At 74.2% G+C, this 55,985-nt stretch carries 56 protein-coding genes (2 of these 56 only partly in view); 32 read left to right on the forward strand and 24 right to left on the reverse strand.

The annotated features are described in order from the left end of the window. From ACFPCY_RS07185 to ACFPCY_RS07195, 3 genes are all read left to right on the forward strand, one after another. On the forward strand, window positions 1-412 hold the final stretch of the coding sequence (locus ACFPCY_RS07185) for a universal stress protein (RefSeq protein ID WP_378252838.1). Its footprint begins 446 nt before the window's first position; the window shows 412 of its 858 coding nt (coding positions 447-858); its start codon lies off the left edge, out of view; the stop codon is at window positions 410-412. Window positions 413-810: 398 nt separating this feature from the next. Continuing rightward, a complete protein-coding gene (locus tag ACFPCY_RS07190; protein WP_378252839.1) occupies window positions 811-1,413 on the forward strand; it encodes a hypothetical protein in 603 nt (200 codons plus the stop codon). A 1-nt stretch (window position 1,414) separates the two neighbouring features. After that, entirely contained in the window at window positions 1,415-2,050 is a 636-nt protein-coding gene (locus tag ACFPCY_RS07195; protein WP_378252840.1) for a class F sortase, read from the forward strand. 154 nt (window positions 2,051-2,204) lie between these two features. Here ACFPCY_RS07195 and ACFPCY_RS07200 read toward each other — a convergent pair whose 3' ends face one another. Then, window positions 2,205-2,726, reverse strand: coding sequence for a flavodoxin domain-containing protein (locus ACFPCY_RS07200; RefSeq protein ID WP_378252841.1), 522 nt, complete (start codon window positions 2,724-2,726; stop codon window positions 2,205-2,207). A gap of 213 nt (window positions 2,727-2,939) precedes the next feature. Between ACFPCY_RS07200 and ACFPCY_RS07205 the strand changes: the two genes are divergently transcribed. The 8 genes from ACFPCY_RS07205 to hypF all read left to right on the forward strand — a co-directional run bounded on the left by ACFPCY_RS07205 (window position 2,940) and on the right by hypF (window position 10,906). Continuing rightward, a complete protein-coding gene (locus tag ACFPCY_RS07205) occupies window positions 2,940-3,320 on the forward strand; it encodes a hypothetical protein (protein ID WP_378252842.1) in 381 nt (126 codons plus the stop codon). A 76-nt stretch (window positions 3,321-3,396) separates the two neighbouring features. Further along, window positions 3,397-4,626, forward strand: a complete 1,230-nt coding sequence (locus ACFPCY_RS07210; protein WP_378252843.1) for a 4Fe-4S dicluster domain-containing protein — start codon at window positions 3,397-3,399, stop codon at window positions 4,624-4,626. After that, the gene (locus tag ACFPCY_RS07215) at window positions 4,623-5,123 is read left to right on the forward strand and encodes a Crp/Fnr family transcriptional regulator (protein WP_378252844.1); all 501 of its coding nucleotides are present in this window, start codon (window positions 4,623-4,625) and stop codon (window positions 5,121-5,123) included. Before ACFPCY_RS07210 ends, ACFPCY_RS07215 begins: the two co-directional genes overlap by 4 nt. Further along, window positions 5,108-6,052, forward strand: a complete 945-nt coding sequence (locus tag ACFPCY_RS07220) for an FAD/NAD(P)-binding protein (RefSeq protein ID WP_378252845.1) — start codon at window positions 5,108-5,110, stop codon at window positions 6,050-6,052. Before ACFPCY_RS07215 ends, ACFPCY_RS07220 begins: the two co-directional genes overlap by 16 nt. A 1-nt stretch (window position 6,053) precedes the next feature. After that, on the forward strand, window positions 6,054-6,824 hold the full coding sequence (locus ACFPCY_RS07225) for an NADH-quinone oxidoreductase subunit B family protein (RefSeq protein ID WP_378252846.1): 771 nt from the start codon (window positions 6,054-6,056) through the stop codon (window positions 6,822-6,824). Beyond that, entirely contained in the window at window positions 6,808-8,103 is a 1,296-nt protein-coding gene (locus tag ACFPCY_RS07230) for a Ni/Fe hydrogenase subunit alpha (protein WP_378252847.1), read from the forward strand. Before ACFPCY_RS07225 ends, ACFPCY_RS07230 begins: the two co-directional genes overlap by 17 nt. Further along, the gene (locus ACFPCY_RS07235; protein ID WP_378252848.1) at window positions 8,100-8,597 is read left to right on the forward strand and encodes a hydrogenase maturation protease; all 498 of its coding nucleotides are present in this window, start codon (window positions 8,100-8,102) and stop codon (window positions 8,595-8,597) included. The genes ACFPCY_RS07230 and ACFPCY_RS07235 overlap by 4 nt, the downstream gene beginning before the upstream one ends. Then, window positions 8,594-10,906 carry a carbamoyltransferase HypF gene (gene hypF / locus ACFPCY_RS07240; RefSeq protein WP_378252849.1) on the forward strand — a complete coding sequence of 771 codons (2,313 nt, stop codon included), beginning with the start codon at window positions 8,594-8,596 and terminating at the stop codon, window positions 10,904-10,906. The genes ACFPCY_RS07235 and hypF overlap by 4 nt, the downstream gene beginning before the upstream one ends. Here hypF and hypE read toward each other — a convergent pair. The 8 genes from hypE to ACFPCY_RS07280 form a co-directional block, all read right to left on the reverse strand. After that, complete coding sequence (gene hypE / locus ACFPCY_RS07245) at window positions 10,835-11,911, reverse strand: hydrogenase expression/formation protein HypE (RefSeq protein ID WP_378252850.1); 1,077 nt, start codon at window positions 11,909-11,911, stop codon at window positions 10,835-10,837. The genes hypF and hypE overlap by 72 nt on opposite strands. Further along, window positions 11,908-13,020: a hydrogenase formation protein HypD gene (gene hypD, locus ACFPCY_RS07250; protein ID WP_378252851.1), complete on the reverse strand. Its 1,113-nt coding sequence runs from the start codon at window positions 13,018-13,020 to the stop codon at window positions 11,908-11,910. Before hypD ends, hypE begins: the two co-directional genes overlap by 4 nt. Further along, window positions 13,020-13,286, reverse strand: a complete 267-nt coding sequence (locus ACFPCY_RS07255; RefSeq protein WP_378252852.1) for a HypC/HybG/HupF family hydrogenase formation chaperone — start codon at window positions 13,284-13,286, stop codon at window positions 13,020-13,022. The genes hypD and ACFPCY_RS07255 overlap by 1 nt, the downstream gene beginning before the upstream one ends. Continuing rightward, window positions 13,259-14,512 carry an SIS domain-containing protein gene (locus tag ACFPCY_RS07260; protein ID WP_378252853.1) on the reverse strand — a complete coding sequence of 418 codons (1,254 nt, stop codon included), beginning with the start codon at window positions 14,510-14,512 and terminating at the stop codon, window positions 13,259-13,261. Before ACFPCY_RS07260 ends, ACFPCY_RS07255 begins: the two co-directional genes overlap by 28 nt. Window positions 14,513-14,609: 97 nt before the next feature. Continuing rightward, entirely contained in the window at window positions 14,610-15,221 is a 612-nt protein-coding gene (locus tag ACFPCY_RS07265) for a CBS domain-containing protein (protein WP_378252854.1), read from the reverse strand. Window positions 15,222-15,345: 124 nt separating this feature from the next. Further along, entirely contained in the window at window positions 15,346-15,774 is a 429-nt protein-coding gene (locus tag ACFPCY_RS07270; protein ID WP_378252855.1) for a pyridoxamine 5'-phosphate oxidase family protein, read from the reverse strand. Between the two features lie 140 nt (window positions 15,775-15,914). After that, window positions 15,915-16,355: a universal stress protein gene (locus ACFPCY_RS07275; RefSeq protein WP_378252856.1), complete on the reverse strand. Its 441-nt coding sequence runs from the start codon at window positions 16,353-16,355 to the stop codon at window positions 15,915-15,917. A 6-nt stretch (window positions 16,356-16,361) separates the two neighbouring features. Then, window positions 16,362-17,630 (reverse strand): SLC13 family permease, encoded by a 1,269-nt coding sequence (locus tag ACFPCY_RS07280; RefSeq protein WP_378252857.1) that lies wholly within the window; start codon window positions 17,628-17,630, stop codon window positions 16,362-16,364. A gap of 84 nt (window positions 17,631-17,714) precedes the next feature. On the opposite strand from ACFPCY_RS07280, the gene ACFPCY_RS07285 reads away from it, so the two are divergent. The 7 genes from ACFPCY_RS07285 to ACFPCY_RS07315 all read left to right on the forward strand — a co-directional run bounded on the left by ACFPCY_RS07285 (window position 17,715) and on the right by ACFPCY_RS07315 (window position 23,834). Further along, window positions 17,715-18,083 carry a hypothetical protein gene (locus ACFPCY_RS07285; protein ID WP_378252858.1) on the forward strand — a complete coding sequence of 123 codons (369 nt, stop codon included), beginning with the start codon at window positions 17,715-17,717 and terminating at the stop codon, window positions 18,081-18,083. Then, on the forward strand, window positions 18,080-18,514 hold the full coding sequence (locus tag ACFPCY_RS07290) for a MerR family transcriptional regulator (RefSeq protein ID WP_378252859.1): 435 nt from the start codon (window positions 18,080-18,082) through the stop codon (window positions 18,512-18,514). The genes ACFPCY_RS07285 and ACFPCY_RS07290 overlap by 4 nt, the downstream gene beginning before the upstream one ends. 152 nt (window positions 18,515-18,666) lie before the next feature. After that, window positions 18,667-21,246, forward strand: coding sequence for a rifamycin-inactivating phosphotransferase (gene rph / locus ACFPCY_RS07295; RefSeq protein WP_465251217.1), 2,580 nt, complete (start codon window positions 18,667-18,669; stop codon window positions 21,244-21,246). Between the two features lie 125 nt (window positions 21,247-21,371). Then, on the forward strand, window positions 21,372-21,731 hold the full coding sequence (locus tag ACFPCY_RS07300; RefSeq protein ID WP_378252861.1) for a DUF2089 domain-containing protein: 360 nt from the start codon (window positions 21,372-21,374) through the stop codon (window positions 21,729-21,731). A 44-nt stretch (window positions 21,732-21,775) separates the two neighbouring features. Beyond that, window positions 21,776-22,201, forward strand: coding sequence for an SHOCT-like domain-containing protein (locus ACFPCY_RS07305; protein WP_378252862.1), 426 nt, complete (start codon window positions 21,776-21,778; stop codon window positions 22,199-22,201). A 32-nt stretch (window positions 22,202-22,233) separates the two neighbouring features. After that, window positions 22,234-23,076, forward strand: coding sequence for an ABC transporter ATP-binding protein (locus ACFPCY_RS07310; protein WP_378252863.1), 843 nt, complete (start codon window positions 22,234-22,236; stop codon window positions 23,074-23,076). Further along, window positions 23,073-23,834 (forward strand): ABC transporter permease, encoded by a 762-nt coding sequence (locus ACFPCY_RS07315; RefSeq protein WP_378252864.1) that lies wholly within the window; start codon window positions 23,073-23,075, stop codon window positions 23,832-23,834. The genes ACFPCY_RS07310 and ACFPCY_RS07315 overlap by 4 nt, the downstream gene beginning before the upstream one ends. 43 nt (window positions 23,835-23,877) lie before the next feature. Here the strand turns inward: ACFPCY_RS07315 and ACFPCY_RS07320 are convergent, their stop codons facing one another. Beyond that, entirely contained in the window at window positions 23,878-24,669 is a 792-nt protein-coding gene (locus ACFPCY_RS07320; protein WP_378252865.1) for an SAM-dependent methyltransferase, read from the reverse strand. A gap of 124 nt (window positions 24,670-24,793) precedes the next feature. Next, window positions 24,794-25,309, reverse strand: coding sequence for a MarR family winged helix-turn-helix transcriptional regulator (locus tag ACFPCY_RS07325; RefSeq protein WP_378252866.1), 516 nt, complete (start codon window positions 25,307-25,309; stop codon window positions 24,794-24,796). A 75-nt stretch (window positions 25,310-25,384) separates the two neighbouring features. On the opposite strand from ACFPCY_RS07325, the gene ACFPCY_RS07330 reads away from it, so the two are divergent. Continuing rightward, a complete protein-coding gene (locus ACFPCY_RS07330; RefSeq protein WP_378252867.1) occupies window positions 25,385-26,026 on the forward strand; it encodes an MBL fold metallo-hydrolase in 642 nt (213 codons plus the stop codon). Window positions 26,027-26,125: 99 nt separating this feature from the next. Here ACFPCY_RS07330 and cobF read toward each other — a convergent pair whose 3' ends face one another. After that, complete coding sequence (gene cobF, locus ACFPCY_RS07335) at window positions 26,126-26,881, reverse strand: precorrin-6A synthase (deacetylating) (protein WP_378252868.1); 756 nt, start codon at window positions 26,879-26,881, stop codon at window positions 26,126-26,128. 59 nt (window positions 26,882-26,940) lie between these two features. Here cobF and ACFPCY_RS07340 point away from each other — a divergent pair, with 59 nt between their 5' ends. Next, window positions 26,941-27,786 carry a cobalt-precorrin-6A reductase gene (locus ACFPCY_RS07340; protein ID WP_378252869.1) on the forward strand — a complete coding sequence of 282 codons (846 nt, stop codon included), beginning with the start codon at window positions 26,941-26,943 and terminating at the stop codon, window positions 27,784-27,786. Here the strand turns inward: ACFPCY_RS07340 and ACFPCY_RS07345 are convergent. Then, window positions 27,727-28,428: a TetR/AcrR family transcriptional regulator gene (locus tag ACFPCY_RS07345; protein WP_378252870.1), complete on the reverse strand. Its 702-nt coding sequence runs from the start codon at window positions 28,426-28,428 to the stop codon at window positions 27,727-27,729. The two genes, ACFPCY_RS07340 and ACFPCY_RS07345, sit on opposite strands and share 60 nt — an antisense overlap. A gap of 195 nt (window positions 28,429-28,623) precedes the next feature. On the opposite strand from ACFPCY_RS07345, the gene ACFPCY_RS07350 reads away from it, so the two are divergent. Then, the gene (locus ACFPCY_RS07350; RefSeq protein WP_378252871.1) at window positions 28,624-29,469 is read left to right on the forward strand and encodes an esterase/lipase family protein; all 846 of its coding nucleotides are present in this window, start codon (window positions 28,624-28,626) and stop codon (window positions 29,467-29,469) included. A 55-nt stretch (window positions 29,470-29,524) separates the two neighbouring features. Here ACFPCY_RS07350 and ACFPCY_RS07355 read toward each other — a convergent pair whose 3' ends face one another. Beyond that, window positions 29,525-30,178, reverse strand: coding sequence for a TetR/AcrR family transcriptional regulator (locus ACFPCY_RS07355; protein ID WP_378252872.1), 654 nt, complete (start codon window positions 30,176-30,178; stop codon window positions 29,525-29,527). Between the two features lie 167 nt (window positions 30,179-30,345). On the opposite strand from ACFPCY_RS07355, the gene ACFPCY_RS07360 reads away from it, so the two are divergent. Continuing rightward, on the forward strand, window positions 30,346-31,146 hold the full coding sequence (locus ACFPCY_RS07360; RefSeq protein WP_378252873.1) for a class I SAM-dependent methyltransferase: 801 nt from the start codon (window positions 30,346-30,348) through the stop codon (window positions 31,144-31,146). Window positions 31,147-31,228: 82 nt separating this feature from the next. Here the strand turns inward: ACFPCY_RS07360 and ACFPCY_RS07365 are convergent, their stop codons facing one another. Together ACFPCY_RS07365 and ACFPCY_RS07370 are read right to left on the reverse strand one after the other, a co-directional pair. Next, on the reverse strand, window positions 31,229-32,038 hold the full coding sequence (locus ACFPCY_RS07365; protein ID WP_378252874.1) for an ATP-binding cassette domain-containing protein: 810 nt from the start codon (window positions 32,036-32,038) through the stop codon (window positions 31,229-31,231). Window positions 32,039-32,229: 191 nt separating this feature from the next. Next, window positions 32,230-33,597 (reverse strand): MFS transporter, encoded by a 1,368-nt coding sequence (locus tag ACFPCY_RS07370; RefSeq protein ID WP_378252875.1) that lies wholly within the window; start codon window positions 33,595-33,597, stop codon window positions 32,230-32,232. Between the two features lie 320 nt (window positions 33,598-33,917). Here ACFPCY_RS07370 and ACFPCY_RS07375 point away from each other — a divergent pair, with 320 nt between their 5' ends. The 5 genes from ACFPCY_RS07375 (at window position 33,918) to ACFPCY_RS07395 (ending at window position 40,449) form a co-directional block, all read left to right on the forward strand. After that, the gene (locus ACFPCY_RS07375; protein ID WP_378252876.1) at window positions 33,918-34,946 is read left to right on the forward strand and encodes a LacI family DNA-binding transcriptional regulator; all 1,029 of its coding nucleotides are present in this window, start codon (window positions 33,918-33,920) and stop codon (window positions 34,944-34,946) included. 102 nt (window positions 34,947-35,048) lie between these two features. After that, the gene (locus tag ACFPCY_RS07380) at window positions 35,049-35,852 is read left to right on the forward strand and encodes an SAM-dependent methyltransferase (protein WP_378252877.1); all 804 of its coding nucleotides are present in this window, start codon (window positions 35,049-35,051) and stop codon (window positions 35,850-35,852) included. Between the two features lie 97 nt (window positions 35,853-35,949). Further along, a complete protein-coding gene (locus ACFPCY_RS07385; protein WP_378252878.1) occupies window positions 35,950-38,121 on the forward strand; it encodes a HelD family protein in 2,172 nt (723 codons plus the stop codon). A gap of 70 nt (window positions 38,122-38,191) precedes the next feature. Further along, window positions 38,192-39,385, forward strand: coding sequence for an acyl-CoA dehydrogenase family protein (locus tag ACFPCY_RS07390; protein ID WP_378252879.1), 1,194 nt, complete (start codon window positions 38,192-38,194; stop codon window positions 39,383-39,385). After that, the gene (locus tag ACFPCY_RS07395; RefSeq protein ID WP_378252880.1) at window positions 39,382-40,449 is read left to right on the forward strand and encodes an acyl-CoA dehydrogenase family protein; all 1,068 of its coding nucleotides are present in this window, start codon (window positions 39,382-39,384) and stop codon (window positions 40,447-40,449) included. The genes ACFPCY_RS07390 and ACFPCY_RS07395 overlap by 4 nt, the downstream gene beginning before the upstream one ends. Before the next feature lie 141 nt (window positions 40,450-40,590). Here the strand turns inward: ACFPCY_RS07395 and ACFPCY_RS07400 are convergent, their stop codons facing one another. From ACFPCY_RS07400 to ACFPCY_RS07420, 5 genes are read right to left on the reverse strand one after another with little or no spacing between them, the layout of a single operon-like run. Beyond that, a complete protein-coding gene (locus ACFPCY_RS07400) occupies window positions 40,591-41,496 on the reverse strand; it encodes a carbohydrate kinase family protein (protein ID WP_378252881.1) in 906 nt (301 codons plus the stop codon). Beyond that, a complete protein-coding gene (locus ACFPCY_RS07405; protein ID WP_378252882.1) occupies window positions 41,493-42,461 on the reverse strand; it encodes an ABC transporter substrate-binding protein in 969 nt (322 codons plus the stop codon). The genes ACFPCY_RS07400 and ACFPCY_RS07405 overlap by 4 nt, the downstream gene beginning before the upstream one ends. A 38-nt stretch (window positions 42,462-42,499) precedes the next feature. After that, window positions 42,500-43,522: an ABC transporter permease gene (locus ACFPCY_RS07410; protein WP_378252883.1), complete on the reverse strand. Its 1,023-nt coding sequence runs from the start codon at window positions 43,520-43,522 to the stop codon at window positions 42,500-42,502. Continuing rightward, window positions 43,519-44,466 carry an ATP-binding cassette domain-containing protein gene (locus ACFPCY_RS07415; protein ID WP_465251214.1) on the reverse strand — a complete coding sequence of 316 codons (948 nt, stop codon included), beginning with the start codon at window positions 44,464-44,466 and terminating at the stop codon, window positions 43,519-43,521. Before ACFPCY_RS07415 ends, ACFPCY_RS07410 begins: the two co-directional genes overlap by 4 nt. Then, window positions 44,463-45,497, reverse strand: coding sequence for a class I mannose-6-phosphate isomerase (locus ACFPCY_RS07420; protein ID WP_378252884.1), 1,035 nt, complete (start codon window positions 45,495-45,497; stop codon window positions 44,463-44,465). Before ACFPCY_RS07420 ends, ACFPCY_RS07415 begins: the two co-directional genes overlap by 4 nt. Window positions 45,498-45,813: 316 nt before the next feature. Here ACFPCY_RS07420 and ACFPCY_RS07425 point away from each other — a divergent pair, with 316 nt between their 5' ends. Then, window positions 45,814-46,827: a LacI family DNA-binding transcriptional regulator gene (locus ACFPCY_RS07425; RefSeq protein ID WP_378252885.1), complete on the forward strand. Its 1,014-nt coding sequence runs from the start codon at window positions 45,814-45,816 to the stop codon at window positions 46,825-46,827. Between the two features lie 334 nt (window positions 46,828-47,161). After that, the gene (locus tag ACFPCY_RS07430; protein WP_378252886.1) at window positions 47,162-50,398 is read left to right on the forward strand and encodes a GH92 family glycosyl hydrolase; all 3,237 of its coding nucleotides are present in this window, start codon (window positions 47,162-47,164) and stop codon (window positions 50,396-50,398) included. A gap of 110 nt (window positions 50,399-50,508) precedes the next feature. Here the strand turns inward: ACFPCY_RS07430 and ACFPCY_RS07435 are convergent, their stop codons facing one another. From ACFPCY_RS07435 to ACFPCY_RS07445, 3 genes are all read right to left on the reverse strand, one after another. Beyond that, the gene (locus ACFPCY_RS07435; protein WP_378252887.1) at window positions 50,509-51,066 is read right to left on the reverse strand and encodes a universal stress protein; all 558 of its coding nucleotides are present in this window, start codon (window positions 51,064-51,066) and stop codon (window positions 50,509-50,511) included. A 149-nt stretch (window positions 51,067-51,215) separates the two neighbouring features. Further along, the gene (locus tag ACFPCY_RS07440) at window positions 51,216-52,058 is read right to left on the reverse strand and encodes a geranyl diphosphate 2-C-methyltransferase (protein ID WP_378252888.1); all 843 of its coding nucleotides are present in this window, start codon (window positions 52,056-52,058) and stop codon (window positions 51,216-51,218) included. A 41-nt stretch (window positions 52,059-52,099) separates the two neighbouring features. Continuing rightward, entirely contained in the window at window positions 52,100-53,365 is a 1,266-nt protein-coding gene (locus tag ACFPCY_RS07445) for a family 2 encapsulin nanocompartment cargo protein terpene cyclase (protein ID WP_378252889.1), read from the reverse strand. Window positions 53,366-53,643: 278 nt separating this feature from the next. Here ACFPCY_RS07445 and ACFPCY_RS07450 point away from each other — a divergent pair, with 278 nt between their 5' ends. From ACFPCY_RS07450 to ACFPCY_RS07460, 3 genes are all read left to right on the forward strand, one after another. Beyond that, window positions 53,644-54,621 (forward strand): sigma-70 family RNA polymerase sigma factor, encoded by a 978-nt coding sequence (locus ACFPCY_RS07450; RefSeq protein ID WP_378252890.1) that lies wholly within the window; start codon window positions 53,644-53,646, stop codon window positions 54,619-54,621. 181 nt (window positions 54,622-54,802) lie between these two features. Next, window positions 54,803-55,636, forward strand: coding sequence for a CoA transferase subunit A (locus ACFPCY_RS07455; protein ID WP_378252891.1), 834 nt, complete (start codon window positions 54,803-54,805; stop codon window positions 55,634-55,636). Beyond that, window positions 55,636-55,985, forward strand: the 5' portion of a protein-coding gene (locus tag ACFPCY_RS07460; protein WP_378252892.1) for a CoA transferase subunit B. Its footprint extends 280 nt past the window's final position; 350 of the gene's 630 nt are visible here — the first part of the coding sequence; the start codon lies at window positions 55,636-55,638; the stop codon falls past the right edge of the window. Before ACFPCY_RS07455 ends, ACFPCY_RS07460 begins: the two co-directional genes overlap by 1 nt.

Below are 55,985 nucleotides of genomic sequence, written 5' to 3' on the forward strand. Positions count from 1 at the left end.
CGCCGGGTTCGACGGGTCGTCCACCGCGCAGGCCGCCCTGGAGTTCGCCTTCGCCGAGGCGTCGGCGCACGGCGCCCGGCTCCGGGTCGTCCACGCCTGGTCCGCGCCGCTCAACGCGCCGACCGCGCCGGGCCTCGCCGAGTACCGGTCGCCGGACGCGCGGGAACGGCGCCTCCGGGCCCTGCGCGAGGCCGTCGCGCCCTGGCGGGACAAGTACCCGGAGGTCGAGGTGAGCGAGGAGGCCCCGCACGGCCACGCCGTGGAGATCCTCACCGCCCTGTCCGCCGCCGCCGACCTGCTGGTGGTCGGCAGCCGCGGCGCCGGAGGCTTCGCCGACCTCCGCTCCGGCGCGGTGAGCACCGGCGTCCTCCACCACGCCCGCTGCCCCGTCGCCGTGATCCACCCCCACTGACCCATCCTCACCGGCCCACTCCCGCCGACCACCCGACCCCGGTCCGACCGTCCGACCACGCTTCGAGCGTCCGGCCACGCTTCGAGCGTCCGGCCACGCTTCGAGCGTCCGACCACGCTTCGAGCGTCCGACCACGCTTCGAGCGTCCGGCCACGCGTTCTCCGAGCGTGTGGTCATGTTCTGGCCGTTCGGGTCGCGAGCGGTCGTGCGGGCGTGCCTGGACGCAGGGAGGGCGCGGGGTGGCGGGGAAGGGCGGGACCAACGGCCGCCGCAACCGCGACGTCCGCCCCTGATCGGCCGTGGCGGCCGGTGGTGGTCTGGACGGTGTGGGGCCGTCGGAGGAGACCGGCGGCTCACGCCGAGGCGCGCGGACCCTGCGCGCAGCGAGGAGACGCGCGATGTTCGCTTCACTGGCCGCAGCTCTGGTCACCGGCGCGCTGACGTTCGGCGCGCCCGCCCCGGCGCCGACCGGCACCGGTTCGGGATCGGGGTCCGGATCCCCTCCCACCGTCACGCCGACCAGCCCGACGACCTCACCGACCTCGCCGACCGGATCGCCCACGAAGACCGCGCCGCCGACGACCAGCCCGACGGGACCGGCGGTGTCGGTGAACCCGACGTCGGTCACCACCGAGCCGACGCCGCTGTCGATCCAGGTGGCCTGCCCGGGCGGCACGCTGGGCGCGCACGTGAGCTCCAGCGCGTTCGGCACCGTGCCCGCCAAGGGAGAGAGCGAGGTCGGCACGCGCACTCGGGCGGGGCTGGCGCCAGGTCGCTACATCATCACCCTGACCTGCTCCAACGGGCGCACCGCGAGCACCTCCCTGGAGGTCGTCGGGGCGGGCGGCAGCCCGCGTCCCACGCCCACCGGTGCGCCGCGGACGGGCGGCGGTTCGACGTCCCGTCCGGACGCCGTCCTGTACCTGACCGGCCTGGCGCTGCTCGGCATCGGCGCGGCCGGTGGCGTGGCGCTGCGCCGGCGCGGGCGGAACGGCGGCTGACATGCGCGGACGCGGCGGCACCCGGACCCTGCTGGCGGTCCTCACGACGGCCGCCCTGGTCGTCGGTGCCGTGTTGGTCGGCTATGCGCTGGTCCACCGGCACGCTCCCGGCGGCGGTCCGGGCGGGGCGTCGGGAGGCGCGACGTCGCCGCGTCCGGCCGCGCCGCTGACGCGGTCGGCCCCGGTACGGCTGCTGGTCCCGGCGATCGGCGTGGACGCCCCGGTGCTGGCGCTCGGGCTGAACCCCGACGGGACCGTCCAGGAACCGTCGCTCGGCCAGCCCCACCTCACCAGCTGGTACGACCTGGGCTCGGCACCCGGGGAGAAGGGCCCGGCCACGTTCTTCGGCCACATCGACACCCGCGCGTCGGGCCCGGCCGTCTTCTACCGGCTGGCGCGGCTCCGGCCGGGCGACGAGGTCCGGGTGCCGCGCCGCGACGGGATCACCGCGGTCTTCCAGATCACCTCGGTCGAGGAGGTCGCCAAGAGCCGCTTCCCGACCGTGCGGGTATATGGCGACACGCCCGACTCCACGATCCGGCTGGTGAGCTGCGGCGGCGAGTTCGACGCCTCGACCGGCCATTACCGCGACAACGTCATCGCCTACGGCGTGCTCGTCGGCAGCGACCACTCCTGACACTGCCCCTGGGCGCGTCGGCGGTGACTGCCGCTGATCGTGCTTCGCGTCGCAGCGGCGATCGCCTCTGACTTCGATCCGCGTGCTGGCAACGATCGCCGTTGATCGTCTGTCGCGTGGCGGTGGTGGCTGCGGGGACCGGGGCGGGTGGACGTCAGTCGGTGTCGGGTTCTTTGGTGAGGTGGCGGGCGATCTCCTCGGCCCAGGCGGTGACGCGGGCCCAGTCGCGGTAGTCGCCATAGCGGGAGCCCATCGCGCGGAACAGGAGGCGTCCGAACGCCGAGGTGTGCTCGGGGCGGAAGACGCCCGAGAACAGGACGTGGTCGCGGGGCGTGACGGTCTTGCGGAGCTCGGCCGAGATGGTCCGCTCCTCCAGGGGGCCGAAGCGGCGCCAGGGGCCGCGCAGGGCGGCGGGCATGCCGACGCTGAACAGCCAGACCGGGCGCGTCCGCAGGACGGCGCGGTTGGCGGCGACGAAGTCCTTGGCCTCGACGAGCCAGGTGCGGTTGTGGACGGCGCTGCCGAGCACGAACGCGCCGTACCCGGCGGCGTCGACCGCGGAGTCGAGCGGGACGGCGCGGCTCGCCAGTCCGTGGTCGCCGAGCACGGCGGCGATGCGTTCGGCGATGCTCCGGGTCGAGCCGTGCGCGCTCGCGTATCCCACCAGGACGTCCATGGTCCGCCTCCGCGCGGTCGTCCGGTCCGGTGAACGGTTCCATCGCAGCGCGCCGGGGCCGCCTCTCGCAGAGCCGGACGCCCCGGTGGGACGGGACTTTGGTCCCGCCGCGCAGGTGCCGGGCCGGAACGCGAAGGACGAACGGCCCTGGGGGAACGCGCGGCGGGTCCGCAGAATCGTAGTGCGCCCGTCACACGGCGAGGGAGGACGCTTGTGTCGCTCATGGTTGTCCGCGGTGAGACCGCGACGATCCGGGACCTCCAGCAGGAGCTGGCGCGGGGGCTGGGGGGCCTCCGCCTGGCGATCACCGTCGGCGGCGGCGACCGCCTGGAGAGGCCGGTGCACGAGGACGTCGCCCGCGCGCTCGGCGCGCTGACCGCGCTGCGGGACCTGCGCCTGGGCGAGCTGGGGGACAGCCCGCGCCGCGCCCCGCTCGCGCGGCTGCTCGACTGCCGGATCCGGCGGCTGGCGATCGCGCAGGACGACCTGCTGGCGGCCCTCGCCGGCGGCGACCGCGGCGCGTTCCGGCGGCAGGGGTACCGGTTCGTCGCCCTGGCCGAGAGCATGTGGATGGTGACCCGCGCGTCGGGCTGAGCACGGGGCGAAGGTCCCATCGCCCGCCGACTCCCGGCCCTGCCGGAGCCGCCCCGCCGCCCCCGAGACTCTCCCCATGGCGAAGGTTTCCGAGGAGTCCGGCACGGCGGCGACGGAGCTGCCGGTCGAGGGGTTGGAGCGGCTCGTCCGGGTGCTGCGGGACGACGGGTACACGGTGGTCGGGCCGACCCGCCGCGACGGCGTCATCGTGCTCGACGAGCTGGAGTCGGCGGACGGGCTGCCGTTCGGCTGGGGCGTGGAGTCGCGTCCGGGCGGGTACCGCACGGTCCCCCGCCCGGACGGCGCGGCCTTCGCGCACTCGGCCGGGCCGCAGTCGTGGAAGCCGTTCCTGCACCGGCCGCGGGTGAAGCTCGCCGAGTTCGAGCGGGACGGCGGAGGGCTCACCGTCCGGGAGCACCGGGAGCCCGCGCCGCGCTACGCGTTCCTCGGCGTCCGGGCGTGCGACCTGCGCGCGATCGCGATCCAGGACCGGGTGCTGACCGGCGGACGGCACGCCTCGCCCGACTACCGCGCCCGCCGCGACGGCGTGTTCGTCGTCGTGGTCGAGTGCACCGAACCGGGCGCGACCTGCTTCTGCGCCTCGATGAACGCCGGACCCGGCGTCGAGGCGGGGTTCGACCTGCGGCTGGACGAGCTGACCGGCGACGGCGGCCACCGATTCGTCGCGGTCGCCGGCAGCGCGGCCGGACGCGCCGTGCTGGCGCGCCTCGGCGGCCGTCCGGCCGATCCCGGCACCGTGGACCGGGCCCGCCGCGAGGTGGACGCCGCCGCCGACCGCATGGGACGCGCGATGCCCGACCTGGACCTGCGCGACCTGATGGCGGGCAGCCTGGAGGCCGACCGCTGGAACGACGTCGCGGAACGCTGCCTGACCTGCGGGAACTGCACGATGGTGTGCCCGACCTGCTTCTGCACGACGGTGACCGACACCTCCGAGGTGTCCGGGACGCACGCCGAGCGGTGGCAGCTCTGGGACTCCTGCTTCGACCTGGACTTCTCCCACCTGCACGGCGGCCCGGTGCGCGCGTCGGCGCGCAGCCGCTACCGGCAGTGGATGACCCACAAGCTCGGCACCTGGCACGACCAGTTCGGCGAGTCGGGATGCGTGGGCTGCGGCCGGTGCGTCGTGTGGTGCCCGGTCGGGATCGACATCACCGAAGAGGCCGCCGCCCTGGCCGCGGAGAGCGCGACCACCACCGGCCCGGCTGGAGAGAGCGCGACCTCCAGCGGCCCGGCTGGAGAGAGCGCGACTGCCTCCGGCCCGGACGAGGGGAGGGCGCGATGACTCCCGTCGTGGCGTCCTCGCTGGCGCGCCACCCGTTCCTGCACGACGTTAAGGGACGGCACCTGGACCGGCTGGCCAGGGCGGCCCGGCAGATCGAGGTCCCCGAGCGGCACCGGTTCTTCGAGGAGGGCGGGCGCGCCGACCGGTTCTGGCTGATCGAGACCGGACGGGTCGGGCTCGACATGCACGTCCCCGGCCGGGGGCTGGTGCTGGTCGAGACGTTCGGCCGCGACGCGGTGCTGGGCTGGTCGTGGCTGTTCCCGCCGTTCGAGTGGCGGTTCGGCGCCCGCGCGCTGTCGCCGGTGCGGGCGGTGGAGTTCGACGGCAAGCTCGTCCGCACGCTGTGCGCGGCGGATCCGGAGCTGGGGCACGAGCTGACGCGCCGGTTCGCCGAGGTGATGCTCGACCGGCTCCAGGCGACGCGGCTCCGGCTGCTGGACGTCTACGCCCATCCGGGTCAGACCCGTCCGGGGGAGACCCTGTGGCCCGACCGCTGAGCCCCGGCGGCCCGCCCGAGGCCGCCGCGTCCCCGAGCACGCCGACGCCGTCCGACGCACCGACGCCTTCCAGTGCGATGACGCCGCTGCCTTACCGGGTCGTCCACCGGAGGCGGGAGCTGGCCGACACCGTGACGCTGGTGCTGGAACCGGTGGACGCGGCGATCGCGGACGTCGAACCGGGACAGTTCACGATGCTGTACGCGTTCGGCGTCGGCGAGGTGCCGATCTCGGTGAGCCGGACCGGGCGCGTGCTGCACCAGACGATCCGCGCGGTCGGCGCGGTGTCGGGCGCGCTGTGCGCCTGCCGTCCGGGCGAGGTCGTCGGCGTGCGCGGGCCGTTCGGCGTGGGATGGGAGGTCGGGGAGGCGTCCGGCCGCGACCTGCTGTTCGCGGCGGGCGGCATCGGCCTCGCGCCGCTGCGCCCGGCGATCCTCGCGGCCCTCGCCGCACAAGAGGCCTCCGCAGCGTCCGCCGCGTCGGAGGCGTCGGAGGCGTCCGCCGCCTCCCGCGAAGGGAGCGTCACGCTGCTGGTCGGGGCGCGCACTCCGCACGACCTGCTCTACACCGACGAGCTGGACGAACTGCGGGCGCGCGGCGTCCGCGTGGAGGTCACCGTGGACCGCGCCGACCCCGGCTGGACGGGGCACACCGGACTGATCACCACGCTGGTCGGCCTCGCCGGGATCGTCCCCGGCCGCACCTCGGCGTTCCTGTGCGGCCCGGAGGTCATGATGCGCTTCACCGCCGACGCGCTGCTGCGCGCAGGCCTGAAGGCCCGCGACATCCGCGTCTCGCTGGAGCGGAACATGCGCTGCGGCGTCGGCTGGTGCGGGCACTGCCAGCTCGGCCCCCGCCTGGTCTGCCGGGACGGCCCGGTCGTCGGCTACGCCGAGGCCGCGCCCCTGCTCGCGACCAGGGAGCTGTGAGGTGCGGCCCCGGCTCGCGGTCTGGAAGTTCGCCTCCTGCGACGGCTGCCAGCTCACCCTCCTGGACTGCGAGGACGAGCTGCTGGAGCTGGCCGCCGGCGTGGACGTCGCCCACTTCCTGGAGGCGTCCGCCGAGGTCCGGCCCGGCCCCTACGACGTGTCGCTGGTCGAGGGGTCGATCACGACCCCGGGCGACCTGGAGCGGATCCGGCGCGTCCGCGCGGAGTCCCGGACGCTCGTCACGATCGGGGCGTGCGCGACCGCGGGCGGCGTCCAGGCGCTGCGGAACCTCGCCGACGTGCGGGAGTTCGCCTCCGTCGTGTACGCCCGCCCCGACTACATCGCCACCCTGGACACCTCGACGCCGATCGCCGCGCACGTCCCGGTCGACTACGAACTGCACGGGTGCCCGATCGACAAGCGGCAGCTGATGGAGCTGCTCACCGCCCTGCTCGCCGGGCGCAGACCGAACCTTCCCGGGCACAGCGTCTGCTTCGAGTGCAAGCAGCGCGGCAACCCGTGCGTCCTGGTCGCGCACGGGACGCCCTGCCTCGGACCGGTGACCCGCGCGGGCTGCGGCGCGATCTGCCCGTCCTACGGGCGCGGCTGCTACGGCTGTTTCGGGCCGTCCCCGAACTGGGGCGGAGCGCGCCCGAACACCCGCGCGCTGCTGCCCGTCCTGGTGCTGGACCCCGGCGAGAAGCGGCGCATGCTGTCCACCTTCAACGTGACCGCCTTCCGGCAGGAGGACGCCGATGACCCACCGGCATGACCGCAGCCTGAAGGTCGGCGCGCTGGCGCGCGTGGAGGGCGAGGGCGGCCTGTACGTCCGGGTCGGCGACGGCCTCGTCCGGGACGTCCGGCTCGACATCTACGAGCCGCCGCGCTTCTTCGAGGCGTTCCTGCGCGGCCGTGCCCACACCGAGCCGCCCGACATCACGGCCCGGATCTGCGGGATCTGCCCGGTCGCCTACCAGATGAGCGCGTGCCGGGCGATCGAGGCGGCGTGCGGCGCGACCGTGGACGGCCCGCTGAACGACCTGCGGCGGCTGCTGTACTGCGGAGAGTGGATCGAGAGCCACACCCTGCACGTCTACCTGCTGCACGCGCCCGACTTCCTCGGCTATCCGGGCGCGGTCGAGATGGCCCGCGACCATCGCGACCTGGTCCGGCGCGGGCTGCGGCTGAAGAAGGCGGGCAACCGGGTCATGGAGGTGATCGGCGGGCGCGCGATCCACCCGGTGAACGTCCGGGTCGGCGGCTTCTACCGGCTGCCGACCCGCGCCGAGCTGGACGGCCTGGCCGCCGTGCTGCGTCCCGCGCTGGACGACGCGCTGGCCACGGTGAGCTGGGCGGCCGGGTTCGACTTCCCCGACCTCGTCCACGAGTGCGACTACCTGGCGCTCACCGGCGACCGCTACCCGATCGAGTCCGGGACGGTCCGGACCACCGGCGGCCTCGCCTTCGAGCCCGCCGAGTTCGAGCGGTACGTCGTCGAGGAGCAGGTCCCGCACTCGACCGCCCTGCACGCCCGCCTGCCGGACGGATCGGCCTACCTGACCGGCCCGCTCGCGCGGTTCGCCCTCAACCGGGACCGCCTCACGCCGCTGGCCGCGCGCGCCGCCGACGAGGCGGGGCTCGGCGCGGAGTGCCGCAACCCGTTCCGGAGCATCCTGGTCCGGGCGGTCGAGATCGTCCTCGCGGTGGAGGAGGCGCTGCGCATCGTCGCCGGGTTCGTCCCGCCCGCGAGCCCGTCGGTGCCGGTGGCGCCGCGCGCGGGCATCGGGCACGGCGCGACCGAGGCTCCGCGCGGCACGCTGTTCCACCGTTACGCCCTCGACGCCGACGGCCTGGTGACGACCGCGCGGATCACCCCGCCCACCTCCCAGAACCAGGCCGCGATCGAGGACGACCTGCGCCGCGTCGTCGCCGACCGGCTCGACTTGGACGACGCCGAACTCACCCGGTACTGCGAGCGCGCGATCCGCAACCACGACCCGTGCATCTCCTGCTCCACGCACTTCCTGCGGCTCACCGTGGACCGCTCGTGAGGATCGTCATCGGCGTCGGCACCCCGTTCCGCCGCGACGACGGCGCCGGCCCGGCGGTGATCGACCTCCTGCGGGCCGACCCGCCCGCCGGGGTCGCGCTCGCGGTCACCGACGGCGAGCCCGCCCGCCTCATCGCCCTGTGGGACGGCGCGGACCGTGCCGTCGTCGTGGACGCGGTCTCCGCCGACCCCGCCGTTCCCGGCCGCATCCACGCCCTCGACCTGACCACCGCACGCCGTCCGGCGAGCGTTGACGCGCTCGCCCCGACCGCGCCGGACGCCGCTCCGCGCCCTCCGGCGAGCGGGCACGCGCTGGGCCTCGAGGACGCGGTCGCGCTCGGTGCCGCCGTCGGCTGCATGCCGTGCGAGTTGCACGTTCTCGCGATCGAGGGCGGCGACTTCGGATGGGGGCCCGGGCTGAGCCCGCCGGTCGCGTGCGCCGTCCGCGAGGTCGCCGCCCGCGTCCGCGCCCTGGTCGAAGGGGCGGCCGGATGAGGCCCGAGGACGGGTCATCGGATGTCCGCCGGCGGCTGCTGCTTCGCGTCACGGGGACCGTCCAGGGTGTCGGGTTCCGGCCGCACGTGCACGCCCTGGCCACCGGTCTCGGCCTGGCCGGTACCGTCCGCAACACCGGCGGACGCGTCGAGATCGACGTCGAGGGCGACCGTGCCGTGCTGGCCGAGTTCCGCCGGGCGCTGCTGGCGGACGCCCCGCCGCTGGCCTCGGTGGCCTCGGTCGAGGCGCGGCCCCTGCCCGGCACCGGCGCGCGCGGTTTCGCGATCCTGCCGAGTGCCCCGGACGCGGCGCACGCGTCGGTGCCGTCCGACACGGCCACCTGCGGGGACTGCCTGCGCGAACTGTGGGACCCGGCCGACCGCCGCCACCGCTATCCGTTCATCAACTGCACCCACTGCGGCCCGCGCTACAGCATCATCCGCGCCGTCCCCTACGACCGGGCGACGACGACGATGGCCGGGTTCGCGATGTGCGCCGAGTGCGCCCGCGAGTACCACGACCCGTCCGACCGGCGCTTCCACGCCCAGCCCACCTGCTGCCCCGCCTGCGGCCCGCGCCTCGTCCTCCGCGGCGAGGACGGGGATCCGATCGAGCGGGCGGCCGAGCTGCTCGCGGCGGGCCGGATCGTGGCGGTCAAGGGGATCGGCGGCTTCCATCTCGCGTGCGACGCGGCGGACGGCGACGCGGTGCGCGAGCTGCGCCGCCGCAAGCGCCGCCCCGGCAAGCCGCTGGCCGTCCTGGTCGCCGACCTCGACGCCGCGCGGGCCCTCGCCGACGTCGAGGACCCGGCTCCGCTGACCGCCCGGTCCGCGCCGGTCGTCCTGCTGCCCCGAAGGCCCGGCGCGCCCGTGGCGGACTCGGTGGCGCCGGCTTCGGCGACGCTCGGCCTGCTCCTTCCCTACACGCCGCTGCATCACCTGCTCGCCCGCCGGTTCGGACGGCCCTACGTGCTCACCAGCGCGAACGCCAGCGGCCGGCCCTTGGTGTACGAGGACGAAAGCGCGCTGGAGACGCTCGCCGACGCCGTCCTCACGCACGACCGTCCGATCCACGCGCCCGCCGACGATTCGGTGATGGCGGTGTTCCGGGACGCGCCCTATCCGCTGCGCCGGGCTCGCGGACTGGCTCCGCGGCCGGTTCGGCTGCCCGTTGCGGCGACGCGTCCGGTTCTCGCCTGCGGCGGGGCGCAGAAGGCCACGCTCTGCCTGGCCGCAGGAAACACCGCCCACCTGTCGCCCCATCTGGGCGACCTGTCCGACTACGACGTCCTGCGCCGGTACGTGCGGACCGCCGACTACCTCCGCAGTCTCCTCCAGGTCACGCCCGAGATCGTCGCCCACGACCTGCATCCCGACTACCCGTCCACCCGCTACGCGCAAGCACTGGACGGCGTGCAGGCGCTCGCGGTCCAGCACCATCACGCGCACATCGCCTCCTGCCTGGCCGACAACGGCGCGACCGGACCGGTGATCGGTGTCGCCTTCGACGGCACCGGCCACGGCCCGGACGGCACGGTGTGGGGCGGCGAGTTCCTGGTCGCCGACCTGACCGGGTTCCGGCGGGCGGGGCACCTGGAGCACGTCCCGCTGCCGGGAGGCGAGGCCGCCGTCCGCGCGCCGTGGCGCATGACCGCCGCCTACCTGGGATCGGACGCGTCGCACCTGCCGGTGGCCACGGATCGTCCGGTGGTGTGGCGGGCCGTCCTGGAGCTGCTGCGCTCGGGCCTGAACTGCCCGCCGACCTCGTCGGCCGGGCGCCTGTTCGACGCGATCGCCGCGCTGCTCGGCGGCCCGGCCGAGGTGACGCACGAGGGACAGGCGGCGATCTGGCTTGAGCACCTGGCCGCCCCGTCCGCAGCCGGCCGCCACCAAGCTCGCCTCACCGAGGACGACCCGTTCCGCCTCCACGCCACCGACCTCGTCCGGGCCGCCCTCACCGACCTGGACGCCGGAACCCCGCCGCCCGTGATCGCCTCCCGCTTCCACCACGGCCTTGCCTTCGCGCTGGCCGACGGCTGCGAACTCGTCCGGCAGCGGACGGGCCTCGCCACGGTCGCGCTGTCCGGCGGCGTCTTCCAGAACCTCCTGCTCCTGGACCTGACCGTCACGGAGCTGGAGCGGCGCGGGTTCGCCGTGCTCGTCCACCGCCAGGTCCCTCCGAACGACGGCGGCCTCAGCCTCGGCCAGGCGGCCGTCGCCGCCGCAACGGGACAGGCGTCAGCAGATGCGGGGGAGAGGGTCGCCTACCAGGGTGTCCAGGACGCGCGTGCCGCCGAAGGCCGTCCGTAGCAGCACCAGCCCGGACGGCCCGTCGGTCATCGAGCCGATGACGGCGGCGTCCGCGCCGAGGGGGTGAGCGCGCAGCGCGGCCAGCGCGGTCGCGGCGTGCTCCTCGGCGACGACGGCGACCAGGCGGCCTTCGCAGGCGACGTACAGCGGGTCGATGCCGAGCAGCTCGCTCGCGCCCCGCACCGCCGGACGGACCGGAACCGCGTCCTCCCGCACCTCGGCGCCCGCACCGCAGGCCCCGGCGATCTCGTTCAGAACGGTCGCGACGCCACCCCGCGTCGCGTCGCGGAGGCACCGCACGCCTTCCGGCACCGCGTCCAGCAAGGAGTCCACCAGTCCGTTCAGCGGCGCGGTGTCGGACCGCAGCTCCGCCTCGATGCCCAGGTCGCCGCGTGCCAGCATGACGGTGATCCCGTGGTCACCGACCGGCCCGGACACCAGGACGGCGTCGCCGGGGCGCGCCCGCGCCGCGCCCAGCGTCACGTCCCGTTCCAGCACGCCGACCCCGGACGTGGTGATGTAGCAGCCGTCGCCCTTGCCGCGCTCGACGACCTTGGTGTCCCCGGTCACGATCGTCACCCCGGCCGCCCCGGCGGCGCGGGCCATCGCGGCGGCGACCCGGCGCAGGTCGGCGACCGGGAACCCCTCCTCCAGGACGAACGCCGCCGACAGGTGCAGCGGTCGCGCCCCCGACACGGCCAGGTCGTTGACGGTGCCGTTGACGGCCAGGTCGCCGATGTCGCCGCCGGGGAAGAACAGCGGCCGCACGACGTAGGAGTCGGTGGTGAAGGCGAGCCGTCCGGCGTCCGCGGCGAACACCGCCTGGTCCTCCAGCGGTTCGAGCCACCGGTTGCGGAACTGTTCGAGGAACACCGCGCCGACCAGGTCGGCGGTCGCCCGCCCGCCCGCGCCGTGCGCGAGGGTGATCCGCTCGTCCCGGACGCGCGGACGCGCGGCGCGGGCCCGCTCGATGCGGGCGAGGACCTGCCGCTCGCGCTCGTTCACGGCGTCCCGGTCCGGTTGAAGCGGCCGTAGTTGTAGTAGGCGGCGCACGCGCCCTCGGGGGAGACCATGCAGGTCCCGATCGGCGTCTCGGGCGTGCAGGCGGTGCCGAACACCTTGCACTCCCACGGCTTGAGCACCCCCTTGAGCACCTCCCCGCACTGGCAGGCGGACGGGTCGGGCACCCGCACCCCCGGCACCTGGAAGATCCGCTCGGCGTCGAAGGCGGCGTAGCGCTCGGTGATCCGCAGCGCCGAGCGGGCGATGAACCCGAGGCCGCGCCATTCGAAGTGCGGGCGCAGCTCCATCGTGTCGGCCAGCGCCGCCATCGCCCGGCGGTTCCCCTCCCACGGGACGGCCCGGGTGTACTGGTTGCCGACCTCGCTGCGCCGCTCGGCGATCTGCTCCATCAGCATCCGGATCGACTGGAGCACGTCCAGCGGCTCGAACCCCGACACCACCAGCGGCAGCCCGTAGTCGCGGGCCACGAAGCCGTAGGGACGGCAGCCGATCACCGTGGACACGTGCCCCGGGCCGACGAAGCCGTCCAGCCGCAGGTCGGGGGAGTCCAGCACGGCCCGGATCGCCGGGACGATCAGCACGTGGTTGCAGAACACCGAGAAGTTCCGCACGCCCTCGGCGGCGGCGCGGCGCAGCGTCAGCGCGGTGGACGGCGCGGTCGTCTCGAACCCGACCGCCATGAACACCACGTGCCGGCCGGGGTTCTCGCGGGCCAGCCGCAGCGCGTCCATGGGGGAGTAGACGACGCGGATGTCCGCCCCGGCGGCCTTGGCGTCCAGGAACGACCCGTCGCCGCCCGGCACCCGCATCAGGTCGCCGAACGTCGCGAGCAGCACGTCAGGCTGGCGGGCGATGTGGATCGCGTCGTCCACCCGTCCCATCGGGATCACGCACACCGGGCAGCCCGGCCCGTGCACCAGCTCAAGGTTCGCGGGCAGGTAGTCCTCCACGCCGTGCCGGTAGATCGCGTGGGTGTGCCCGCCGCACACCTCCATCAGCGCGTACCGGCGGCCCGGATCGGCCAGCTCGGCGATCCGCGCCGACACCGCCCGCGCGTCCCGGGCGTCGCGGTACTCGTCGACGAACCTCATCAGGTGCTCTCCCCTCGCAGCGCGGCCAGCTCGTCCTCGTAGGCCCGGCCGGCCTGCCGGAGCAGCTCCAGCGTGGCGGCGGCCTCCGCCTCGTCGATCCGCGACAGCGCGAACCCGACGTGGATCAGCACCCACTCGCCCGGCAGCACCGGCCCGTCGTCGATCAGGCCGACGTGCACCTCGCGCCGGACGCCGCCGACCTCCACCAGCGCCTCGTCCGCGCCGTCCTCCACCGCGATCACCCGTCCGGGCAGCCCGAGGCACACAGCTCCTCCTGAACCAGCTCCCACAGCAGGTGGGAGATCGTCGCCTGCGCCTCCTGGACGCGGTGCACCGACCGGGACGGCACCACGAACAGGTGATCGGCCAGGCCCGGCGCGGCCATCGCGCCGCCGTCGTGACCGGCCAGCCCCACCGCGAGCATCCCGCGCCGCCGCGCCCGGTCCAGGCCGCGCACCACGTTGGCCGAACCGCCGCTGGTGGACAGGCCCACCGCGACGTCCCCGGGCCGCGCGAGCGCCTCCAGCTGCCGTGCGAACACCACGTCGAAACCGATGTCGTTGGTCAGCGCCGTCACCACCGCCGTGTCGTCCGGCAGCGCCCACGCGGGGACGGCCCGGCCGCGCGGCGGGCTGAGGAACGTCGCGGCGAGGTCGGACGCGTCGGTGGCGCTCCCGCCGTTCCCGAACGCGAACAGCCGCGCGCCGTCCCGGAACGCCGACGCCAGCCGCCGTCCGCACCGGGCGAGCTCCGGACCGAGGCCGGTGACGACCCGCGCGCGCAACGCGGTAGTCTCGGCCGCCTTGGCCCGGATCGCCTCGGCGGCGTCGTCCAGCAGAGCGCGCCGGTCGAGCGTCCCGCCGAGGAAGTCGTAGTCGTCGCCGCCCGGCCCCTCGTGCTCCAGGAACAGCTGCGTCAGCTCCCACAGCAGGTGGTAGGCGGTGACGTGCACCTCCTTGACCACCAGCGGGTCGCCGGACGGCACGGCCAGCACGTGGCCGGCCCGGTGCGGCGGGTGCGGCAGGCGCGGCGAGTGCGGTGGGTGCGGTGGGTGCGGCCAGTGCGGTGGGTACGGGTCGGGGACGAGCGCCAGAGTGAGCATTCCGAGGCCGCGCGCGGTCCGCAGCGCTTCGCGCACCACCGGGTCGTCCGGAGTCCGGCCGATGACGACCACCGAGTCCGCGGCGGCTCCCAGAAGGGTGAGGCCGCGGGCGGCCTCGGCGCCGGTCGCGCACACCAGGGCGAACGCGGGGACGGCGCGCTTGCCGACGAGCGCCGGATGCAGGAACTCCACGGCCAGGTGGTGCGCGTCGGCGGACGCCTCCGTCCCGGACACCGCGATCAGCCGGCCGCCGCCGAGGATCCGGTCCGCGACGGCCGCGCACGCCGCCGCCAGCTCCCCGGCCCGCTCGGCGACCACCGCCGTGGCGGTCGCGCGCCGCTCCAGCCCGGCCGGGAGCGTCGTCGTCTCGGCTCGGCCGACAGGTGCCATGGTCCCTCCCGTCCCGCATGGACGCGCTTCGATCATCCGGGGCGCGGGGACGCGACCGCAGGGGCCCGAGGCCCCGATCCGCAGGGACCTTCGTCCCTCAGTCCGGCGGCAGGGGAGAGCCGCCCGGATGGCGCGGGGCGGGCAGCACCGGCTCGATCCGGTACAGCGAGGGCGTCGCCGCGCCGTGCTCCCGCGTCCGCGCTTCTCCGTGTCCGGCGTGCTCGCCGTGCTCACCGTGCTCACGGGGTTCGCCCCGCTCGCCGCGTTCGCCGTCCACGCCGCGTTCGCCGTGTTCGGTGGGCGAGCCGTACCGTCCGGCGAGCATCGCGATGAGGTCGTGCGCGGTCAGCAGCCCGCACAGCCGTCCCTCCGCGTCCACGACCGCGACGTGGTCGGCGCCCTCGTCGAGCATGACCCGCGCCGCCGCCCCGATGTCGGCCTGCGGCGGGACGGCCGGCGCCGGGCCGGACGGCAGGACGGTGCGGACCGGCCGGCGGGAACGTCCCGGACCGGCCGGTTCCCAGCGGTCGATCAGCGTCCGCATCTCGACGGTGCCGACGAACCGTCCGGTGTCGTCCACGACCGGGAGGTGGTGGACGTTCGCCCGGCACATCAGCTCCCAGGCCATCAGCGCCGACTCGTCCGGCGTGACCGTCAGCAGGTCGGTGGTCATCAGGTCCGCCACCGGACGGTGGTCCAGCGAGGTCACGGCTGCTCCCCGGTCGGTCGGTGAACGGCCCGGCACGCGTCCCGGGGGCGCGCCCGCGACCGTTCCTCATGCCCACGACGTTAGGCGCGGCGGCGGGGCGCGGCGGAGAGGCGAAGGTCCCGACTCAGGGGCCGGGCTCCCCGGCGACGAGGCGGACGCCGGTGACCAGGTCGGGAGTGATCGAGACGACGTGGTCCATCTCGCCGTCCACCCACGGCCGCAGCACGTCCTTGTACCGTTCCAGCACGCCGGGGTCGCGGACGAGGCGGGCCGTGCCGGTGACCACGACGCTCCAGCCGAGATGCGACACGGGGTCGATGTCGTCGGCCTCGTAGGCGACCACCGCGCCCTGCGCCTGGTCGGTGTGGCCGACGATCGCGGCGCCCAGGTGCGAGCGGATGATGATCGTGTCCTCGTCGAGGACGTGGTTGACCGGCCGGATCGCCGGAAGCGCGTGGTGGGTGAACACGACCCGGCCCATGCTCGCGCTCCCCAGCAGCGCGAGGGACTCTTGCCGGGTGAGCCGGCGGGTGAGCCGGGGGACCGTGGTCATGGAACTCCTTTCGCACGGCGGCCGCGCGGCCCTCGTGCGTCCCCCGAGTATCGTCGCGGCCCCCGGCCGCTGTCATCCGTCCGAAGTACACGTTTCGTCCTTTTAGGTCCCGTGAACGCGGGACCTTCGGCCCTTGCCGGTCAGGGCCAGACGAGCAGCACGGGACAGGACGCGTGATCGACGACGAACCGGGCGGCGGGGCCCAGGCTGTGCGGGCCGGGGCGCGAACGGTCCCCGTCGCGCGCGAGGATCAGCAGGTCGGCGCCTTCGGCGGCGGCGACGACCTCGTGCTCGATCCGTCCGATGCGCTCCGTCGTGGTGCACGGGCGCCCCAGCCGCCCGGCCGCCGCGGACAGCAGCCGGGCGCCCGCGTCCGCGGCCAGCCGCTCCATCTCGGTCCCCGGATCGTGGTCGGGACGCGCCCGGCCGAGCAGCCCGGCGAAGGCCCCGTGTGCCGCGCCCGCCGCGTCCGGGCCGGTGACGTGCAGCAGCTCGATCCCGGCGCCGGCGGGGACGTGCGCGCGGGCGGCGTCCACGCAGGCGGGCCAGACGCCTTCGGCGATCCAGACGAGGACGGTCACAGCGGCTCAGCCTCCGATCACGTGCAGTGAGACCCACAGTGCCACCACCGCCGCCACCAGGGCCAGCGGCACGGTCAGCAGGCCGAGCCGGGTGAACTCGCCGAGCCGGACGTCGGTGTCGTGATGCCGGACGATGCGCCGCCACAGCAGCGTCGCCAGCGAACCGGCGTAGGTGAGGTTGGGGCCGATGTTCACGCCCAGCAGCGCCGCGAGCACCGCCCCCGGCCCGGTCGGGGCGGTCAGCGGCAGCAGCACGAGGACGGCGGGCAGGTTGTTGATGACGTTGGCCAGCACCGCCGCCACCGCCGCGATCGCGAGCAGCGCGGGCAGCGAGGCGCCGGCCGGGACCAGGCGGCCCAGCCCGTCCGCGAGGCCGTTGTCCACCACGGCGCGCACCACGATGCCCAGCGCCAGGACGAACAGCAGGAACGGGACCGAGGCGGCGCGGACGAGCGCGACCGGCGTGGTGCGCCGACGTGCCAGTCCGCGCACCGCGAGCACGCCCGCACCGGCCGCCGCCGCCCACGCGGGGTCGATCCCCACCGCGGACGCCAGCAGGAAGCCGCCCAGCGTCCCGGCCACGGTCGCCAAGGCGAAGACGGGAACGTCGCGCTGCTGGGAAGTCTCCTCCTCCGGGACCGCAGACGCACCGGCCCGCAGGTCGGCGGCGAAGAACCGGCGGAAGACGGCGTACTCGGCGCCGACCGCCGCCAGCCAGGGCAGCGCCATCAGGGCCGCGAACCGCGCGAAGCCCACCCCGCTGGCCGCGAAGGCGAGCAGGTTGGTCAGGTTGGAGACCGGCAGCAGCACGGACGCCGTGTTGGACAGGTGGGTGCAGGCGTACACGTGCGGCTTGGGCCGCGCGCCGAGCCGCGCGGCGGTGGCGAAGACGACCGGCGTCAGCAGCACCACCGTGGCGTCCAGGCTCAGCACGGCGGTGGTCAGCGAGGCGACGGCGAACACGAGGACGAGCAGCCGCCGCGGCCGTCCGGCGGCGGCCCGGGCCGTCCACGCGCCGCAGGCGCGGAACAGCCCCTCGTCGTCGCAGAGCTGCGCCAGGACGAGCACGGCCGCGAGGAAGCCGATCACCGGGCCGAGGCGCGCGGCCTCGTCCACCGCGTGCTGCCAGGAGATCGCGCCCGTGCCGACGAGGACCCCGGCGGCCGGGACGGCCACGACGGCCTCCGGCCACCCCCACGGCCGGATCACCGCGCAGGCCAGCACCGCCAGCAGGAGAACGACGGAGAGCATCTCCGCGAAGGAGTCGTTCAGCACCGTGCCCTTTCCGAAGAGGCGCTCCGACGAGAGGCGGATCCGGGCCTTGCAACCCGCACCCCGGTACAGGTTTACCGTCGAGCCATGGAGTTCACGCAGCCAGGGCCCGGTTCGGCGCCCACGGACGGGACGCTCGGGTGGGTGCCGCGGTCGTGCACCCTGCCGACGGCCGAGCAGCCGCTGCGCGTCGAGGAGTTCGACGCGCTGTTCGCCGACGCCGTCATCGAGGTGCGCGCGGACGCGCCCGGACGCGTCCGTATGCGCCTGCGCCCCGAACCGCGGCTCGCCGCACGGGCCGCCGAGCTGGCCGTCCGCGAGACCGGCTGCTGCTCGTTCTTCACCTTCGCCCTGACCGCCACCGGCGGCGAGCTGGTCCTGGAGATCACCGCCGCCGACCGCCACGCCCCCGTGGTGGCGGCCCTCGCCGACCGCGCGTCCAAGGCCGTCGCATGACGGCGCCGGACGGCCTGCGCGCCGGAGAGGTCGCCGCGGCCGCCGGGGTGAACCGGCAGACCCTGCGCTACTACGAGCGGCGCGGGCTGCTGGCCGAGCCCGTCCGCTCGCCGGGCGGGCACCGGCTGTACCCGGCCGGGACGGTGACGCTGCTCCGGGTGATCAAGACCGCGCAGGGCCTCGGCTTCACGCTGGAGGAGATCACGGACCTGCTGGCGGGCGGTGGCCGCCGGCCGCGACGTCCCCACGGCGGGCTGCGGCAACGGGCCCGCGCGAAGCTCGCGGAGATCGAGGGGCGGATGGCCGAGCTGGAGGCCGTCCGCGACACGCTGCGCCGGGCCGTCGAGGCGGGTTGTGACGATCTGCTGGACTGCGCCGATCAGGACGGCTGCCCGCTTCCGTTCCCCGGATCGGCGGGCCCGCGGGGCTGACGTCCGTGCCTCCGCCGTGGGGCGGGCATGTTTCTCCCCCCAGTTTCACTTTATAGCAGATTCGCGAGCCTCATGAGGCGCGAAAAATTGCTCCATACTGGCCGCCGTCCCGGACGCGATCGACGAGCGGTGGAGCGGCGAAATTGGGTTACGTGCTGGGTTTCGGGCAATTCGGAGCGACGAATATCGCGGACGTCGGCGGAAAGGGGGCGCGGCTGGCGGAGCTCTCGCGGCTCGACGGCGTCCGCGTGCCGGACGGGTTCTGCGTCACGACGGACGCGTTCCGGCAGGTCGTGGCGGAGGCGCCGGCGGTCGCCGCCCGGCTCGGCCCGCTCGCGCGGGCGGGGGCGGGCGACCCGGAGGCGATACGCGCGCTGAGCGCCGATATTCGCGAGGCGGTGGAAAGCGTCGATCTGCCCGCCGAACTGGTGGCGGCGATCGGCGAATCGCTGGCGCGGATCGGGGAGGACGTGCCCTGCGCGGTGCGTTCCAGCGCGACGGCGGAGGACTTGCCGGACGCGTCGTTCGCGGGCCAGCAGGACTCCTTTCTGAACGTCGTGGGGCTGGAGGAGATCCTCCGGCACGTCCGGCTCTGCTGGGCGTCGCTGTTCAGCGAGCGGGCCGTGACGTACCGGCGGCGGAACGGCTTCGAGGACCGGAAGGTCCGGATGGGCGTGGTCGTGCAGCGGATGGTCGCCGCGGACGCGGCCGGCGTCCTGTTCACGGCGGACCCGGTGACCTCGAACCGGAAGGTCGCCGCGGTGGAGGCCGTCCGGGGACTCGGCGAGGCGCTCGTCTCGGGACGGGCCGCCGGGGAGGTCCACGCGGTGCGCGACGACCGGATCGTGACGCGCCCGGACGTCGCCCGGCCCGTCCTGACGGACGAGCAGGTCGTGCGCCTCGTCCGGCTGGGGCGGCGCATCGAAGCGCACTTCGGCCAGCCGCAGGACATCGAATGGTGCCTCGCGGACGATGAGTTCCAGATCGTCCAGAGCCGTCCGATCACCACGCTGTTCCCGATCCCGTCGGTCGATGACGGGGAGAACCACGTCTACCTCTCCGTCGGGCACCAGCAGATGATGACCGACGCGATCAGGCCGCTCGGCCTCTCCCTGTGGCAGCTCACGACCCCGCGTCCGATGGCCGAGGCGGGCGGGCGGCTGTTCGTCGACGTGACCGCCATCCTGGCGAAGCCGGCCGGGCGGGAGGGCTTCCTCACGACCATGGAGAGGTCCGACCCGCTGATGCGGGACGCGCTTCAGACCGTCCTCGACCGCGACGGCTTCCTCCGGACGCTTCCAGACGAGCCGCCGACGTCCGCGCCCACGCCTGCGCCTAAGCCCGCGCCTGCGTCGGCGTCCGCTTCCGCCGGTGCCGCGCCCGTCCAGGAGGAGCCCGACCCGGCCATCGTGGAGCAGCTGATCCGGGAGAACCGGGAGTCCGTCGACGCCCTGCGCCGCGAGATCCGGGAACCGACCGGGACGGCCCTGCTCGACCTGATCATGGCCGACGTCGAGGAGCTGCGGCGTCTGCTGTTCGATCGGCGCGGCCACCGGACGTTCATGGCCGCGATGGAGGCGACCTGGTGGCTCAACGACCGCCTCGCGGAGTGGCTGGGCGAGACGAACGCGGCCGACGCGCTCGCGCAGTCCGTTCCCCACAACGTCACGTCCGAGATGGGGCTCGCGCTCCTCGACGTCGCCGACGCCGTCCGCCCGCACGCGGACGTCGTGGCCTTCCTGCGCCGTGTCGCCGACGAGGACCGGGCCGGCGACGATGCAGGGGACGGCTTCCTGGACGAGATGGCCCGGCTCCCCGGCGGACCCGAGGCGCGCGACGCCCTGCGCGCCTACCTCGACGCCTACGGGATGCGCTGCGCGGGCGAGATCGACGTCACCCGGACGCGCTGGAGCGAGCGGCCCGCCATGCTCGTCCCCGCCATCCTCGGCCACATCGCGAACTTCGCGCCGGGCGAGAGCAGGCGGCGCTTCGAGCGAGGCCTCCAGGAGTCGCGGCAGAAGGAGCGCGAGGTGCTGGAGCGCCTGCGCGCCCTGCCCGACGGGGAGCGGAAGGCCGCGGAGACCAAGCGGATGATCGACCGCGTCCGCGCGTACTCCGGATACCGCGAGTACCCCAAGTACGGCATGGTCAGCCGCTACTTCCTCTACAAGCAGGCGCTGCTGCGCGAAGCCGGACGCCTCGTCGGAGAGGGCGTCCTGCAAGCGAAGGACGACATCTTCTACCTGCGCATGGAGGAACTGCGGGACGTCGTTCGCACCGGCGAAGCGGACGCCGACCTCATCCGGGAGAGGCGGGAGGCGTTCCGCAGCTACGAGGCCCTCACGCCGCCGCGCGTCCTCACCTCGGACGGCGAGGCGCTCACCGGCCGGTACCGGCGCGACGACGTCCCGCCCGGCGCGCTGGTCGGGCTCCCCGTCTCGGCCGGGACCGTGGAGGGCCGCGCGCGCGTCGTCACGGACATGGCGCGGGCCGACCTCGCTCCGGGCGACATCCTCGTCACCACGTCCACCGACCCGAGCTGGACGCCGCTGTTCGTGACCGCCGCCGGGCTGGTGACCGAGGTGGGCGGCCTGATGACGCACGGCGCGGTGATCGCGCGCGAGTACGGCCTGCCCGCCGTGGTGGGCGTGGACGGGGCCACCCGCCTGATCCGGGACGGGCAGCGAATCAGGGTCGACGGCACCGCGGGCCACGTCGAGCTTCTCCCCTGACCCGGCGCAAGGCTTCAAAATATTGAAGTGGAGATGAAGAAAGTTAAGTTCTGAGCGTTGCTCGCTCAGATAAATCAAGGTACAACTGAGGTGCGGCGAGCAGCCGCGAGGAAGGGGACGCGGGCGTGGAGTGGCAGGAGCTGACGGACCTGACGCGCGGCCAGGACTTCGTGGTCGAGCGGGTCCGGCTGGCGGGCAGCGGCATCGTGGTCGAGGGCGAGTTCGAGCCGCCGCAGCTGGCCCGGCTCGGCGCCGACGACCAGGTGTTCGTCGCGGCGTTCCTGCGGTCGCACGGCTCCATCAAGGCGATGGAGCGGATCTTCGGGGTGAGCTACCCGACGGTCAAGGCCCGGCTGAACCGGATCGCCGAGCGGCTGGAGTTCGTCGACGTCGATCCGGCCCCGACCGGAGCCGACGTCCTCGACCGCCTGCAGCGCGGGGAGATCGGCGTCCAGGAGGCGCTGGACGAGCTGGAGCGGTCGTGATCCCGCAGCCGGTCGGCGTCGGATGAGACAGGGGAAGAGCAGGGATGAACGAGCAGCGCCGCCAGATCCTGCAGATGCTGGCCGACGGGAAGGTCACCGCCGACGAGGCCGAGCGGCTGCTCGACGCCGTGGAGCGCAAGCGGCCCGAGCCGCCGCCCGCCGAGTCGCGTCCGCCCGCCCGGCCCCGGTACCTGCGCGTGGTGGTGATCGCCGACGACCCCGGTGAGGACGGCCCGACCCGCATCAACATCCGCATCCCGCTCCAGCTGCTGCGCGCCGGGGTCCGGCTGGCGAGCCTCGTCCCGCCGGGCGCGCTCGGCAAGGTGAACGAGGAACTGGCGAGGTCGGGCGTGCCGATCGACCTCGCCGACCTGAAGCCCGAGCACGTCGAGGAGTTCATCGACCAGCTCGCCGGGGTCGTCGTCGATCTCGACGACGCCGAGAGCAAGGTGCAGGTTTTCTGCGAGTGACGCCGCCCCCGGGCGGACGAGGGGAGATCCGGATGACGGCCCAGGCGATCCAGGTGCGCGGGTTGGAGAAGTCCTACGGTGACCTGAGCGTCCTGCGGGGGGTGGACTTCGACGTGGCGCCCGGCAGCGTGTTCGCCCTGCTCGGCTCCAACGGCGCGGGCAAGACGACGGTCGTGCGGATCCTGGCGACGCTGCTCGGCGCGGACGCGGGGACGGCCGCCGTCAACGGCTTCGACGTCGCCGCGCGGCCGGCGGACGTGCGCGCGTCCATCAGCCTCACCGGCCAGTTCGCCGCCGTGGACGAGGTGCTCACCGGCCGGGAGAACCTGCTGCTGGTGGCGCGGCTGCGGCGGGTGAGGGACGCCGGCCGGGTCGCGGCCGGCCTGCTCGCCCGCTTCCGGCTCACCGACGCGGCGGACCGGCGGGTCGGGACGTACTCCGGCGGCATGCGCCGGCGCCTGGACATCGCGATGAGCCTCATCGGCGACCCGTCGGTCGTCTTCCTGGACGAGCCGACCACCGGCCTCGACCCGCAGGCCCGCACGGAAGTCTGGAACAGCGTCCGGGAACTCGCCGGTCAGGGCACGACGGTGCTGCTCACCACCCAGCACCTGGAGGAGGCCGAGCACCTGGCCGACCGGATCGCGATCCTGCACCGCGGCCGGATCATCGCCGACGGCACCCTGGACGAGCTGCGGCGGCTGCTGCCGCCCGCCAAGGTCGAGTACGTCGAGAAGCAACCCACCCTGGAGGACGTCTTCCTCGCCATCGTCGGCGACGACCCCGCCGACGCCGCCGACGACACCGCCGACGCCGACGCCGCCGGCGGCGACGTCCCCCCGACCGCGGCTTCGGCCGCCGAGGAGTCACGGTGATCACGAGTTTCGTCGGCGACACCGTCCTGCTGACCGGCCGGACGATGCGCCACATCACCCGCAGCCTGGACACCATCATCACGGTGTCGATCACGCCGATCGCCCTCATGCTGCTGTTCGTGTACGTGTTCGGCGGCGCGATCCGCACCGGCACCCACCACTACGTGAACTACCTGCTGCCCGGCATCCTGCTGATCACGATCGGGATGGGCATCTCCTACACCGCGCTCCGGCTCTTCGGCGACCTGCGGAGCGGGATGTTCGAGCGGTTCCTGTCCATGCCCATCGCCCGGTCCAGCGTGCTGTGGGCACACGTGCTGACCTCGGTCGTCTCCAACCTGATCTCGGTCGCGCTGGTCGTGCTCGTCGCGCTGCTCATGGGCTTCCGCTCGGGCGCGGGCGTCGGCGCCTGGCTCGCGGTCACCGGCATCCTCGTCCTGTTCACGCTGGCCCTGACCTGGCTCGCCGTCATCCCCGGCCTCACCGCCAAGACCCCGGACGGCGCGGGCGCGTTCGCCTACCCGGTCACGTTCCTGCCGTTCGTCAGCTCCGCGTTCGTCCCGACCGACACCATGCCCGGTCCGGTGCGCGCCTTCGCCGAGCACCAGCCCGTGACGTCCATCGTCAACACCGTCCGTGACCTGTTCGCGCGGCAGCCCGTCCACTCCGGGATCTGGACGGCCCTCGCCTGGTGCCTCGGCCTCCTCGCCGTCGCGTACGCCCTCGCCATGGTCACCTACCGACGCCGGGTCGCCTAGGCGCCCGGGCCCTCGACGCGCTCGTCACCGACCCGGTCCCGCCTCAGGGCTTGACGCCGACGCCCGCCAGCAGCCACCCGGTCGGCGGGTCGTACGGACGGTCCGGACGCCAGTCGGGCGCGTAGACCAGGCCCGGTTCGACCAGCTGGAGGCCGTCGAAGTAGTCGGCGATGAACGCGCGCGGCCGCAGCGTCACCACGATCCCGTTGCGGCGCACGAGGTCGTCGGCGATCGCGCGTTCCTCGTCGGTGAGGTTCTCGTCGAGGAAGTCGCAGACGACCAGGTGGCTGCCGGGCGCCATCCGGTCCCGGAACGCGCGGACCACGGCCCGCGGGTCGTCCCGGTCGGGGATCAGGTCCAGCATCGCGATCATCAGCACCCCGACCGGCCGGTCGAAGTCGATCAGCCGGGTGACCTGCGGGTCGCCCAGGACGGAGGCGGGGTCGCGGGCGTCGGCGTGCACCACGGCCGCGGTCGGCACCGAGTGCAGCAGGGCCCGGTAGTGGACCACCGCGACCGGATCGTGGTCGACATAGACGACGGTCGCCTCGGGATCGACGCCGTGCACGACCTCGTGCACGTTGCCGCGTCCGGGCAGCCCGCAGCCGATGTCGAGGAACTGCCGGACGCCCGCGTCCAGCAGGTACCGCACCGCGCGGCGCATGAACTTGCGGTTCTCGCGCGGCAGCAGCCGCGCGGCGTCCAGCCGCTCGAACGCCTGGATGGCGACGTCGCGGTCCTTGGAGTAGTTGTCCTTCCCGCCGAGCGAGAAGTCGTAGACCCGCGACGCGGCGGGCCGTCCGAGCCCATGGTCGGGCCGTTCGTGCTGGGCCATGGCTGTCCCCTCGACAGGCGGGGGCTCCGACCGCGTGAGGGCGCGACCGGACCTTCGGGAGGACTGCTCACAGTAGCGGCCCGGTACGCCTTCTGTCACCTTCTCCCACCCTTGCGCCGGATCTTTACCAGGGGCCGGTCATGGGGGCGGCTTCGGCGGGGGACGTGTTCCGGGTGACGGTCGCGGTGAGGCGGTCCAGGAGGTCCAGGGCGTGGGCCAGGGCGCGACGGTCGTCCTCGTCGAAGGACGCGGTCAGCGCGTCGGCGAGGGCGCCGACGCGGCGGCGGCGGTCGGCGTCGAGCGCGGCCTTGCCGGACGGCGTGAGCGTGAGGATCTTCTTGCGGGCGTCGCCAGGGTCGGGGGCCGCCGTCAGGTGACCGGCGGCGGCGAGGTCGCGGACGGTCGTGGCCATCGTCTGGTGCCGGACGCCGCGGCGGGCGGCCAGGTCGGCGGTGGTCATCGGGCCGCGGGTGTCGAGCAGGTCGAGGACCGCCGCGGGGATGGGGGCGAGCCGGTCGACGGGGCGGGTGGCGCGGACCAGCGCGCCGATCGACGTCCGCAGCCGGGCGGCCAGGTCCTCGGCGGTCGGCGCGGGCTGCTCGGGAGGTGGGGAGGGCTGCTCGGGAGGTGGGGAGGGCACGGCCTCAGGCTAACAGACCTACAGTGAATACTGTACAGTCCCATCTGTATATCGAGACGGCAGAGGAGCCGACCGTTGCAGTTGACCAAGCACGCCCACGCCTGCGTCTCGCTGACCGGCGACGGGGGACGGATCGTCATCGACCCCGGGACGTTCACCCCGGACGCGGCGGAGGCCGTGGCCGCCGCCGAGGCGGTCCTGATCACCCACGAGCACTTCGACCACTTCGACGAGAAGCTGATCGCCGAGGCGCTGGAGGCCCGGCCCGCGCTGCGGGTCTACGGGCCGGGGAGCGTCGTCGGACGCTGGTCCGCGCGGCCCGGCCAGGTCACCGAGGTCGCGGCCGGGGACGAGTTCGCCGTCGCGGGCTTCGACGTCGCGGTCTACGGCGACCTGCACGCGGCGATCCACCGCGACATCCCGCGCGTGGCCAACGTCGGCTACCTCGTCGACGGGAGCCTCTACCACCCCGGCGACGCCTACCACGCGCCGAACGCGACGGTCGACACGCTGCTGCTGCCCACCAGCGGGCCGTGGACCAAGCTCGGCGAGGCGGTGGACTACGTGCGCGAGGTCGCTCCGAGCCGCCTCGTCCAGATCCACGAGGTCATGCTCAGCGGCCTCGGGCAGCAGTCGATGACGCGGTTCCTCGATCCGGACGGGCTGACCGACGTCGGCCTGACGATCGTCCCGCCCGGGGACACCATCTCGGTCTGACCGGGGCCGTGTCCGGTCCGACCGGGCCCGTGTCCGGTCCGACCGGGGCCGTGTCCGGTCCGACCGGGGCCGTCCGGACCCCGCGGCGCGGGCCGGACGTCAGTGCCGGCGCAGGAGGTAGGTGTCCATGATCCAGCCCTTGCGGGCGCGGGCCTCGGCGCGCTCGGCCGCGATGCGGCCGGCCACGGACGGGAGCGGGCCGGAGATGAGGATCTCGTCGGGCATGCCCAGGTAGGCGCCGTAGTAGATGTCCACGTTCTCCTGGTCGGCGTACCGGGTGAAGGCGTTGTGGGCGTCGAGCATGACGACCACGTCGTCGGCGCCCGGGGGCCACTGCTCGGCGAGGCGGCGGCCGGTGGTGATCTGGACGGGCGCGCCGACGCGGTTGAGGGCGATGCCGTGCCGGGCGGTGAGCGCGGCGACGCAGCTGATGCCGGGGACGACCTCCCGCTCGAACTCCAGGCCGCGGTCGGCGAGGTCGGCGAGGATCGCGAGGGTGCTGTCGAACAGGGACGGGTCGCCCCAGACGAGGAAGGCGCCGGTCGCGCCGTCCGGGAGGTTGTCGGTGATGAGGCGCTCGCAGACGTCGGCGCGGCGGCGGCGCCAGTCGTCCACGGCCTCGGTGTAGCCGCCGGCGGTGCGGTCGCGCTCGGGGTCCTCGCCGAAGACGACGCGGTACGCGCGGTCCCCGGCGTACCGGTCGAGGATCTCCCGGCGGACGCCGGCCAGTTCCTGCTTGACCTCGCCCTTGTCGAGGATGAGGAAGACGTCGGTCCGGTTCAGCGCGGCCACCGCCTGCAGGGTCATCTGCTCCGGGTCGCCCGCCCCGATGCCGATGACGATGATCTTTCGCATGGGGACGACGGTACCGGTCCCGCTACGCTGGGACGCCACGAGCGGGAACGGAGTCCGGGATGGCGGGGCGGCGGGTGCTGCTGCTGGGCGGGACCGGTGAGGCCCGGCGGCTGGCGGCGCTGCTGGACGGGCGTCCCGGCGTCGAGGTGATCAGTTCGCTCGCCGGGCGGACGGGCCGTGCGGGCGTGCCGTCCGGACGGGTGCGCGTGGGCGGGTTCGGCGGCCCGGACGCCCTGCGGACGTGGCTGGCCGACGAGGCGGTCGACGCCGTCGTCGACGCGACGCATCCGTTCGCCGCGCGGATCACCGCCTCGGCGGCGGCAGCGGCGGCCGATGCCGGCGTGCCGTTCCTGCTGCTCCGGCGGCCCGGATGGACGGCCGGGCCGGGCGACGACTGGCGGCGCGTCCCGTCGCTGGAGGCCGCCGCCGCGAACCTGCCCGGTGAGCGCGTCTTCCTGACGACCGGACGCACCGGCCTGGCCGCCTTCGCCGCCGACGACCGCCGCTGGTTCCTGGTCCGGTCGGTGGACGCGCCGGCCCCGCCCGCGCCGCCGCGCATGCACGTCCTGCTAGACCGCGGACCGTTCGAGGTCGAAGACGAGATCGAGCTGATGCGCCGGCACGCGATCGACGTCGTGGTCACCAAGGACAGCGGCGGGGACATGACCGCCGCCAAGCTGACCGCCGCGCGCCGCCTGGGCCTGCCGGTGGTCATGATCGACCGTCCGCCGGTACCGGACGTCCCGACCGTGGAGACGGTGGACGCGGCTGCGGCCTGGCTCCTCCGGGACGGTCGAGCGTCAGGCGGTCGAGCGTCAGGCGGTCGAGCGTCAGACGGTCGAGCGTCAGGCGGTCGCGCCCGCGCGGACGGTCTCGTAGAAGGCGACCAGATCGCGCAGCAGTGACTCGACGGCGGACGCGTCGTGCGGGTCGGCGTCCAGCAGCCAGTCCGCGATGAGCTCGAACAGGCCGCCGACCAGCCCGGTCGCGACCGCGTGCAGATGGCCGGACGGCACCGGCACGCCGTGGTGCCGCCAGACGGACTCGACGAAGGCGACGGCCCAGCGGCGGTTCTCGCGGCGGCGGCGCTCCATCGCGGGGGAGACGGCGGCGGCCCGGCCGAAGGTGACGATCGCGAGGCGCGGGTCGTCCACCATCGCGTGCGCGAACGTCTCGACGAGGCGGCGTTCGGCGTCCAGGCCGGTCGTGCCGTCCGCCGAGAGGGCCTCGAAACGGTCGGTGACCTCGCGCTGCGCGCGTCCGGTGATGTCGGCGAGCAGCGCGAGGTAGCAGTCCTCGCGGCCGTCGAAGACCTCGTAGAAGCCCTTGGTGCCGACGTAGGCGTGCTGGCACAGCTGCTCGATCGAGGTCGCGGCGTAGCCGCGCTCGGCGAACAGGTCGAGGGCGGCGTCCAGGAGCTGCCGCCGCCGCTGCTCGCGCCGCTGGCCGGCGTCCATGCCGCGGATGCGGCGGCGGCGCGGCGTGTCGGTCGGGGAATCGGTCGGGGAATCGGTCGGGGAATCGGTCGGGAGGTCGGAACGTGCCACCTCCCGACCGTACCCGGATTTAGCAACAAGGGTTCTTGTTGCCAACAAGCCATCGTGTTCTAATCGGCGGGCCACTCACCGAACCACCGGAGGTCCGCCATGCGCCCACCCCGCTCCCGACCCGGCTCACGAACCGGCTCCCGACCCGGCTCCCGACCCGGCTCACGACGCCGCTCACGACGTCTCTTCCGGCTCGTGCCGACGGCGCTGCTCGGCGCGTTCGCGCTCGCGGCCGCGCTGGTCGGGACCGCGCCCGCGGCCTCCGCCTCGTCCTCGGGCTTCAACGACTGGACGTGCCGTCCCTCGGCGGCGCACCCCCGGCCCGTCCTGCTGCTGCACGGGCTCGGCGGGAACGGGCCGGGCAACTACGCCTACCTCGGCCCCTACCTGGCGGACCGGGGATACTGCGTGTTCGCGCCCACCTACGGCGAGGCGCTGCCGCCGATCCCCGTCGGCGGGTTCGTGCCCATCGACCAGTCCGCCAGAGAGATCTCCGGGACGATCGACAAGATCCTCGCGGCGACCGGCGCGCGGCGGCTCGACATCGTCGGGCACTCCGAGGGCGGCTTCCAGTCGCTGTACGTGCCGAAGTTCGCCGGACGCGCCGACCGCGCGGACCGCGTCGTCGCCCTCGCGCCGCCCACCCACGGGACGACCTTCGCCGGCCTCGTCACGCTCGCGCAGAAGCTCGGCATCATGCCGCAGGTCGACCAGGTGCTCAGCGGAGTGGGCTGCGCGGCCTGCACCGAACTCGTCAGCGGCGGCGCGGCGGTCGCGCGGCTGAACGCCGGGCCGATCGCGCAACCCGGCCTCACCTACACGATCCTGGCGTCCCACTCCGACATGCTGGTCACGCCCAACGACACCGCCTTCGTGCGGGAACCGGGCGTCACCAACGCCTACGTGCAGGACACCTGCCCGGACGACCCGGTCGGCCACATCGGGCTCGCCTACGACAGCGGCGTCGCCCAGATGGTGTCCAACGCGCTCGATCCCGCGCACGCGCGGCCCGTCACCTGCGGCATCGGCCCCGCGGCCTGATCCCGTCCGGCTCGCTCCGGCCGTCTCGTGACCACTCCAAGTGGTCACGAGACGGTCAGGAGGGATGCGCGTCCGGCTCGGGGAGTCCCAGGTAGCGGACGACCATCCGCGCGACGAACCCGGCGATCCGCTCGGGCGGGCCGTCCGACAGGATCAGGTGGCTCATCGTCAGCCGCACCGCCGCGTCCACGACCTCGGCGAACGCCTCGCGGTCCAGGTCCGGCCAGCGGTCCAGCGCGTGCTCGACGATCCGCTCGGACGCGGTGAACAGCACCGGCTCGGCCTGCGTGGTCAGCAGCGGCAGCAGCTCGTCCCCGCCCGCGCCGGTCAGCACGACCTTCTTCAGCGGGTCGTCCGCCGAGGTCACCAGGGTGAACCGGACCGCCGCCGCGACCGCCGCGTACAGGTCGTCGTGCTCGGCGAGCACCCGGTCGATGCCGTCGAGGTAGCGCTCGTTGTCGCGCAGGACCACCGCCTGCGCGAGCCCCCACTTGTCGCCGAACTCGTTGTAGACGGTCTGCCTGCTGACACCGGCCGCCTCCGCCGCGTCCCGCATGCGCAGACCGCGGTAGCCGCGCTCCACCAGCATCTCGGCGGCGGCGTCGAGCAGCGCCTCGCGGACCGGGCTCCGCCGTCCGGTGGCGGCTGGCCCGGCGGCCCCGGAGCGGACGGCGGGATCGGTGGGATCGGCGGGGTCGGACGGGGTCATCGAGACTCCGGATTCGGGACCGGCTCGGCGGACGGCCTCACGGACGGCTTCGCAAACGGCTTCACGGACGGCTGCCGGAGCGGCACGGGGACGCGGACGTCTTCGCTGGCATGGCCTCACGGAAATCGGTTCGCTGTCAAGGACGGCCCCTCATTATCATCGGCCCGGTGAAGAACGACGAATACCTGGACGTCAACCGCGCGCTGTGGGACGAGCGGGTCCCCATCCACGTCGGCAGCGAGTTCTACGACGTCGCCGGGTTCCGCGCGGGCGCGGACGCGCTCCGCGACTTCGAGCTCGCCGAGGTGGGCGACGTCTCCGGACGTTCCCTCGCGCACCTCCAGTGCCACTTCGGGCTCGACACGCTGTCCTGGGCGCGGCGCGGGGCGCGCGTCACGGGGCTCGACTTCTCCGCGCCGGCGATCGAGACCGCGCGGTCCCTGGCGTCCGAGACCGGACTCGACGCCCGGTTCGTCGTCTCCGACGTCTACGCCGCGCCGGAGGCGCTCGGCGAGACCTACGACATCGTCTACACCGGCCTCGGCGCGATCTGCTGGCTGCCCGACATCGCCCGCTGGGCCCGGACGGTCGCCGCGCTGCTCCGGCCCGGCGGGTTCCTCTACCTGTCGGAGTTCCACCCCTTCGCCGACACCCTCGACGAGGAGACCGGCACGACCGTCACGTTCGACTACTTCGACCGCGGGCCCCAGGAGTGGACCCAGTCCGGCACCTACGCCGACCGCAGCGCGCCGACCCGCCACAACCGGTCGATCTCGTTCGCGCACGGCGTCGGGGACGTGGTCAGCGCGGTCATCGCCGCCGGCCTCCGCCTCGACTTCCTGCACGAGCACGAGTACACGGTGTTCGCGCCCTTCCAGAACCTCCAGAAGGACGGCCAGATCTACCGCGTGCCCGAGGGCCGCCCGCGCGTCCCCCTGATGTACTCCCTACGCGCCACCCGAGCCTGACCCCCCTCCGCAATCCCCAAACACGCGCACCCGCCCTCACGCCCTCGCGCATCCGCAGTTGCGCGGGGGCGGGGGTGCGGGGTCAGTGCACGCACGCTCGCCGGACGAAGTGATCGTAACGGACTTCGGCGGGCGGGCCGCAGGCGACGACGCGCCCGTCCGCGAGCACGTGGACGGTGTCGCACACGCCGAGAACGCGCTCCAGCTCGCGTTCGACCAGGATGACCGCGAGCCCTTCGGCGGCCAGCTCCCGCAGCAGCACCTCCAGGGCCCGGGACGCCGCCTCGCCCAGCCCGCGGGACGGCTCGTCCAGCACCAGCGCCCGCGGACGCGTCGCCAGCGCGCACGCGAGTTCGGCGAGCCGCGCCACCTCCGGCGGCACCTCGCCGACCCGGTGCGCGGCGAAGTCGGCGATGCCGAGCCGGCGCAGCAGCGCGTCGGCGGTCTCGCCGGTCAGGTCCCGGGCGGCGCGACGGCGCCGGCGCCGGTCGAGGCGGTCGCGCCCGGCGATCTCGCGGCGTGCGACCTCCCGCGCGGCCGCGGCCCGCACGCCCTCGCGGAGCGTGCGCCGCGCCGACCGGCCGCGCGGCGGGGACGGCCGCTGGAAGGTGCGGGCGACGCCGCGCCGGGCGACCTCGCCGGGGGAGCGGCCGAGCAGGTCCGCGCCGTCCAGCCGGACGCTGCCGACCGCCGGACGGCGCAACCCGCAGAGCACGTCGCACAGTGTCGTCTTGCCCGCGCCGTCCGGGCCGAGCAGGCCGGTCACCGCGCCCGGCGGCGCGGTCAGTCCCGCGCCGTCCACGGCCGTGATCCCGCCGAACCGCACCGTCACGCCCGCCGCCCGCAGCCCCTCGCCGGGGACCGGCCGGGCGGCGTCCCGTCGCTCGCCCATGCCCACCGCCATGTGCCTTCGCGTCTGCCCGGCGTGACCTAGATCATGTGATCCCGATCACGACGGCCACGATAACGGCGACACCGGGCGAGATCCAGCCCCGCGGTTCCGGCCCCCAGATCCAGCCCTCCACGGAGGACGGAAACCGTCCGGGCGGGACCGGCACCGCGTCGCCCGCGGGCGTTGGTCGCTCAGCGGACGCCCTTGATCGGCAACACCGTGGCGGCGCCGAACAATGCCAGGACCGCCGCCACGACGTAGAGCGCCGAGTACCCGCCGAGGAGGCCGATGACGAGCGCGGCGACGAACGGCGAGACGATCTGCGGCCCGGCGTTGGCGATGTTCAGCACGGCCATGTCCCGGCCCGCGTCGCCCTCGCTCGGCAGCACGAGCGTGACCAGCGAGGTGTCCACGGCCATGTAGACGCCGAAGAACAGGCCGTTCACCACCGAGTAGGCGATCATCGCGCCCCAGGTGGGGGAGGCGAGCGGGATCAGCAGCGACGCCGCCATGCCGAGGCCGCTGACGCCGACGAACGCGCGCCGCCGGTCGAGCCGGTCCGAGAGCGGGCCGCCGATCATCGTGGAGACGATCGACACGACCGCCGAGATCGTGCTGAGCAGGACGACGGCGTCCGCGTGCCTCATCCCGGACGGGACGCCGGTGATGTGGTCGTCCAGCATGTACAGCAGGTAGCCGAGGATGCTGAAGTAGCTGAGGATGATGAGCGCGCGGCCGAGGAAGACCCAGCGGAAGTCCGGCACCGCCAGCGCGGACAGGAACGACCGCGCCGCCTCCCGGAAGCCCGGCGCCGCGTCCGCCGAGGCATTCGGGGCCGTGCTCGACGCCGGGGCGGGGAGCTCGTCGGGACGCGGGTCGTGCGTGCAGGTGACCATCATGGCCATCGCCGCGACCAGCACGAGGCCGAGCGTGGCGTAGCCCCAGCCGAGGCGGTCCACGAACCGGCTCGCGATCAGGCCGCCGGCCACGGTCGCGACCGTGGTCCCCGCGCCGACCATCGCCGAGGCCGTGCCGCGCCGCTCGCGCGGCACCCGGTCCGGGACGATCGCGGTGAGCGCGGCCTGCACCAGGTTCGCCGCGCCCTGCGCCAGCACCCATCCGACGCCGAGCAGCAGCAGGCCGTTCGCGGCGCCCATGAGCAGGAGGAAGGCGAAGGTGGCCAGCGCGCCGCCGAGCATCCACGGGGCGCGGCGGCCGAACCGGGACCGCGTGCGGTCCGAGAGCGCGCCGCCGATCGGCTGGAGCAGCGTCGCGAACGCCGCGCCGACGCCGGTGATCACGCCGAGGCTGGTGACCTTGTGGCCGGGGTCGATGTTCCCGACCTGGGTGGGCAGCAGGATCTGCCCGATGCCCAGGTAGACGGCGAAGACGGCGGCGTTCCCGCCGAACAGCGCCCACATCAGCCCGCGCTGCCCCTGCCGTCCGGCCGGAGCCGCCGCGCCGGACGACGCCGTGCCGGACGACGCCGTGCCGGACGACGCCGTGCCGGACGGAGCGGAGGCGGGGCCGCCGGGCCGCGCCTCCATCCCGGCGGTCACCGGACGGCCTTGCGGGACGCTCGGATGGGATTCATGGCTGCGCCTCCAGGGGGTGAGGGCTCCGCGCCCGGCGCGGAGCGGGACGGCCTCGGCGGGACCGCGGACCGCGGTCCAGGGGCCCGGAGACCGCGGACCGGAGACCGCGGACCGGAGACCGCGGACCGAAGACCGCGGACCGAAGACCGGGGGCCGGAGACCGGGGACCGCGGACCGGGGCCGCGGTCCGCGGTTGGTGAAACGTATCACTTATACGTATAAAGTCCAGTGCGCGCCAGTGCGTACGCTGGTGCGGACTCCCGTCGAACGGAACACTGGCCGCGATGAAACTGCCGTCCTCCCGTCCCGACCGTCCGCCGACCAGCGTCGACGTCGCGCGGCTCGCGGGCGTCTCGCAGGCCACCGTGTCCTACGTGCTGAACGACGCGCCCGGCGTGCGGATCAGCGACGAGACGCGCGCGAAGGTGCGCGCCGCCGCCGACGAGCTGGGCTACGCGCCGCACGCGTCCGCCCGCGCGCTGAAGACGGGCCGCAGCGACCTGGTGCTCTGCCCGGTCCCGGACGTGGCGCTCGGCCCGCTGTTCGGCATCTGGATCCGGGAGCTGACCGCGCGGCTCGGCGAGCTCGGGTTCCGGCTCGTCCTGCTGCAGGGGGACGCTGCGGAGAGGGGCGTGGCCGCCGCCCGTGCGTGGGCGGAGTGGCGTCCGGCGGCGGTGCTGGTGCAGGCCGACCGGCTCACCCGCGCGGCCGTCCGGCAGCTGCACGCGGCCGGGACCGCGGCGGTGGTCGCGATCGGGCCCGAGCCGTCCGCGCTCACCCCGACGCTGGTCTTCGACGACGTGGCGATCGGCCGCGCCGCCGCGCGCCACCTGGCCGAACGGGGACGGGTCCGGCTCGCCGCCGTCGTCCCGTCCGAGCCGGTGCTGGGGGACTTCGGCGAGCGCCGGTTCGGCGGCGTGGCTGCCGAGGCCACCGCGCGCGGCCTGCCGGTCGAGCGCGTGGACCTGGCGTTCGACGAGGCGGGGGCGGCCGCCGTCGCCGCGCGCTGGGCCGCCGCTCCGGACCGTCCGGACGCGGTGTTCGCCTACAACGACGAGTACGCGGTGCTGATGCTGCGCGCCCTCCAGGACGCCGGGCTGGACGTGCCGGGCGACGTGGCCCTGGTCGGCGCGGACGACCTGCCGTGGGCGGCGCTGCTGCGGCCCCGGATCAGCTCGGTGCGGATCATCGGCGCCGGGTCGGCGGGCGGAACCGCCGACTGGATCGGCGGGCTCATCCGCGACCGCGAGCGCTCCCCGGCCGTGCACCGCGAGCTGACGCGGGTGGAGATCGTGCCGCGCGAATCGTCCTGATTCCTCCCTCGACCGGCCCGTCCCGGACTACGATCTTGCCGCGCGGGCCGCCGCGGCGCGGCGCGGCGCGGGCCGGCGGGGGAGCCGGGGAGCGGAGGACGCATGGACGGCACGACGGCCGGGAGCGGCGCCGAGATCGACACCTCGACGCCGAGCGTCGCCCGGATGTACGACTACTTCCTCGGCGGCAAGGACAACTTCGCGGTGGACCGGGCCGCCGCCGACCGGATCAAGGCGGTCGTGCCCGACACCTACGAGCTGGTGTGGGAGAACCGCCGGTTCCTGGGCCGCGCGATCGACCACCTCACCGGGCTCGGCGTCCGGCAGTTCGTGGACATCGGCGCGGGCCTGCCCACGCGCGGCAACGTGCACGAGATCGCGCAGCGGACGATCCCGGACGCGCGCGTCGTCTACGTGGACAACGATCCGATCGTCCTCGCGCACGGCCGGGCTCTGCTCGCCGACAACCGGACGACCACGGTCATCCGCGCCGACCTGCGGGACCCGGGGAGCATCCTCGGCCATCCCGAGCTGTGCGACCTGATCGACTTCGCCGAGCCGGTGGGGCTGCTGCTGGTGGCGATGGTCCAGTTCGTCCCGGACGGCGACGACCCCGAGGGCCTGGTCGCCGCCTACCGCGACGCGCTCGCGCCCGGCAGCCACCTGGTGCTCACCCACCTCACCGACACCGGCACCGACCCGGCCGGGCGCGCCGCCGCCGAGGCCGTCTACGCCGGGGCCAGCTCGCCGCTGACGTTCCGCTCGGCCGCGCGCATCGAGGGCTTCTTCGGCGACTTCGAGCTGGTCGAACCGGGCGTCGTGCACGCCTGCGAGTGGCGTCCGGACGAGGCGGCGTCCGAGTTCCGCACCGACTGGCTCCTCGCGGGCGTCGCCCGCAAGCCGTAGCCCCCGGGCGCCCGGTTATCGGGAGGCCGGACGACCGCCGGATCGGTAGGGTTGATGGTTTCGCCATCGACCACTCTCCGACCGGAGGTCCGTTCGCATGCCCGGAAGATCCGACACCGCCGCCGCCCCCGCCGCCCCCGGCACGGCCGCCTTCCCCCCCGCCACGCCCGGAACGGCCGCGTCCGGCACGGCCGCGCCCGACGTCCTGGCCGCCGAGCGCGCGCACCTCGCGGCGGCGCGCGAAGCGCTGCGCCGGATGCGCGCGCACGCCGAGAGCCTGTCGGCCGACATGGCCGCCGACTGGGTGTCGCGGCAGTACCTGGAATCCCTGCTGGACCAGCGCGTCGCCGCGCTCGCCGACCATCCGGACACGCCGCTGTTCTTCGGCCGCATGGACCGCGACGGCGAGGACGCCCGCGAGAGCCCCGACGACGACTCCGCCGACGACTCCGCCGACCACCTCGACGACGATTCCGCCGACGGGCCGGGCCTCACCACGATGTACGTGGGACGGCGGCACATCCACGACGACGACGGCGACCGGCGCCCGCTCGTCCTGGACTGGCGCGCCCCGGTCTGCCGCGCGTTCTACCAGGCGGGCCCGGCGGACACGATGGGCTGGCGGCTGCGCCGCCGGTTCGGGTTCCAGGGCGGCGAGCTGACCGCGTTCGAGGACGAGCCGCTCGACGTCCCCGAGGACGCCGGCGGCCCGCGCACCTCGGCGCTGCTCACCGCCGAGATCGAGCGCCCGCGCACCGGGCCGATGCGCGACATCGTCGCCACGATCCAGCCCGAGCAGGACGTGATCGTCCGCGCCGACCTCGGCCGGACGGTGTGCGTGCAGGGCGCGCCCGGCACCGGGAAGACCGCCGTCGGCCTGCACCGCGCCGCCTACCTGCTGTTCACCCACCGCGAGCGGCTGGCCCGGTCCGGCGTGCTGATCGTCGGGCCGAACCGCGCGTTCCTGGCCTACATCTCGGCCGTCCTGCCCGCGCTCGGCGAGGTCCGCGTCGACCAGGCGACCGTGGACGACCTGCTCGGCGCGCCGACCGGCACCGGGCCCGCGGAGGCGTCCGCCGTCAAGGGCGACGCCCGGATGGCCGAGGTGCTGCGCAAGGCGCTGTGGCGGCACGTCCGCAAACCCGAGGAGGGCCTGGTCTACACCCGCGGGGTGGCGAAGTTCCGGCTCGCCGACCACGAGGTGCGGCAGACGGCCGCCGCGCTGCGCGGCACGACCCGCTACGCCGCCGGGCGCGACATGCTCGCGCAGCGGCTCGCGCACCAGATCCTGGTACTGATGGAGCAGCGCGGCGAGGCCCCCGACGACCGCGTCCAGGACCAGGTCGCCCGGTCCCGCCCGGTCAAGCAGGTGCTCGACGCGGTCTGGCCGAAGGTCACGCCCGAGGCGGTGCTGCACGGGCTGCTGTCCGACGCCGACGCACTCCGCGCCGCCGCGCGGGGCGTCCTGACCGACGAGGAGCAGGCCGCGATCCTGTGGCCCAAGCCGCCGCGCTCGCCCCGCTCGGCGAAGTGGACCTCCGCCGACCGCGCCCTCCTGGACGAGCTGGCCGACCTCATCGAGCGCACCCGCTCGCTCGGCCACCTCGTCGTGGACGAGGCGCAGGACCTGTCCGCCATGCAGCTGCGGGCGCTCGGCCGCCGCTGCGCCGCCGGGTCCGCGACCGTCCTCGGGGACATCGCGCAGGGGACGACGCCCTGGTCGGCGCGCTCGTGGGACGAGGTGCTCGGCCACCTCGGGCAGGAGGGCGACGTGACCGAGCTCGCCGTCGGCTTCCGCGTGCCGGGCACCGTCCTCGACTTCGCCGCCGCGCTGCTCCCGCACATCGCGACCGGCCTCGCTGCTCCGCGCTCGCTGCGCGCGGGCGCGGGAGCGCTGACCGTCCGGCGGACCGGCGACGTCGTGCAGGACGCCGCCGACACCGCGCGCGGCCTGCTGGAGCTGGAGGGGACGGTCGGGCTGATCGTCCCGGACGCCGCCGTCGAGGCCCACGCCCGAGCGCTCGACGCCGCCGGCGTCCCGCACGGCGTGCTCGACCTGGAGAGCACCGGAGAGGACGAGCGGCTCCAGCTCGTCCCGGCGACGCTCGCCAAGGGCCTGGAGTTCGACCACGTCGTGGTGGCCGAGCCCGCCGAGATCGCCGCCGCCGAGGAGCGCGGGCTCGCCCGCCTGTACGTGGTGCTCACCCGCTCGGTGACCTCCCTGGCCGTCCTGCACGCCGCGCCGCTCCCCGAACCGCTGCGTCGTTGACGGGGCCGCGGGCGGCTCCCTAGGGTGAACCTAACCGACTGGTTGGTATGTCCCCTGCGGAGGTCCGTCCGTGAGCACAGCACCGCCCGGCGCGGAGGAACTGGAGCGGCGGGTCGCCGCGTTCCTCGCCGCGCACGATCCGGCCGCCACCGAGCGCCTGGAGTTCCTCCGCGCCCGGTTCGACGCCGGGCTCGCCTGGGTCCACTATCCGGAGGGCCTCGGCGGGCTCGGCGCGCCGGTCGCCCTCCAGCACGGCGTGGACGTGGCGTTCCAGCGCGCGGGCGCGCCGTCCAACCATCCCGAGGCGATCGGCATCGGGCTCGGCATGGCCGCGCCGACGATCCTGGCGTTCGGCACCGAGGAGCAGAAGCGCCGCTTCCTGCGCCCGCTGTGGACGGGCGAGGAGGTGTGGTGCCAGCTGTTCTCCGAGCCCGGCGCGGGATCCGACCTCGCCGCGCTCGGCACCCGCGCCGTCCGGGACGGCGACTCCTGGACGGTCAACGGCCAGAAGGTCTGGACGTCCATGGCGCACGAGGCGCGCTGGGCCATCCTCGTCACCCGCACCGACCCGGACGTCCCCAAGCACCGCGGCATGACCTACTTCATCTGCGACATGCACGCGCCCGGCGTCGAGGTCCGGCCGCTGCGGCAGATCACCGGCGAGGCCGAGTTCAACGAGGTCTTCCTGACCGACGTGGTCATCCCCGACGAGCACCGCCTCGGCGAGGTCGGGGAGGGCTGGCGCGTCGCGACCACCACGCTGATGAACGAGCGTGTCGCGATCGGCGGACGCGCCGCGCCGCGCGAGGGCGGCATGATCGGCGTCGTCGCCGGGCTCTGGCGGGACCGTCCGGAGCTGCGCACGACCGGCGCGCACGAGGAACTGCTGAAGCTGTGGGTGGAGGCCGAGGCGGCGCGGCTCACCGGCGAGCGGCTGCGGCAGCAGCTCGCGGCCGGCAGCCCCGGCCCCGAGGGCTCGGCCGCCAAGCTCGCGTTCGCGCGCCTCAACCAGGAGATCTCCGGGCTGGAGCTGGAGCTGCTCGGCTCGGAGGGCCTGCGCTACGACGACTGGACGATGCGCCGCCCGACCGAGGTGGACTTCACCCGCCGCTCGCCCGGCTACCGCTACCTGCGCGCAAAGGGCAACTCGATCGAGGGCGGCACCTCGGAGATCCTCCGCAACATCATCGCCGAGCGCGTGCTGGGCCTGCCCGGGGAGATCCGGGTGGACAAGGACGTCCCGTGGAAGGACCTGCCGAAGTGAGCGACCTGCTGTACGGCGAGATCGAGGACGACCTCCGCTCCGGCCTGCGGGACGCGCTCGGCGAGCGCGCCGCCTGGCCGGACGTCCTCGCGGGCACCGAGAAGGACGAGCCGTCCGACGCCGCGCTCTGGGGCGTGCTGGACGAGATCGGCGTCCTGGCCCTGCCCGTGCCCGAGGAGCGGGGCGGCGGCGGGGCGACCTGGCGCGAGACCGCCGTCGTGATGGAGGAGCTGGGCCGCGCCGTCGCGCCCGTCCCGTTCCTGACCAGCTCCGTCATCGCCACGGCGGCGCTGCTGGCCGCCGGCGACGAGCTGGTGTCCGAGCTGGCGTCGGGGGACCGGACGGCCGTCCTCGCCGTCCCGTTCGGCACCGCGCCGGACGCGCCGCTCCCGGCCGTCCGGGCGTCCGGCGACGGCCTGACCGGCGAGATCCGCGACGTCGCCGACGCGCTCGCCGCCGACGTCCTGCTCGTCCCGACGGCGGACGGCCTGTACGCCGTGGCCGCCGCCGACGCGACCCGCGCGCGGGTCGTCTCGCTGGACATGACCCGGCGGCTCGGCGACGTCACCCTCGCGAACGCCCCCGGACGGCTCGTCGCGACCGGTGAGGAGGCCGTGCGCGCCGGGCTCACCGCGGGCGCGGCCATGCTCGCCTCCGAGCAGCTCGGCCTGGCGGACCGCTGCCTGGAGATGACGGTCTCGTACCTGAAGACGCGGTACCAGTTCGGCCGTCCGGTCGGCTCCTACCAGGGCCTCAAGCACCGGCTCGCCGACCTCTGGACGTCGGTCTCGCAGGCCCGCGCGGTCGCGCGCCACGCGGCGGCGTGCCTGGCCACCGGCGACGCCGACCTGCCCGTCGCCGCCGCGCTCGCGCAGGCGCACTGCTCGGGGGTCGCCGTCCGCGCCGCCGAGGAGTGCGTCCAGATGCACGGCGGCATCGGCTTCACGTGGGAGCATCCGGCGCACCTCTACCTGAAGCGGGCCAAGGCCGACGCGATCGCTCTCGGCACGGCGACGCACCACCGCGCCACTCTGGCCCGCCTCCTGGACCTGCCGCCCGCCTGAGCGGCCCGCTCCGATCCGGCCGGGCCGGCCGAACGCAACCGCTCGGCCGGGGCGGCCGGACAGGACCGTTCGGCCGGGGCGGCCGGACGGGACCGCTCAGCCGGGGCGGCGGAACCGCTCAAGCGGTGGCGACGCAACCGCTCAGGCGGTGGCGGCGGCGTCGAGTTCGGCACGGCGGGGCGGATCCGCGCCCGGCCGGGTGCACGTCAGCGACGCCGCGAGGACGGCGCGTTCGAGCACCCGGGCGGGCGCGCCGCCCAGGCCGTCCCGCCCGGCGGGCCCGAGGAGGCCCTCCTCCGCCAGCCCGGCGAGCAGCGCCGACATGAACGCGTCGCCCGCGCCCACGGTGTCCGCGACCCGCACCGGCGGCGCGGCGCGGCGGATCTCCTCGTCCCCGAGCAGCGTCGCGCCCTCGGCCCCGTGCGTCACCACGACCAGGGCGGGGCCGAGCGCGCGCCACTCCCGGGCGACGGCCAGCGGATCCGCGCCCGGACGCAGCCAGGCGATGTCCTCCTCGCTGGCCTTCACGACGTCGCTCAGCGCGACCTGCCGCGCGACGCGCTCCAGCTCGCGCCGCCGGTCGCCCATCAGCGCCGGGCGGACGTTCGGGTCGAACGACACCGTCGCCGAGGCCCGCGCCGCCGCCATCATCGCCTCGACCCGCGCGGGGCCGTCGCCGAGCGCGGCGGCGAGGGAGCCGGTGTGCAGCGCGATCGTGCCGTCCGGGAGCGCCGCCTCGGCGGGCTCCCAGGACAGCGCGAAGTCGTAGGCCGGGACGCCCGCGCCGTCCAGCGTCACCACGGCCATGCCGGTGAACGGCGACGGCTGGACGACGACCGAGACGTCCGACTCCTCCAGGTGGCGGACGACCAGCCGCCCGAACGCGTCCTCGCCCAGCCCGGTGACCAGCGACGACGGGACGCCGAGCCGCCCGAGCCCGACCGCGACGTTGGCGGGGCTCCCGCCCGGGACGGCCCGGAAGAGGCGCTCGTCCCCGGCCGGGGCCAGGTCGACGAGCGCCTCGCCGAGAACGGTGATCCGGCTCAACAGCCCGCCTTGTAGAGGATCTTCTGGACGTCGGGCTGGTTCAGGTTCTCCTTGGTGACCACGGTCGCGTCGGTCGGGATGGACGGCGTGACGGTCTGCTTCTTCACCGCCGCGACGGCCTGCTCCACGCCCTTCGCGCCGATGTCGCCGGGCAGCTGCGCGACCAGCGCCTGCACCACCCCGTCCTGGAGCTGCTTCACCTGCGCCGGACCGGCGTCGAACCCCACCATCTTCACCTTCCCGAGCTTGCCCGCCTGCTGGAGCGCCGACCCGGCGCCGGTCGCGGAGTTCAGGTTGGTGGCGAAGACCCCGGCGAGATCCGGGTCCTTGGCCAGCGCCGCGTTCACGATCTTGCTGGCCTCGGACACGTCGTTGTGCGAGTACTGCACGCCGACGTACTTCACGTTCGGGTGGTTCGCCTTGATCTCCTGCTCGAACCCCTTGATCCGCGCGTCCACCGTACTCACCCCGGGATCGGTGGAGATCACCAGGACCTTGCCCTTGTCGCCGATCTGCTTCGCCAGCGCCGTCGCGGCGGTCGCGCCGCCCTTGACGTTGTCGGTGCTGATCCGCGACACGCCGATGGACGGGTCGTCCACCACGGTGTCGACCAGCACCGTCTTGATGCCCGCCGCCTTGGCCTGCTTCAGCGGCGCGATGAGCGCCTTGGTGTCGGTCGGGGCGATCAGCATCCCATCGGGTCTGCTCGCCACCACCGAGTTCACGATGGGGGTCTGGAGCGTCGGGTCGAACTTCTGCGGGCCCTGGACCTTCAGGTCCACGCCCATCGAGGCCGCCTGCCGCTTCGCGCCGCACGCCATCGTCTCGTAGAACTCCTCGCCCGCCATGCCCTGCACGAGCGTGAGCTTGATCTTTCCGCCGGACCCGGAGCCCGAGTCCGAACACGCCGTGGCCGCCGCCGCGACCAGCGCCGCCGCCGTCAGCACGCCGATCAACCTGCGCATCGTTCGCCTTCCTGCCTGCTTCTTCGGGGGGTGGGGGATCAGTGGTCGCCCGCCCGGCGGCGCCACTGGTCCAGGTAGACGGCGACGATGAGCACCGCGCCGACGACGACCTGCTGCCAGAACGGCTTGACCCCGAGGATCTGGAACCCGTTCTGGAGCACGGCCGGGATGAACACGCCGATGACGGTGCCGAGGACGGTGCCGACCCCGCCGAACAGGCTCGTCCCGCCGATCACCACCGCCGCGATCGCCTGCAGGTTGTCGGTCGAGTGCGCCGACACCCCGGTGATCCCGTACTTGGCCAGCGACAGGTACCCGGCCAGGCCCGCGAGCAGCCCGGCCAGCGCGTACACCTTCACCAGCTGCCGCTCGACGCGCACGCCCGCGCGCCGCGCCGCCTCGGTGTTGGACCCGATCGCGTAGGTGTGGCGGCCGAACCGGCACTGCGCCAGCAGCACCGCGAGCGCCACCGTCACCGCCGCCGAGATCCACACGATCTCCGGGACGCCGAGCCACTTGTCCAGCCCGAGCCCGAGGTTGAGCCGACTGGACGCCCGCATGTCCACGCCGCCGGTGATCAGCAGCGCGCCGCCGAGCGACATGCCGAGCGTGCCGAGGGTGACGATCAGCGCCGGGATCCGCCCGTACGCCACCACGGACCCGTTCAGCACGCCCCACGCCAGGCCGGTCGCGACCGCGACCACGGGACCGATCCACAGGGCCGTCCCGGACTCCGCGCCGACCGCTTCCATCGCCTTGGCGGCGGTCACGGCCGAGAACACCAGCACGCCGCCGACCGACAGGTCGATCCCGGACGTGATGATCACGAACGTCATGCCGACCGCGAGCAGCAGCAGGATCGCCGCGTCGCCCACCATGTTCAGCAGGTTGAAGCTCGTCGCGAAGCTGTGCGGGCGCAGCACGCCGAACGCGACGAGCATCGCCGCCAGCACCAGCGCGATCCAGACCACCTGGCTGCCCGCCACCCGGTCCAGCACGGACGCGCGCCCGCGCCCGCCGCCGTCCCGCGCGGCCACCGGTTCACCGACTTGCACGCTCATGCGCCCTCCCCGTCCGCCGCGTTCCCGTCCTGCCCGGCCGCCTCGTTCGCGTCGCGCACCGCCTCGCCCATCGCGTCGCGCACCGCCTCGCCCATCGCGTCGCGCGCCGCCTCGCCCATCGCGTCGCCCATCGCCTCGGACGCCGCGCCCGTCATGGCGGCGACCAGCTCCTCCATGGAGACCCGCGCGGTGTCGAAGCGCGCCACGCGGGTGCCGAGGCGCAGCACCTCGATCCGGTCCGAGACCGCCTTGACGTCCTGCATGTTGTGGCTGATCAGCACCACCGCGACGCCGCTGTCCCGGACGCGCCGGATGAGGTCCAGCACGCGGCCGGTCTGGAGCACGCCGAGCGCCGCGGTCGGCTCGTCCATGAACACGACGCGGCGCGCCCAGGTCACCGCGCGCGCCACCGCCACGCCCTGCCGCTGCCCGCCGGACAGCGTCGAGACCGGGACGGCGTCGGACTTCAGCCGGACGCCGAGCCGCTCGAACTCCTCGTGCGCCCGGTCGCGCATCGCGCGGTGGTCCAGGAAGCCGAGCCTCCCGAGCAGGCCGCCGCGCAGCACCTCGCGGCCGAGGAAGAAGTTCGCGGCCGGGGTGAGCTGCGCACACAGCGCCAGGTCCTGGTGGACGGTCTCGATCCCGGCCTCGCGTGCGTCCTCCACGCCGTCGAACGCGACCGGCACGCCGTCCAGGCGGATCGTCCCGGCGTCCGGCCGCTCCACCCCGGAGAGGATCTTGGTGAGGGTGGACTTGCCCGCGCCGTTGTCGCCGATCAGCGCGACGACCTCGCCCGCGTGGACGGTGAAGTCCGCGCCGCGCAGCGCCTCCACGTGCCCGTAGCTCTTGACGATGCCGCTGGCCTCCAGCAGCGGCGCGCCCGCTCCGGCGCCCGCGCCCGTGCTCGTGCCCGTGCCCGCGCCCGTGTTCGCGTCCGCGCTCACTTTCCGGCCTCCTCGGGGACGGGCGGCAGGCAGCGCAGCACGTCCAGGTCGCGTCCGCGCAGGCCGGTCGGGCCCGCGCCGTACGGCACCAGGACGGTCTGCCCGCCGCGCACCGGCAGGTCGCCGCCCTCGTACCGCAGCTCGCCCTCACCGCGCAGGACGACTAGGACGGCGAAGCCCGGCGGGAACCCCGTCCCGTCCCCGGCCAGCTCGGCCCGGAAGAACGGGTCGGCGGCCTCGGGCAGGACGCGCCGGGCGCCGCCGTCCGTCACGGGCATCTCGCCGCGCCGGCGCACGAGCGCGGCCACGTCGTCCGGCGACCAGGCGGTCCGGTCGACGCACTCCAGCGCGACGTCCCAGCCGAGGCGGAGATGGCCGGACTCGTCGCCGTCCGGGGCGAAGCCCTTCCACTCCAGCATCACGCTGAAGTCGGTCGGCTCCTGGAGCTCGACCACGAACACGCCCGCGTCGATCGAGTGCGGGATGCCGGCCGGGATCAGCACCGCGTCACCGGCGCGGACCCGCACCGGGTTGGTCGCGTCCAGCATCGCGGCGGCGTCCTGCTCGGCCGACCAGGCGCGCAGCCGCTCCTCGGGCACCTCGTCGCGGAAGCCGATCCGCACGGTGCCGCCGTCGGGGTCGGCGGTCTCCAGCACCAGCCACGCCTCGGTCTTGCCGAACGCGCTGCCGAGGTGCGCCCGCGCGAAGTCGCGGCTCGGATGGCAGTGCACCGGCAGCCGCTGGCCGGCGTCCAGCAGCTTGACCAGCAGCGCGGACGACTCGCCCCAGCGGCGCACGTGCTCGGGGCCGAGCCAGCCGACCGGGTCGGCGGCGAGCGCCGCGGGCAGCGGGCGGCCGTCCGGGAGCACGGTCACCCCGGCGGACGCGTCGTCGATGCGGCCGGTCGCCGAGCCGACCCAGTCCTCGGGCCGGTGGTCGTCGGGAGGCCGCACGCCGCGGAACCGGGCGATCGCGGCGCCGCCCCGGTAGAAATGGCGCGGCTGGTTGGCGGGCAGGGTGAGGGGTCGCACGCGTCGGTCCACCTCTTCCGGGGGAACGCCGGGGATACCCGGGGGTTCGTCGTCCGATGGGTTCGTCGTCGATGGGTTCGTCGTGAGGGATCGGTCGTCGCCGGGTCGGTCGTCGATCGTCGGCGGGCCGGGAATCGGCCCGCCCGTTGCGGCCTTACCTTCGGCCCGAATGACATCGTTGTCAACAGTCGGCCGCCCGCCGTGACCCGCCCGTGACCCGGGGGCGGCCGGAAACCCCCGGTCGTCCCGGCTTCCGGAACCGGACGATCATCAGGTCGGGGAGGTCCCGCCGGCGGCGCGGGGATAACGTTGGACCGTGACGAACGAGGACAAGCACCGCCGCCCCACGATCTCCGACGTGGCCGCGGCCGCCGGGGTGAGCGTCAAGACGGTGTCCCGGGTCATCAACAACGCCCCCTCGGTCCGTCCCGAGGTCACCGAGCGGGTGCTCGCGGCGATCAGCACCCTCGGCTTCCGCCGCAACCACATCGCGAGCTCGCTGAGGTCGGGCCAGCACACGGCCACCATCGGCCTGATCATCGAGGACCTGGCCAACCCGTTCTACTCCGCCCTCGCCGCCGCGATCGGACGCTACGCGCGCGAGCGCGGCACGCACCTGATCACCGCCAGCTCCGAGGAGAGCCCGGAGCTGGAGCGCCAGCTGTTCCTGGAGCTGTGCCAGCGCCGGGTGGACGGCCTGATCATCGTCCCGGCCGGCGGCGACCACTCCTACATGCGCCCCGAGCTGGAGATGAACACCCAGGTGGTGTTCCTGGACCGGCCGCCGGCCGGCATCCTCGCCGACAGCGTGCTGATCGACAACGCGGGCGGCACCCGCGCCGGGGTCGAGGCGCTGCTCGCGCGCGGCCACCGCCGGATCGGCGTGATCAGCGACTCGACCACGATCTACACCGCCCGCGAGCGCCTCGCCGGCGTCCGCGCCGCCCTCGCCGCGGCGGCCGTCCCCTACGACGACGCCCTGGTCAGGACGGACGTCGCGCACCCGGACCAGGCCGCTGCCGCCGCCGCCGCGATGTTCCGGGAGGGCGACCCGCCGACGGCGTTCTTCTGCGGCAACAACCGGATCACCGTCGGCGTGCTGGCCGAGCTCGGCCGCCTCGGCGCGGACGCCGACCTGCTCGGCTTCGACGACTTCGAGCTGGCCGACCTCATGCCCCGCCCGTTCACCGTCATCGCCTACGACGTGGGCGAACTCGGCCGCGCCGCCGCCGCGCGGCTGTTCGACCGGATCGGCGGCGACCGCTCCTGGCCCGCCGAGACCGTCCTGCCCACCCGGCTCGTCCGCCGGGGCGCCCCCGCCGACGCCTGAGCGCCCCCGCCCGGGGCCCTGGGCGCCGCCTCCCGGGGTTCTGGTGACGCCACCGCACCTCCGCCCGACCGGGTGCGCAGATGACTTCTTGGGACAACGTTGTCATTGATATTGATCGAGGCCAGGGTGTGTTTTCGCGCTGGTTGGGGGACTTGTTGCTTGATTGGGCCCTTGACGCGCCTGGGGAGGGGCTTCACGATCTAGGGCGTCCTGACAACGTTGTCTCGGAGGAGCGCGTATGCACAGGCCGCATCCACGCGGACGTCCGCCCCGGCGTCTGCCCCGGCGCCTGACCGGACGTCCGCCCGGCAGCCGGGTCCCCCGGCGGAACGCCGTGCGGCGGATCGCCGTCCCGGCCGCCCTGGCCCTGATCCCCCTGCTCCCCGTCGCGGCCGCGCAGAGCGCCCAGGCCGCGCCCGACCCGACCTCCTACGTCAACACCTTCGTCGGCACCCAGGACGGCGGCCCGGACTTCGGGCACGGCGGCGGCGCGGGGGAGAACTTCCCCGGCGCGGTCGCCCCGTTCGGGATGATGCAGTGGAGCCCCGACACCGTGCGCAACGCGGGCGGCGGCTACAAGTACGAGGACGACCGCCTGCGCGGGTTCTCCATGACCCACATCTCCGGCCCCGGCTGCACCGGCGCGCAGGACTTCCCGGTGATACCGGTCTCCGGGACGATCGGTCAATCGCCCGCCACCCACGGCGACGACTACGTCCGCACCTTCAAGCACGAGAACGAGCAGGCGAGCCCCGGCTACTACTCGGTGACCGACGACGCGGGCGTGAAGACCGAGCTGACCGCGTCCACCCGCGGCGGCGTCGGGCGGTTCACCTTCCCGACCGGCAAGCCCGGCACGCTGCTGCTGAACGTCACGGGCTCGATCCACGGCGTGGACGACGCCGAGGCCACGGTCCAGGGCAACACCGTCGAGGGCTGGGCGAAGACCGGCGGCTTCTGCAACGCCTCCACCCGCTACTACGTGTACTTCCGCGCCACGTTCGACCGTCCGGTGAAGGCGTTCGGCACCTGGAAGGACGACTCGGTCGAGGCCGGCAACGCCGTCGCGCGCGGCAAGTCGCCCGACAAGGTGCCGCAGGCGGTCAAGCCGACCGGACGCGTCCACAACGCGCCGGGCGGCAAGCCGGTCCGCGAGCAGCGGGCGTTCAGCGGCGGCGTCAACGTGAAGGGTCCCGGCTCCGGCGTCTACCTCCAGTTCGACTCCGGGAAGCCCGTCCAGATGCGGACCGCCCTGTCCTATGTGAGCCTGGCGGGCGCGCGCGCCAACCTCAACGCGGAGATCGGCGGGCGCGGCTTCGACACGGTCCGCGCGGCGGCGCACCGCGCCTGGCAGAAGCGGCTCGACCAGGTCAAGGTGGCCGGCGGGTCCGAGGACCGGCTGCGCACGTTCTACACCGCGCTCTACCACGCGCTGCTCCAGCCGTACGTGTTCGACGACGTGGACGGCACCTACACCGGCTTCGACTACCGCACGCACAAGGTGCGGCCCGGCCACCACCAGTACGCCACGTTCTCCGGCTGGGACATCTACCGCAGCGAGGCGCAGCTGATCTCGTTCCTCGCCCCGGACGTCGGCTCCGACATCGCCCAGTCGATGTACGACGACGCGCACCAGATCGGGAACGTCTGGGACCGCTGGTCGCACCAGAACACCATCACCGGCGTCATGGTCGGCGACCCGTACCACTCGATCGTGTCGTCGGCGTACGCGTTCGGCGCGCGCGACTTCGACGCCAAGGGCGCGCTCGCGGCCATGGTGGACGGCGCGAACCGGATCGGCGCGAAGTCCGGCTACACCGAGCGTCCGGGCAACGCGCAGTACCTCAAGCGCGGCTTCCTGCCGATGGACACCTCGACCACGCTGGAGTACGGCCTCGCCGACTTCGGCATCGCGCAGCTCGCGCAGCGGCTCGGCGACAAGGCCACCGGCGACGCGTTCATGAGCCGCGCGCAGAACTGGCAGAACGTCTTCAACCCGGCGAACGCCTGGATCCAGCCGCGGATGTCGGACGGCTCGTTCTACAGCCCGTTCAACCCGGCGGACTCCAACTCCTACGTCGAGGGCAACGGCGCCCAGTACAGCTGGATGGCCTACCAGAACGTCGGCGGCCTGTTCGACCTGATCGGCGGCCGGGACGCCGCGGCCAAGCGGCTCGACACCTTCTTCACCAAGCTCAACGCGGGCCCGCACGAGCCGTACGCCTACCTGGGCAACGAGCCGTCCATCCAGACGCCGTGGCTCTACGCGTGGAGCAGCACGCCCTACAAGACGCAGGACGTGGTGAGCCGCGCCCGCACCGAGCTGTACAAGCCGACGCCCGGCGGCCTGGTCGGCAACGACGACCTCGGCACGATGTCGGCCTGGTACGTGTGGTCGTCGATCGGCATGTTCCCGGTGATCCCCGGACGCGCCGAACTCGTCGTGAACGGCCCGGCCTTCGACAAGGTGGAGATCCGCCGCTCGTCCGGCCAGCGCTTCACGATCAACGCGCCGGGCGCGTCGGGCAGTCCCTACATCCAGTCGCTCAAGGTGAACGGCAAGGATTCGTCGAAGCTGTGGCTGCCCGAGTCGTTCGCCACCGGCGGCGGACGGCTCGACTACACCATGGGCGCGCAGCCGAACACCACGCTCGGCACGGCCGACGCGGACGTGCCGCCCTCGTTCGACCAGGGCGCGCACGCCTTCATCTCGGCGGCGAATCCGGGCATCGTGGCGGTCGAGCCCGGCGGCACCGCGACCACCACGCTGCGGGTGCAGGCGCTGGCCAAGGGCGGGTCCGTGTCCTGGACGGCCAAGCCCCCGGCGGGCGTGACCGTCAGCCCGTCCTCCGGGACGCTGGCGGTGCCCGACCACGGGCAGGCCGAGCAGCAGGTCACGCTGTCGGTCGCCGCCGACGCCAAGGTGGACCTCTACTCGGTGCCGTTCGACATCTCCGGCGCGGGCGAGGCGGCCGTGTCGGTGAACGTCGCCCGCAAGGGCACGATCGAGTGGTACCAGAACAACGCGGGCATCTCCTCGGACGGGACGCCGGCCGCGGCCGACTTCGACGGCGGCGGCTGGACCTACTCGCAGCAGGCGCTCGCCGCCGCCGGGGCCAAGCCGGGCGCGAAGCTGAACTGGAACGGCTTCACCTTCACCTGGCCGTCCCGGCAGCCGGGCCAGTTCGACAACGTCCAGGCCCAGGGGCAGACGATCGAGCTGGCGCAGCCGGTCGCGGGCGCGAAGCTCGCGTTCCTCGGCTCGGGCGGCAACGGCGACGCCCCGTCCAGCGTCACCGTCACCTACACCGACGGCACGACGCAGAAGTCCGACCTGGCGTTCTCGGACTGGGCGCTCGGCGCGGACGCCTACCCGCCGAAGTACGGCAACCAGATCGTGCTGAAGACCCCGTACCGCAACTCCGGCGACGGCGGGAACCAGAAGATCAACGTGTACGTGTTCGGCGCGACCCCGATCGCCCTCGCGTCGGGCAAGCAGGTGAAGAGCTTCACGCTGAACGCCCCGGCGTCCGGCGGCTCACTGCACGTGTTCGCCTGGTCCTTCTCCTGATCGGCGCATGACGGGCCGTCCCTGGAACCGGAGGGTTCCGGGGACGGCTCTTCCCGTGCCGGCTATGGGTGCGCCGTACCGGACCGTCGAACGCGGTCCGGTCCGCGGGGTCAGACGGTGCGGCGGCGCCGCCAGGCCAGGCGGCGGAGCAGCGGCGGGTCGGAGGCCGCCAGCTCCGGATGATCCGGGATGGTGAGCGAGTCCAGCAGCGAGTCGAACGACGGCGGCCGGACGCACACGAGCGTCGCCCGCGTCCGCCGGGCGCAGTGCAGCCGCACCGACGGCCGGATGATCCGGGACAGCAGGCTCCGGTGGCCGTGCCCGACGACGAGGATGTCGTCGTCGCGGGCCAGCCGGACCAGCGTCGCGCCCGGCTCGCCGACCAGCGCGAGCGCGGTCATCTCGACGCCGTGCGGGGTGCCGCCCGCCACCTCGGCGAGCGTGCGGGCGATCAGCTCGGCGCCCGCGGCGCGCAGCGCCTCGGTGATGCCGCAGCCGATCTGCCCCGCCGCCGACACGTGCGGCGGCAGCGGGGCGGCGTGCACCACCAGCAGCGCCAGGCCGCGGAGCCGGGCCTCGCCGATGGCCCACGACAGGGCGCAGCGCGCGCCGGGCGAGTCGTCCACTCCGACGACGACGCGCGGTCCGCCCTCCGGTCTCACGATCACGGTCCCCTCCTGCGGGAGCCTGCCACCGACCCTGCGCGATGTGTGCCCTCCAGGGTGCAGCCTTACCCGCCCGGGCGGAAGTGTTTACACGCGTCGAACCGCGGGTTTCTCGCGGAAGGCCGTCCGCTGACGCGTTTCGCGCCCTCCCGTCAGACGCGGTCGGCGGCGATGAGGAGGTACTGGAACGATCCGTCCTTGTAGGACGACAGGAACGCCTCCTCGATGCCGGTGGCGACCGACGACCGCGCGCGCAGTTCCCAGTAGGGGATGGTCGCGGCGGTCAGGTCGATGACGCGGACCGGGACCAGGCGGTTGGCGGCCATCGCGGCGAAGTAGGTCCGGCGGGAGTGCACGCCGCACTCGTAGTGCGCGTTGATCGTCGAGACCGCCTTGGACGGGATCTGCCCGTAGACGTCGTTGTAGCAGCCGGTGATCGTGACGTACCGCCCGCCGCGCGCGAGCAGCCGGGCGTGCGCGGCGAACAGGTCGTACAGGTCCACGTACATCGTGGACTCGTTGTTCCAGATCGAGTGGAACTCCCCGGCGGGCAGGCCCGTGTCGAGCATGTTCGCGAGGTGGAAGGCGACCCGGTCGGCGACGCCGCGCTGCGTGGCCTGCTCGTTGGCGAAGTTCACCTGCTTGGCCGAGATGGACACGCCGTCCACGCGGCAGCCGAAGCGGTGGTGGGCCAGGAAGCTGCTGCCGCCCCGGCCGCACCCGGCGTCCAGGACGCGGTGCCCGGGGCCGAGCGGTCCGCCCGCGAAGCCGAGGTTGTCCAGCAGCAGGTTCGCCTGCGCCGACTCCAGCCGGTGCAGGTCGGCGATCACCGCGTCGTCGCCCGCCTCGGCGACGCCGGGGGCCGGGTCGCCGATGCCGTAGTGGTGGTGGAAGTACCCGTCCACCTCGCCGAGCCGGATGTTCACCGGGTCGGCCTCGGCGTTCCAGTAGGCGGCGACGTCACCCTGGTAGGAGGTCAGAGCGGGCTGGGACATGGGTCATCTCCTCGTGGTGCTCGGTGAAGGGGGGTGCGAGGTCAGGGCGCGACGGCGTAGCGGGTGCCGACGAGCCCGGAGTGCCACTCGTGGTTGCCCGCCACCCAGTTCGACAGGCCCGCCAGGTAGCGGGCGAGGACCGGGTCCGTCGGGCCGAGCAGGGCCGACAGCGCCTCGAAGTCGTCCATCAGCTCGTTGTGGATCTCGATGGTCCGCTGGAACGCCTCCTCGATGCCGAGGCCCTCCTCCTCGGCGAGGACGGTGGGCAGGCTGTGGTGCACGCGCTCCTGGGCCATCTCCTTGCGCAGCGAGTACAGGTCGTTGACGATCGTGCTGGCGTTGGAGGCCAGCGCCGTCGCGCGCTGGACGTCCGGACGGGCGAACACCGAGGCGGGCAGCTCGTACCCGCCGACGGCGTCGGTGATGGTCAGGCACGGCCGGAAGTTGTTGAACTGCCGCTGCGCCAGGTACTCCCACACGTGCGGCGTCCGCCCGGTCTGGATGCAGGCGGCCTCGGCGCAGTAGCCGAGGTACAGGTTGCAGATGTCGTGCCGGTACCGGTGCGCCTGCGCGGGCGTCGCGATCCGCTCGAAGTAGTTCATCGCCGACCGCATCGACCGCAGCGCGGGATGCGAGGCGAGCCCGGCCAGCCACTTCGGGATCTGCGCCTTGGTGGTGTGCAGCGGGTCGATCGCCGACTGGGCGACCAGCAGCCGCGCGCCGAGCCCCTCGGGATGGCCGCCGAGGTCGGGCTCGCAGAAGTAGTCGTCCACGGCGTTCTCGCCGATGTAGAGCATCCCGGCGGCGACCAGGTGCTCGAAGGTCGCCGCGTCCGGGTGGCACATCACGACCGAGCGCCCGGGGTCGAACGCCAGGAACATCGCGCGCAGTTCGTCGCCGGGGTAGAGCTCGATCTCCTTCTCGGCCCATTGCATGAGCCGCTCGTTCACCCGGTCGGCGAGCGCCCGGTCGTCCCGCAGCGGCCGGTGGTACTTGAGCCCCTTGATCGTCCTGGGCGGTTCGGCCTCGTCCGCGCGGCGGTCCTTCGCCGGCTCGGGGGCGGGCTCCTCGGCGGCGGACGCGCCGGGGGCGGACGCGCCGGGGACGTCCTGCGTGGGGACGTCCTGGGTGGGGACGTCCTGCGTGGGGACGTCCGAAATCCCGGAGACGTCGCCGGTTCCGTCCAGGAAGGGGATGCGCGCGGCCGAGGTGCCGAACCCGGTCGGCCCCGCGGGCAGCGCGGAGAACCTTTCGGACAGGTCCGCGAGGACTCCTGCTGGTTCGGTCGTCTCGGCACGCGTGTCCACCGCTGACCTGCTTTCGCGAGGGGGGTTTCCGGGCGCTTTCGTCACGCCGTGATTACAAAACGTAGTGACGCCGCTTCCCAACGTGAATAACCCCCCGGTGAGGTCCACCGGTCCCCGCCGACACATGCCCGTCGTGCGGCGCGGCGCGGAATGGGCGTCCGGAATGTGACTTCGGCCGCAAAATGTCGGAGGGTTCGCCTACGGTCGGAGCAGCTCGGTTCACCGCGTCCCATCCACCGCGTCCCATCCACCGCGTCGGTCTGTGAGGATGACCCCCTATGGCGAACGGCACCATCGACCAGGAACGGGAGTTCGAGGAGCTCGTCGATCCGTACCGGCGCGAGCTGCTCGCGCACTGCTACCGGATGCTGGGGTCCGTCCACGACGCGGAGGACCTGGTCCAGGAGACCTACATCCGCGCCTGGCGGTCCTACGACGGCTTCGAGGGCCGGTCCTCGCTCCGCACCTGGCTCTACAAGATCGCGACGAACGTCTGCCTGACCGCGATCGAGCAGCGCGGCCGACGGCCGATGCCGACCGGGCTCGGCGGCCCGAGCGAGGACCCGGAGCGCCCGGTCGTGGCGTCGCCGGAGGTGCCGTGGCTGGAGCCCGCGCCCGACAGCATGGTCGCCGCCGACCCGGCCGACCCGGCGGCGATCGTCGCGGCGCGCGAGACGACCCGGCTGGCGTTCGTCGCGGCGCTCCAGCACCTGCCCGCGCGGCAGCGGGTCACGCTGATCCTGCGGGACGTCCTGAAGTGGAAGGCGGCGGAGGTCGCCGACCTGTTCGGGACGAGCGTCGCGTCGGTGAACAGCGCCCTGCAGCGCGCCCGCGCGCAGCTGGAGGAGTCCAGCCCCGAACGCGACCACCTGGTCGAGCCGACCGACCCCGGCCAGCGCGACCTGCTGGAGCGCTACGCCAAGGCGTTCGAGGACGCCGACATCGACGGGCTGGTCGAGCTGTTCAAGGAGGACGCGGTCTGGGAGATGCCGCCGTTCCCCGAGTGGTTCGTCGGCCCCGAGCACATCGCGCGGCTCATCAAGGCGCAGTGCGGCCCCGAGCGCGCGACCTTCCGGGTGCTGCCGACCGGCGCGAACGGGCAGCCCGCGTTCGCCCTGTACAAGCGGGGCGACGACGGCGTGTACCGGCCGTACCAGCTCCAGGTCCTCGACATCACCGACGGCGGCGTCCAGCACGCGTCGGTCTTCTTCGACACCAGCCTGTTCCCGCTCTTCGGGCTTCCCGAGACGGCCTGACCGCCCTCCCGCGGCCCGGCGCCCGCTTTTCCGCTCAGCGGACTTTCCGTTGAGCGGAAAAGCGGGCGCTTCGCGTCCGCGCCGTGCTGCCAGGGTGGTCGAAACGGGCGCCGGGGGCGGCTGGGCGCGGTCCTCGCGCGCCGCCGGACGGCCCCCGGAGCGATCGGGAGGCGGAGCGGCAGTGGGTGCGGACAAGGTCGTGGCCTCCGCGGCCGAGGCGGTCGCCGACATCGGCGACGGCGCCTCGCTCGCGGTCGGCGGGTTCGGGCTCTGCGGGGTGCCCGCGGTGCTCATCGAGGCGCTGTACGAGCGCGGCGCGACCGGCCTGCGGGTGGTGTCCAACAACTGCGGGCTGGACGGCCGCGGCCTCGGGCGGCTGCTCGCGGCCGGGCGGATCGCCCGCGCCATGGGCTCCTACGTGGGGGAGAACAAGGAGTTCGCGCGGCAGTACCTCGGCGGGGAGATCGAGGTCGAGCTGATGCCGCAGGGCACCCTCGCCGAGCGGCTGCGCGCGGGCGGCTCCGGCATCCCCGCCTTCTACACCCCGGCGGGCGTCGGCACGCTGGTCGCCGAGGGCGGGCTGCCCTGGCGGTACGCGCCGGACGGCTCGGTCGCCGTCGCGTCCCCGCCCAAGGAGGTGCGCGAGTTCGGCGGCCGGTCCCACGTGCTGGAGGAGGCGATCACCACCGACTTCGCGCTCGTCCGCGCGGCCAAGGGCGACCGGCACGGGAACCTCGTGTTCGACAAGGCCGCCCGCAACTTCAACCCGCTGTGCGCGATGGCCGGGCGGGTCACGGTCGCCGAGGTGGAGGAGCTGGTCGAGCCGGGCGCGATCGACCCCGACCACGTCCACCTGCCCGGCGTGTTCGTGCAGCGGGTCGTCCCGCTGACGCCCGAGCAGGCCGCCGACAAGCCGATCGAGAAGCGGACCGTCCGGAGCGGAGAGCCGACTGCGCGGAGCGAGGAGCCGACGGTGCGGAGCGACGAGCGCACCGTGCGGGAGGTGCGGGACTGATGCCCTGGAACCGGGACGAGATCGCGGCGCGCGCGGCGGCGGAGCTGCCGGACGGCGCCTACGTCAACCTCGGCATCGGCCTGCCGACGCTGATCCCCAACCACATCCCGGCCGGACGGCACGTGGTGCTGCACGCCGAGAACGGCGTCCTCGGCGTCGGCCCCTACCCGGCCGAGCACGAGGTCGACCCCGACCTGATCAACGCGGGCAAGGAGACGGTGACCGTGCTGCCCGGCGCGGCCTGCTTCGACTCCGCGCTGTCGTTCGGGATGATCCGCGGCGGCCACATCGACGTCGCCGTGCTGGGCGCGATGCAGGTGTCGGCGCGCGGCGACCTCGCCAACTGGTC

It is taken from the genome of Actinomadura gamaensis, from assembly GCF_042652125.1.
Taxonomy (GTDB): domain Bacteria; phylum Actinomycetota; class Actinomycetes; order Streptosporangiales; family Streptosporangiaceae; genus Spirillospora; species Spirillospora gamaensis.

What these genes read in the sequence shown, in the direction of transcription:
- ACFPCY_RS07190 (WP_378252839.1), top strand. Translation starts at nt 811, where the DNA reads ATGTTCGCTTCACTGGCCGCAGCTCTGGTCACCGGCGCGCTGACGTTC.
- ACFPCY_RS07195 (WP_378252840.1), top strand. Translation starts at nt 1,415, where the DNA reads ATGCGCGGACGCGGCGGCACCCGGACCCTGCTGGCGGTCCTCACGACG.
- ACFPCY_RS07200 (WP_378252841.1), bottom strand. Translation starts at nt 2,726, where the DNA reads ATGGACGTCCTGGTGGGATACGCGAGCGCGCACGGCTCGACCCGGAGC.
- ACFPCY_RS07210 (WP_378252843.1), top strand. Translation starts at nt 3,397, where the DNA reads ATGGCGAAGGTTTCCGAGGAGTCCGGCACGGCGGCGACGGAGCTGCCG.
- ACFPCY_RS07215 (WP_378252844.1), top strand. Translation starts at nt 4,623, where the DNA reads ATGACTCCCGTCGTGGCGTCCTCGCTGGCGCGCCACCCGTTCCTGCAC.
- ACFPCY_RS07230 (WP_378252847.1), top strand. Translation starts at nt 6,808, where the DNA reads ATGACCCACCGGCATGACCGCAGCCTGAAGGTCGGCGCGCTGGCGCGC.
- hypF (WP_378252849.1), top strand. Translation starts at nt 8,594, where the DNA reads ATGAGGCCCGAGGACGGGTCATCGGATGTCCGCCGGCGGCTGCTGCTT.
- hypD (WP_378252851.1), bottom strand. Translation starts at nt 13,020, where the DNA reads ATGAGGTTCGTCGACGAGTACCGCGACGCCCGGGACGCGCGGGCGGTG.
- ACFPCY_RS07260 (WP_378252853.1), bottom strand. Translation starts at nt 14,512, where the DNA reads ATGGCACCTGTCGGCCGAGCCGAGACGACGACGCTCCCGGCCGGGCTG.
- ACFPCY_RS07270 (WP_378252855.1), bottom strand. Translation starts at nt 15,774, where the DNA reads ATGACCACGGTCCCCCGGCTCACCCGCCGGCTCACCCGGCAAGAGTCC.
- ACFPCY_RS07285 (WP_378252858.1), top strand. Translation starts at nt 17,715, where the DNA reads ATGGAGTTCACGCAGCCAGGGCCCGGTTCGGCGCCCACGGACGGGACG.
- ACFPCY_RS07290 (WP_378252859.1), top strand. Translation starts at nt 18,080, where the DNA reads ATGACGGCGCCGGACGGCCTGCGCGCCGGAGAGGTCGCCGCGGCCGCC.
- ACFPCY_RS07305 (WP_378252862.1), top strand. Translation starts at nt 21,776, where the DNA reads ATGAACGAGCAGCGCCGCCAGATCCTGCAGATGCTGGCCGACGGGAAG.
- ACFPCY_RS07310 (WP_378252863.1), top strand. Translation starts at nt 22,234, where the DNA reads ATGACGGCCCAGGCGATCCAGGTGCGCGGGTTGGAGAAGTCCTACGGT.
- ACFPCY_RS07320 (WP_378252865.1), bottom strand. Translation starts at nt 24,669, where the DNA reads ATGGCCCAGCACGAACGGCCCGACCATGGGCTCGGACGGCCCGCCGCG.
- cobF (WP_378252868.1), bottom strand. Translation starts at nt 26,881, where the DNA reads ATGCGAAAGATCATCGTCATCGGCATCGGGGCGGGCGACCCGGAGCAG.
- ACFPCY_RS07340 (WP_378252869.1), top strand. Translation starts at nt 26,941, where the DNA reads ATGGCGGGGCGGCGGGTGCTGCTGCTGGGCGGGACCGGTGAGGCCCGG.
- ACFPCY_RS07355 (WP_378252872.1), bottom strand. Translation starts at nt 30,178, where the DNA reads ATGACCCCGTCCGACCCCGCCGATCCCACCGATCCCGCCGTCCGCTCC.
- ACFPCY_RS07365 (WP_378252874.1), bottom strand. Translation starts at nt 32,038, where the DNA reads ATGGGCGAGCGACGGGACGCCGCCCGGCCGGTCCCCGGCGAGGGGCTG.
- ACFPCY_RS07375 (WP_378252876.1), top strand. Translation starts at nt 33,918, where the DNA reads ATGAAACTGCCGTCCTCCCGTCCCGACCGTCCGCCGACCAGCGTCGAC.
- ACFPCY_RS07380 (WP_378252877.1), top strand. Translation starts at nt 35,049, where the DNA reads ATGGACGGCACGACGGCCGGGAGCGGCGCCGAGATCGACACCTCGACG.
- ACFPCY_RS07385 (WP_378252878.1), top strand. Translation starts at nt 35,950, where the DNA reads ATGCCCGGAAGATCCGACACCGCCGCCGCCCCCGCCGCCCCCGGCACG.
- ACFPCY_RS07405 (WP_378252882.1), bottom strand. Translation starts at nt 42,461, where the DNA reads ATGCGCAGGTTGATCGGCGTGCTGACGGCGGCGGCGCTGGTCGCGGCG.
- ACFPCY_RS07410 (WP_378252883.1), bottom strand. Translation starts at nt 43,522, where the DNA reads ATGAGCGTGCAAGTCGGTGAACCGGTGGCCGCGCGGGACGGCGGCGGG.
- ACFPCY_RS07440 (WP_378252888.1), bottom strand. Translation starts at nt 52,058, where the DNA reads ATGTCCCAGCCCGCTCTGACCTCCTACCAGGGTGACGTCGCCGCCTAC.
- ACFPCY_RS07450 (WP_378252890.1), top strand. Translation starts at nt 53,644, where the DNA reads ATGGCGAACGGCACCATCGACCAGGAACGGGAGTTCGAGGAGCTCGTC.